Raw genomic sequence first — 49298 nt, forward strand, 5'->3', positions numbered from 1 at the left:
TGGGAATGTAGGAAGCAGAATTGAAAGAATAAGTAAAGATTACTAATTCGTAATAAACTATTTAACATAAGAAAGGAATTGATAAAAATGAAAGTATTATTAGTAAATGGAAGCCCACATGAAAAAGGATGTACTTATACTGCATTAACAGAAGTTGCAGAAACATTACAGAAGGAAGGCATTGATACAGAGATATTCTGGATTGGTAATAAGGCATTGAATGGATGTATAGCCTGCAAAGTATGTGTTACTAAGAAAAAATGTGTATTTGATGATAGAGTAAATGAATTTCTTGATATAGCAGCGGATTATGATGGATTTATTTTTGGATCACCAGTACACTGGGGAGCAGCAGGCGGTGCAATAACATCATTTTTAGATAGAGCATTTTATGCAGATCTTAACGGTGGCAGACAGTCATTCTATTTAAAGCCTGCAGCATGTGTCATATCAGCAAGAAGAGCTGGAACCACTGCAACTTATGATCAATTGAATAAGTATTTTGGGTTAATGCAGATGCCGATTGTTTCATCACAGTACTGGAATATGGTTCATGGTGCAACTCCGGATCAGGTAAAACAGGATTTGGAAGGATTTCAGACTATGAGAACTCTGGGAAGAAACATGGCGTTTTTCTTAAAATGTAAGGAAGTTGGTCTTAAGAATGGTGTGGAAATGCCAGAGCGAGAAGCCGGTGTGTTTACCAATTTTATAAGATAATCTTTAACTTATAATAATATAAGTTATATAGAATAGCTGATAAAAAAGCAGGAAGTGAATATTAAGATACTTATAAAAGAAATTAGAAAGGTATAGATATGGTAAAAAAGTTAATATCAATGGGTTTAGTTTGGGTTATGATTTTCACGTTAGCATCCTGCTCAAATAATGCAAAACGTACATCATCGTCACATTCTTCCAAAACAGTAGAAGGTGATGAAGTTTCAAAAAATATATTTGCAATGGATACTAATATTAACATGTCAGCTTATGGTGAACAGGCCAATGAGGCATTGGAAGCGGCAAAAAAACGAATTTATAAGTTGGAGAGTCTGTGGTCAGTTACAAAAGAAGAAAGTGAAATATATGCAGTGAATCACAGCAAAGGTAATCCTGTGGAAATCAGTGAGGACACAGCAAATATTATTTCCTTCGCACTGAAAATGGCCGATAGGACAAATGGAGCCTTGGATTTGACAATTTACCCTATCCTTACAGCCTGGGGATTTACCACAGGAAGTTATAAGATCCCAACACAGGCAGAACTTAATTCACTCTTGAAACGTATCGGGTATAAAAAAGTCCAAATGAATGGAAAAACAATAAGGCTTCCAGAAGGGACACAAATTGATTTGGGTGCTGTGGGAAAAGGATATGCATGTGATATTGTGACAGATATTCTGAAAGACTATGGAATAAAATCAGCTGTAGTAAACTTTGGAGGAAATGTAGAAGTTATTGGTTCAAAACCGGATGGAAGTAAATGGAGAGTTGGGATAAAAGACCCCAATGAAGATGGTTATATTGGAACATTGGAAACAATGGATCGCAGCATTGTCACTTCTGGGGGATATGAACGCTATTTTACAGGCGATGATGGTAAGGTGTATTGGCATATACTTGATCCATCGAATGGCAAGCCAGCAGACAGTGGTCTAGTATCAGTTTCTATTATAGGAAAAGAAAGCAAAGTCTGTGATGCACTCTCTACATCTGTATTTGTTATGGGATTACAGAGAGCCACAGAAATATTGGCGTGAAAACAGTAATTTTGACATGATTTTATTGACGGGAGGAAATGAATTGTACATCACAGAAGGATTGGAGAAACAATTTACTCTGAACGAAGCTTATAAAGGGATGTCCATTCATGTTTTAAGAAAATGAAGAGAGCAAAAATTTTGATTTTATTTTGTGCCCTGCTGTTTATTGCGGGCATTGTAGGCAGCGTCTTGCTATTAAGGGATTCTGATAGTACATTGGTTGAAATTGTACAGGATGGCGCTGTTTTGTATCAATTAGATTTATCAAAGATAAAAGAGAAGACAATAGAAATTGAATACAAGGGGAAAAAAAATACCGTTCAAGTAAAGGACAATAAAATTCGTGTTCTAGATGCAGATTGTGCAGATCAGATATGTGTAAAGATGGGCTATCTGAAATCAAAGAATCTGCCCATTGTCTGTTTACCAAATCATTTGGTAATAAAATATGTAGATAAAAGTAAAGATATAGATGTGATGACAAATTAGGGGATATATTTATGAAAGTAAGCAAATTATTAGAATTGTCTTTATTAGCAACTATGGCTCTTACAATCTTTATTATAGAACTTAGAATTCCAAATCAGATACCAATACCTGGAATAAAATTAGGGTTGGCAAATATTGTAACTATTTATGCAGTGTATCGATATGGCCCTAAGGAAGTATTGATGTTGGTGTTAACAAGAACTATATTAGGTGCATTCTTTAGTGGTCAGATTATATCATTGGCATACAGTCTGGCAGGCGGCTTACTATGCCTGGTTGGAGTGATGCTACTTCGATGGATAATACCGGAAAAGAATATATGGATTTGCAGTATTTTAGGAGCTGTTTTACATAATATTGGACAGATTGTAGTAGCAATTCTAATAACTGGAACATTAGCGATTATTGCCTATCTTCCTCTTTTAATTGTTTCAGGATGTATTGCAGGAACTTTTACTGGATTATGTGCACAGTTAATCATAAACAGGGGCTGGAAAAGAAAATATGCTGATGAATCATAAGTAGATATGGATAAAATATATAAATAACTGTAAAATGGATCAAATTGTTTTATTAAGATACCAATATAAAGGAGATGAATCATTATGAAGAAAAAAATGCTAGGTGTTGTTTTGCTTGTTATGTTGATTTGTTCTATGACTGCATGTGGAAATGATAACAGGAGGAGAAGTAATAGTTCTGTACAGAAAAATGCAAGTGGTGAACAGGCAGTAAAAGAAAACAGTAAAATTTTAGTCGCATACTTTACTCGTGCAGATAATATGGATCAAGCCCCAAGGGTGGATGCAGTCAGTCGTGCTAGTTTTAATGTAGAAAATGGAGAGGTTTCTGGTAATACAGAAGCTGTTGCGAAATATATTCAGGAAGCAGTTGGTGGAGATTTATTTTCCATTAAGACAGTAGAACCATATCCGTTGAATTATGATGACAATGTAAATGTAGCATCAGAAGAACAGAAGAATAATGCAAGACCAAAACTTTCCACACATGTAGAAAATATGGATAAATATGATGTTATCTTTATCGGTTATCCAAACTGGTGGGGTACGCTTCCAAAACCAGTATTCACTTTTTTAGAAGAATACAATTTATCAGGAAAAACCGTGATTCCATTTGCTACACATAGAGGAAGCGGGCTTGGAAGCGGTCCAAGAGATATTTCAAAACTTTCTCCGAATTCAAAGATTCTTGATGGTTTTTCTGTTCGTGGTGAAGATGCAATAAATTCAAAGGATGATGTAAATGAATGGCTAAAGGATTTGGGAGTGTTAAAGTAAACTGGAAAGTAGGTTTGAGAGTGAAGAAAGAAACAATCGTAAAGCTATACGTTGATGTTGCTATGACAGTGTTCTTTTTTATTATGCTGTCCTACCAGTTGACGGAAGATATAATACATGAAATTATGGGTATGCTTGTATTCATATTGTTTATTGTGCATAACTTTTTGAATAGAAACTGGTATAAAGCGTTAGTTAAAGGAAGATATACTGTAGTTCGTATCATCCGCACTGTAGTGAATATGCTTCTGCTGGCAGCGGTTCTGGGAATTGTGATAAGTGCATTTTCAATTTCACAGATTGTAATTCCTTTCAGTAAATGGATTGATATACCATATGCTAGAGAAATTCATATGTTCTGCGCATACTGGGCATTCATTTTGATAGCAGTCCATATAGGACTACACTGGTCAATAATGATTGGCATGGTATGTAAGAAGAACAAAGAGAAAGAACCGGGGCTTTGGAAAAACTGGTCTGCAAAAATAGTAGCTGCCTTTATTGCACTTTATGGTATTTATGCTTTTGTAAAAAGAGAAATCGGCTCCTATTTATTATTATACAATTCCTATGCCTTCTGGAATTTTGAGGAATGGGCAGGATGGTTTTTTATAGACCTTTTTGCCATGATGGGGCTGTGTATTTTTTTTACATATTATATAATAAAGTGGATTCAGAAATTAAAATATAATTGAGTTTACTTTAATCCACTAGAAAAACGGATTCTTAACAGGAACGATTAATAAGGATACCAAGTTTGGAAAAGGAAATATCATTGTGAAATCTTTGCACAGCGTGCAAAAGAGATACTTGATACATTAGACCGTCTTGATAAAAATAGAGGGATACGAAGAACGAGTTCTTAAGTATGAGAAAAAATTGAAATAGTGTATAAAGTTTAATGAGATACTAATAAACAGCCTCACCATCAGAAGACATAGTATCTGATGATAAGGTTGTTTTTATTTTATCCCAGCTTGTGTATTTTTTGAGATTTTTTTCTGACATATCGGATATTGTCAGGGATATCTTCTTCCTGCATTGCTCTTGGCACAGCAGTTGTACCGGCAGCCTTTGCTGTTTCATAATACCAGCATTTGTATTTTAGTACATCAAGGGTGTCCTGTAATTGGGCTATTTGAGCCTCTACTGCCTTTCGCTGCTCTTGAAACATATTTAATCGCTGATCAATTGTTTCATCGCCTTGCATTGCCCATTCAACAAAAGTCTTTATATCTTTAAGTGACATGCTGGTTTTTTTCAAACAGTCTATCATGAACAGCCACTCAAAATCTTCATCTTTAAACATTCGGATGCCGTTTTCGCTACGGTCAACAAACGGAAACAGTCCTTCTTTGGCATAAAAGCGGAGAGTATATGGGGAAATATTAACCTTTTTTGATATTTCACTGATTGTATAATACATAAGTTTCCTCCTGAAATAATTTATAAAAAGCTCTTGACTTAGAGTATACTATCAAGTTTAAGATAATAATATCACATGTGAGAGTATGTGTAAATATTCATGATGAATTAAGGAGGAACACTATGAGTTTTAATATGTATGTACCTACAAAAATTTTATTCGGAGCAGGAATGCTGAATCAGCTTCATGAACAGGTTTTGCCAGGAAAAAGAGCAATGATTGTCATTTCTAATGGAAAGTCCACAAGAGCAAATGGTTATCTGAACCGTACAGAAGAGGAATTGAAGAGTGCGGGTGTTGAATCTGTCATATTTGATAAGGTTCAGCCCAATCCATTGAAAGATACAGTAATGGAAGGTGCTGCTTTTGCAAAAGAAAATGGCTGTGACTTTATAGTGGCTCTAGGAGGTGGAAGCTGCATTGATTCTGCTAAAGCCATGGCAGTTATGGCAACAAATGATGGCGATCTGTGGGATTATATCGGTAGTGGAACAGGTAAAGGTCAGCCTATTACCAATAATCCATTGCCTATAGTAGCTATAAGTACAACTGCAGGAACAGGTTCTGAAGCAGATGCCGGATGTGTGGTAACGAAACCTGAAACAAATGAAAAATTGGGATTAAAGACACCACTAATTTTTCCAGGGTTGTGTATCGAAGATCCAGAACTTATGACAAGTGTGCCAAAGAACTTTACTGCATATCAGGGATTTGATGCATTGAGTCATAGTTTAGAAGGATATGTATCAAAATTTGCAAATCTGATGAGTGACATGTATGCAATCACTGCTATAGAAAATGTAGGACGTTTTCTTGCTCGTGCTGTCAAAGATGGTAATGATATAGAAGCTAGAGAACATGTAGCATTTGGAAATATTTTATCCGGAACTGTTATGTGTGTTGGAACAACATCCAGCCAGCATTCACTTGAACATGCATTATCAGCTTATCATCAAGAGCTTCCACATGGAGCAGGACTGATTATGCTATGCCGTGCATATTTTACAAATATCATTGAAAAGCATGTTTGTGACGAACGTTTTATAGGTATGGCGAAGGCAATAGGTATGGAAGAAGCTAGTGAGCCAATGGATTTTATTAAAGTTCTAAATAAACTATTGGAAGATTGTGGTGTGGCAGATTTAAAGATGAGTGATTATGGAATTACTCCAGATGAATTCTCTAAGATGGCAGACAATGCCATGGGACCAATGGGAGGCTTGTTTGCTTGTGATCGTGTACAGTTGACTCGTGAAGATTGCATTTCTATTTATAAAAAATCTTATAAATAATAAGTAATAAGGAGAAAATTAGTTATGAAAAAAATTATATTGATTTTACTATCTTTCATGCTGGTACTTTCCACCGTAGCTTGCACAAACAATAGTAATAAATCCTCTGCTACTGGGCAGAACGAAAATACTTCTTCAAATTATGGTGTACTGAGAAGTATATAATAATGAGATTCTTTTTTGTACTACACTTTCAGCAACTTTTTTTTATAAATTGAGTTCTAAAATATATGCATATGGAATATGTGTGCCAGGAACAGAAAAGTATATTCTTTCATTATAATAGGAATATGGGTATGAAATGTAGTATTTGTTTATTGATACTTTTAAGTTTTCCTATAACAGTAATACATACGTCTATATATTTAGTTATGAAATATACAACAATGATTGTTAAAGCTTTTCAATCCCATAAAGTCTAAAAGAATTGAAATGTTATTGCGTAATAGTATAAATCATAAGAATTCCATGACCCACTTACAACAGAGGGGTACACTTTTACGCAATAACAATAATTCTGTGTATTAGTTCAACTTTCTATCAAAACACATGTGGAGTGCGTTGCAATGTGCTGTAAAAAAATATAGAATGTATATGGTAATATGTATCTTTTTTTATAGTAAAGAGCATTCCACCTTATTAGGGTAGAATGCTCTTTACTATATTGTCATAGATAATATAGTGTCATATTACACAACTGTTAGTGAATATAACTTATTGGTATATGGTAGATACTAATACTTAAGATGTTTTAAATTTACGTCTTCTTCTAAAGAACAATAGTGAAATAAAAATAACCAATGCCAATCCTAAAATTGTGTATGCTATGTTCGAATAGATATCCATAAAATCTAAAATAGTTTCCCAGGACTCACCTAGGATTGCACCAGCACATACAAGTACTATATTCCATATTAATGTTCCGGCTGTAGTATAGAGTACAAAGAGACTGAATTTCATATTTGCCATACCTGCGGGGATGGATATAAGGCTTCGTACTAATGGAATCATCCTACAGAAGAAAATAGTTCTGTATCCATATCGATTAAACCATGAATTAGCTTTATGAATATCACTTACTTTTATTCTAAGGATATGTCCCCAGCGGTTTACTATATTTTCAAGTCTTTGTACATTAAGTAGATGGCCTATTCCATAAAGTATAATGGCTCCTAAAACAGAACCTGCAGTAGCGGATGTTACTATACCTATAATAGTCATACTGGTATTTGTGGTCATAAATCCTCCAAAAGTAAGAATTACTTCTGATGGTATGGGTGGAAAAACATTTTCAAGTAAAATCATGAGAAAAGTTCCCAAATACCCAAATTGCTCCATAAAATTTGTGATCCAAATTTGCATCTTAATTACCTCGCTTATAATTTATGTTAAATTTATTTTTGGAAGCTTTGTCTTTTGTTATTCATAGAATATGGTTCCGTTATTAGGATTTAACCTGACTAACTTGGTGTAAGTCTCCCACGCACTCTGTGAAAGTGATTCGCACCAAATTAAAATTTGGGCTCTCTACTTTTCTTCAAGTGGGAGTCCAACGCCAAGTAAGTCATGCATTCGCAGTTCTAAAATTCAGATGGGGTAAAAGAATCCCCACCTGAATTAAGAACTTGCTTCAATGTGTTTTTATCCGATGACTAGTGGCTGGATAATTCACCTAAACTTTGTAGGCGCCCAACAAACTTCCACAAAGTGAAATTTATTGATCATTATTTATATGAAAATGCATATTTCTATGCAGGTATTATAGCATTTTTATCTTAAAAAGTCAGTAAATATTCTGAATTTACAGAACTTAATGGATTGGAATCAGAAATATTTATAATCTGTTATCAATTTGTTATTATAATGCTAACATTTAGAAAAAATATATATAATTAATATATAGGTATAAAAAACCTTGAAAAAGTAAAAAAAATTACTCCTTCAGGTTTTTTATTTTTATTATGGATATAAAGAAGAATAAATATAGTAAAAATTGCAAATATTTAATATATATTAAAATATCAGATTAATAGGGGTGATCCAATGATTTTAGAAGTACCTAAAATTGAAAATATTCAGTTTCCAGGAGGAAATGTAAATATTAAATTTGATGAGTTTAATAAGAAAATTAAAATTGTAAGTTTTGAAGGAGAGGTTAAAAATTTAGTTGATAGATTGATTACACTATCAAGTAAGAATAAAGTAGGAAAGATTTTTTATGTATCTACTAAAGAGAAAATTGAAGAATTTAAAGCTGAAGGATTTATTATGGAAGCTAAGGTTTATAACTTTTTAAATGGGAAGCCAGGTTATTTTTTATCTAAGTTCATTACAGCTGAGCGGAAGATGAGTATGGTTATTCCAGAAGAGGAAGAAGTTTTGATTAAATCAAGGGAGTATGCAGATGAAGATTATAAATATGATACATATAATCAGTATTTAATTAGGAATGCATCTAAAGAAGATGCAAAGCAATTAGCAGAACTTTATGATAGTGTATTTGAAACGTATCCATCACCTATGAATAATTCAGATTACATTAAGTTTGTAATGGATCATAATGTGTTTTTTAAAATAGCAGTTTATGAAAATAAAATTGTTAGTGCGGCATCTGCTGATATGGATCCAACTAACCTAAATGTTGAAATGACTGATTGTGCAACGGATAGAGCGCACAGAGGTAATGGTTTAGTGGGACGACTGATTTTTGAACTTGAAAAAGAACTAAAGAATAAACAGTATAAAGTGCTTTATAGTATGGCAAGATCTATTTCTACAGGAATGAATATTGTTTTTTCTAAACACGACTATGAATATAGCGGAAGGTTAGTTAATCACTGTCACATTTGCGGACAGTTTGAAGATATGAACATTTGGGTTAAGGTATTATAGTAGGTTTAGCAGGAAAGACACATAAAATTTCACATATTTATAGTGAAATTTTATGTGTCTTTAGCTTTTCATGCATTAAAGGTTAATACCTCCACCACTAAGCGAAGCGTAGGTAGGACTTTTCAATCAGATGGGGTAGAGTCCCCACCTGATTTCCCCATGTTTCAGCTTGCTGAAACGAGTTCACTGTATTTTAGTAGAATTTGATAGTGTTGATTTTTCACTATATTAACTGATCAGTATATATATTTAACAAAAACCATATTTTTGATGTTATAATAGAATATAAACTGTATTGTAAATTTAATTAAATTAATACAAAAAATAAAAAATTACCACATGAATGGGGAAAAACTATTCTATATTTACTTAAATAGCATGCAAGTAAAAGTTAGATTGGCAGCATCATCGATTATAAAAAGTGAGGTACTAAATGATGAAAAATAAGATAAATGTAGGAATAGGATTTGTAAGTGGTCGAAAAAGTTTTAAAAATGTTGTAAAAACATATATTGATAGTTGGAATGAATCAAATTCATTAGAAAATGGAAAAATTGCGATTCATTTATTTGTTGCATATGACCTAAAGTATTCAAATACAAAAGTTGGAGATTATACAATCACTGATGAAGGAATTCTGAACACAGTAGTTTCCGCTCATTATATGAGCGATGCATCAATAGAAATAGAAGCACAAATCCTAGTGAAAAATAAGGTGTTGACTAATAAAGAAGCAAAACTTCTCTTTGGTCAAGGTTATGGAATGAAGAGAAATGCTATTCTGTATCTTGCAATAAAGTATAATATGGATTATTTGATTTTTCTTGATGATGATGAATATCCTATAGCCACCGTGAAAATAGCTAATAGTACCTTTTGGATGGGGCAATCGGTAATAGCGGATCATATAGAATATCTTAATAGTTGCGATATTACACATGGTTATCATTGTGGTTATGTTTCACCAATTCCACAGATTAAATGGAACAATAAGCTTTCAGAAGAAGATTTTAAACTATTTATTGAAGCCATAAGTAATGATATTATCAATTGGGATTCTATTAAGGATAAGATGAATAGTGGAGGAGTCACTTATGGGGATCTTTCAATTATATATGGGAAAAAGGGGAAAGTGGTGCAGGAGATAAATGGTATGAAATTTATCTCAGGGTCTAACCTAGGACTTAATTTAAAAAATTGTAATAAATTATTTCCGTTTTACAATCCTCCTGGTGCAAGAGGCGAGGATACTTTTTTAAGTACCTGTATTGGTGATTGTGACGTAACAAAAATTCCATGTTATGCCTTTCATGATGGTTTTTCCTATTATCAGCATTTGCTTAAGGGAGTACTTCCAATTAAGCTCAAGGAAATATCAGTGGACGACAGTTATGTTGTGAAAAGATTTCTTAAGGCATCCATTGGATGGATTCGTTATAAACCACTGTTAACTTACATAACCAACCAAGAAAATTATAATTCAGAGATTATTAAAATCAGAGAGAACTTAACAATTGCAGTACCTAAAATTTGTGATTATTTCAAAAATAAAGATTTTGAACGTGTTTTGACAGAACTTGAATACTATAATAATCATGTGGAACAGCACTTTAAGGATTTTCAAAATACAAAGCTAGCATGGATTAAAGTAATGGAATTTTTGAAGTGTTACTAATTTAAATTTAATTGGAAGTTATAATATTAGTAGAAACCATCCAATCATTATAAGATTGGGTGGTTTTTTATTATAAATAAAAAATTATTTTCCACTCTAAGGATTTAGGGAGATATTGATACATAATGAAATATATGATAAACTTTCATCAAAGTATTCGCTATAAGGCATGTGAAAATAAATAACAAGTCAAAGATGCGACGTATATTTTGAATTATACAAGGAAACAGGTTCTGATGATAGTGGTGCTATCAGAGGGTTCTGTTAACGTAGTATGATTCAAAATAGACTAGTATACTGACTAGTTATTTATTTGAATGTGCCTAAATATAAAAAGGTGCAATTTAATATGAAATTAGTTATTTTTAGTGTATAGATTAATTTACCAGAAAAATTTAACATTGAGGTGTTATTTATGAATAGATATGAAGATAATGCTGTTAAAGAATTAATGAATTGGCAGAAAGAGATGATGAAGAAGTCTGGTATTATAGAAAATTTTACCAAGGGTACTCAAAATAAGATAAATAATATTATTCCTGATAAAGTCCATACCATAATAACGGAAGCAATAAAGAATATGATAAAGGCAGTACTTGTGGGATCTGAATATACCACCTCTTTACCGTTGAAAGATGGATCTCTTGAAGATAGAGAAAACATGATTAGAGAGAAAATTGATTTTTATAAAAAGTCAGCGGCTGTTAGTGGAGCAGGTACTGGAGGTGCAGGTTTTCTGCTAAGTTTGGCAGATTTTCCTATACTTTTAAGCCTTAAGATGAAGTTTTTGTTTCAGTGTGCAAGTTTATATGGCTTTGATGTAAAAGATTATAGAGAGAGATTATATATACTTTATATATTTCAACTTGCTTTTTCCAGTCAGAAAAAGAGGAATGAGACTTTTAATATTGTTAAGAATTGGGATGATTATTCAAAGACATTGCCAATAGATAAAGAAGCCTTTGACTGGAGAGAATTTCAACAGGAATACAGAGACTATATGGATATTGCAAAGCTGCTTCAGATGGTTCCTGGCATTGGAGCTGTGGTGGGAGCTTATGCAAATTATAAACTTATGAATCAGCTTGGAAAAACTGCAATGAATGGATATAGATTGAGAATTTTTAAATTTAAGTAAGGTAAATAAATGCAAAAGCATTCAACCTTTAAAGGGTTGAGTGCTTTTTATTACTAATAGAATTATATGATAATAATTGCCAATAAAATTGAAAAAAATGAGAAATATACTATAATTATATTTAGTAGAGTATAATTGTAAAGGGAAAAGAAAAATATATTATAGTTTATAAATGTTTGAAGAATGGGAAATATACTACAATAAAGGGGTTAAAAGTAATGAAAATATTAGCATATAGTCATAGACCAGATGAAACAGAATATTTTAAAGAATTCAGTAAAAAGTATAAGGTAGAGGTTGTACTATGTGAAGAGGCACCAACTATGGAAAATGCAGATTTGGCAAAGGGCTTCGACTGCATTAGTATTATAACAACCATGATTTCAGATAAATTAGTAGAAAAATTTCATCAGGTTGGAGTAAAGTTTATATCTACCAGAACCATCGGTTATGATCATATAGACATTAAAAAGGCCAAAGAGTTAGGTGTTCATGTAGGAAATGTGACTTATTCACCAAATAGTGTGGCTAATTATACTGTTATGATGATTCTTATGGCAACACGAAAAATGAAATCTATTATGGAACGCAGCAATGTACAAGATTATTCTTTAAAAGGTGTTCAAGGTAAAGAATTACAGAACTTAACTGTAGGCGTTATTGGTACAGGAAGAATTGGGCAAACAGTTATTAAACATTTAAGTGGATTTCAATGTGAAGTATTAGCCTATGATTTATATGAAAATGAAAAAATAAAGCAATATGCTAAATATGTTGCATTGGAAAAGCTTTTTAAAAGCAGTGATATTATTACAATGCATGTACCTGCAACAGAAGATAACTACCATCTAATTGACAAGAGCTCCATAGCAACAATGAAAGAAGGAGTATTTATTATTAATACAGCCCGTGGTTCTCTTATTAATACGAGTGATTTAATTACAGGTATTGAGCAGAAAAAAATTGGTGGTGCAGCTTTAGATGTAATTGAAAATGAATCAAATATTTATTATAAGGATTTAAAATGTGAGATATTAGATAATAGGGAATTGGCAATTTTAAAATCTTATCCTAATGTAATTGTGACACCACATACAGCTTTTTATACTGATCAAGCTGTAAGCGATATGGTGGAGCACTCTATTTTAAGTTGTATTTTATTTGTGGATGGTAAAGAAAATCCTTGGCAAGTTGCATAAAATTAAGGGATTGTCTCAAAATACATTAATAGTATTAGGGACGTCCTTTTCTATTTATACGATAACTAGCCGCTGTAACACTCCACCGCACTCTGTGAAAGCGACCTAATACAAAATATATTTAATACAATATATAGTGATAAAATGAGGAAAACATACTATATATAGGGTGGCATATGTTTAAATTCATAATTTTAAAGTTGCGTTTAAAAAATTTTCCACTTATAATAAATTGTAAATAATTTTTATCTAATAATAAAAATTATTTATATAAATTAATATAAGGCATGTGAAAATAAATAACAAGTCAAAGATGCGACGAATATTTTGAATTATACAAGGAAACAGGTTCTGATGATAGTGGTGCTATCAGAAGGTTCTGTTGACGTAGTAGGATTCAAAATAGACTAGCATACTGACTAGTTATTTATTTGAATATGCCTAAAGAAGAAAAGGATTGAAATATGGATATAAAAATAAAAAAGAGAAATGGTAAGTATGAAAAATTGCAAGTAAATAAGACTAAAAAGATGGTTAGTCTTGCATGTGATGGAATAGAGGGCTGTGATCCAATTGAATTGGAACTTGATTCTAGGATACAGTTTAGAGATGGTATGAGTACAAAAGAAATTCAAAAGATACTAATTCAAACAGCTATAGAAAAAGTGATTCAGACAGAGAGAGATGAATATGGAAATAGTTCCAAGAAAACTAATATACATTGGCAGTATGTTGCTGCAAGATTACTTGCCTTTGATTTATATAAAGAAGCTAAGATAAATAGGAATTATAATCATTTTGGATATGGTGATTTCAGTAGTCTTGTAAAGAAATTAGTAGATATGAAGCTTTACGGAAAATATTTAATTGATAACTATTCTGATGAAGATATAGAGGAGCTTTCTGCATACATAGTATCTGATAGGGACGAGCTCTTTAATTATGAAGGCTTAAAATTATTAAATGATAGATATCTTATAAAGGGATACCAGGGTGAAATATTAGAACTTCCTCAAGAGAGATTTATGTGTATAGCTATGCATTTGGCTATACCAGAAGGTGATAAAAGAGTTTTTTATGCAAAGAAATTCTATGATTTGATGAGTCAATTGAAAATGACTGTTGCAACACCGACGCTAGGAAATGCAGGTACACCTTTTTATCAATTAAGTAGCTGTTTTATATCTACAGTTGGAGATAATCTTTGGTCTATTTATGATGTAAATCAGAAATTCTCTCAGGTTTCTAAGCATGGTGGAGCTCTTGGAATATATCTTGGTAAGATAAGAGCGCTAAATAGCGAGATAAGAGGTCATAAAAACGCATCGGGTGGAGTTATACCTTGGGTAAGACTTTATAATGATACTGCAGTGGCTGTAGATCAACTTGGAAAACGTAAAGGTGGAGCAGCTGTAACACTAGATGTATGGCACAAGGATATATATGATTTTCTAGATATTAGAACTAATAATGGAGATGACAGGAGAAAAGCCCATGATGTTTTCCCTTCGGTAAGTATTCCAGATTTATTTATGGAGAGGCTTGAAAAAAGAGAAAATTGGTCTTTGTTTGATCCTTATATGATTAATAAAATAATGGGCTATAAAATAGAAGATTATTTTGACGATAACAATAGAGAATTTACTAAGAGGTATTTGGAATGTGAAGCCAATGAAGAAATTCCAAGGGAAACGGTTCCTGCACTTGATATAATGAAAAAAATAATGAAAAGTGCAGTAGAAACAGGTACTCCCTTTATATTCTTTAGAGATACTGTAAATAGGGCTAACCCCAATAAACATGCTGGAATGATATATGCATCTAATCTATGCCATGAAATAGCTCAAAATATGAGTGAAAGTGAACTCATAAGTGAAGAGGTAACGGATGAAAATGGCTTCACGGAGGTTGTACAGAGAATTAAAGCTGGGGATATGGTAACCTGTAATCTTAACTCTATTAATCTTAGTAAAGTTGATAAAGAGGAATTAGCTAAATCAATTCCACTTCAAATTAGAATGCTTGACAATGTTATTTCACTTAATAAACTCCCTGTAATGGAATCCAGAGTTACCAGCGATAAATACAGAGCCATAGGGCTTGGAACTAGTGGATATCACCACTATTTAGCTAATAACAAAATTAAATGGGAAAGTGATGAGCACATAAAAATAGCAGATGAACTGTTTGAAGAAATAGCCTATCAGGCAATCAAAGCATCTATGGAGCTTTCTAGGGAAAAGGGTAAATATCCTGAGTTTGAAGGTTCGGAATGGCAAACGGGAAAGTATTTTGAAAGAAGAGGTTATACTTCTGAAAGATGGCAAAAGTTAAAAGATGATGTACAAAAATATGGTATGAGAAATGGATATATAACTGCAGTTGCACCTACGGGAAGCACTTCTAATATTGCCAATACCACAGCAGGTATAGATCCTGTATTTAAAAAGTTTTTTATAGAAGAGAAAAAGGGAAGTTTTACTCCTAAAACTGCTCCAGATTTAAATGAAGAAAATTTCTGGTATTATAATGAAGCCCATACTATTGATCAACAATGGTGTATTAAAGCCTGTGCAGCAAGACAAAGGCATATTGATCAATCACAAGCCTTTAATTTATATATTACCCCAGAGGTAAAGGCAAGAGATATATTAAATATGTATGTTCAGTCATGGAAACAAGGGCTTAAAACTATTTATTATATAAGAAATAAATCCATAGAAATGGATGAATGTTCAAGTTGCTCAAGTTAAGGTATGTAAAAAATAATAAGTCAAAGATACTAATATACTGACTGATTATTTTTTGAAGAGGACTAATATGAGGAGTGAGGTTTATGTTAAAAAAGATGATTTTCAACGAAAAAGGTAATCGTGGAACTGAAAGTATGATAAATGGAAATACTACTAATTTAAGAGAGTGGAATAGAATAAAATATGATTGGGCCAGTGATCTTTATAGAGTTCTATTAAATAATTTTTGGATACCAGAAGAAATATCTTTAAATGAAGATATTAAGCAATTTCCTTATCTAACGGATGGAGAAAGAAATGCTTTTGATAAGATAATTTCATTTTTGAATTTCCTTGATTCTATACAAAGTGAAAATCTTCCCAATGTATCCAGATATATAACAGCACCGGAGGTATCTTCTCTATTGAATATTCAAGCTTTTCAGGAGGAAATACATGCTCAAAGCTACTCTTATATTCTTGATACTGTTACAAATCCAATAACTAGGGATAAGATATATGATGAGTGGAGAGAAGATAAGCATCTTTTAAAGAGAAATAAATTTATTGCAGGAATATATCAAAAATTTAATGAAGAATCAGACACTGAAAATTTTTTAAGAACAATAATGGCTAATTATATATTAGAGGGAATCTATTTTTATTCTGGTTTCAGTTTCTTTTATACCTTGGCAAGACAGGGGAAAATGACAGCTACGAGTACTATTTTTAAGTATATAAATAGAGATGAAGTAACTCATTTAATATTATTTCAGAATATAATTAAAGAACTGAGAAAAGAAAACCCTGAAATCTTTACAGAGAGCATGCTTGAAGAATTTAGAACTATGATGAAGACTGGTGTAGAACATGAAATTGAATGGGGACAGTATGTTACAAATAACGAAATACTGGGACTTAATGATGAACTTATAGAAAAGTATATAAAATATATTTCAAATTTGAGACTTACCGCTATCGGTATAGATCCACTTTATCCTGAAATTACAAAGCATCCAATGGAGTGGATTGATAGTTTTTCAAGACTCAACAGTACAAAAACAGATTTCTTCGAGGCAAAGGTTACAAATTATACAAAGGCAGCAGCTTTTGACTTCGATGATTTAGATTAAATAAAATATAAGTTAAACTTATTTGTGAAAATGGTAGAGGGCTTAGTGATTGAGCTCTCATTATTTTTTTCATATTGAAAAATATTTTATGAAATCAGTATAAATTATATTTATAGAAATAAATATGTATGGATAGAGATATTAAAGGAGATATTAAATATCCATGTGTAATTCAAATCTAAACACTCCAAATTTTCTAGATAAAGTCAGAACTGATAAAGGTATAGATGATTTAAAGGATTTTTTTCAGCAATTAAGTAAAAAAGATTTGAAAAAATCAATAAATTTTATCAATGATGAAAACTTACAGTTTGCTACTCTATTTATTCTTAGAGAAGATATTGAAAAAAATAATTTAATTGACAGTTTACTTCAAAGGAATAAAACTGCATTAGCTATTATTAAAGAGATATTAACAGATAAAAAAAGTAATTTGGCATCAAAACAGGTATCTTTTGATCATGTACAGATAATTCATTCAACATTGAAGTGGATACTGGAAACAGGATTCCGTGATGATGGAATGAATGATGAATACGACCAAGTTTTAGATATTACTTCCATACTTTTGACAAAGGTATATATGGATAAAACGGTACTACCTATTATAGCAGATATGATTTTTGATAGGCATAAAAGAGGATATCTAATCCATGATTTGGTATGGGCCTTTTTTCAAGCAAGAGATCCGCAGAGCCTAATGATTATTGGAGAAAGATTACTATCGTCTAATGAAGAAGATGTTAAAACAGCATGCAGATTGCTGAATTTTATACCAAATATAGATAAAGATAAAAATAATACCAGAGAAGATAAATATTCAATATTTTTGGGGTGGATTAAAGAAAATAGTCCATTCTTAAAGTTTACAGGGGAAAGCTTTCAGCAAACTACAAATCCTAGACCTTATAGAGTTGTGCTGGAAGGTAAGTATTTATGTAAAAATATATGTTCTGATACAGGAAAAGCTTCATGCTCTCCTTCACAAGAAGAATATAAAATGTTAAATGAATTTAAAAAATTGGATAAGGATACAAAGATATTGCTTTCAAATTTTTCATTGAAAATACATCATAATAATATAAAGTTATGGAATGTATGGCGTCACTATTCTTTAGAGGATCAGATAAAGATTGCTAGAATAGGAGGAATACAATGATTAGAATTAAAGGCGATAAATTTGATGTAAATACAATTATAAATAATTATAAACGTGATAGTGTGGAGAGAGAAGTACTGGATAAGATGTCTTCCAGTAGAGAAATTTATGAATATGATTCTTTAGATGAATTAAAATTTGAACTTAATTTACGGAAAAATACTGTAAATGCAGCTATAGATCTTGATAAGAGTGATTTTGATTTTGTAGTTTTTCGTAAAGCTAAATGTAATACAGATTACTGGGAGAGAACACCAGAAGGTGGATTTTTATTAAAAAAGGGAGTAAGAGCTTCTACAGCTATTAATGATATTTATAAAAATAGTAGTAAGTATGCCACTGAGTGTGCTACAGCTATGGTCATTGTTTATTACAAAGCAGTGCTTGACTCACTTGGAGAAAGACTCTTCGATAATGTATTTTCAAATATATACTTAATGAATTGGCATTATATAGATGAAAACCTTGGCCTTAATATTACTGATAATGTAGCAGATTATTTACCAGGGGACTGTATGTATTTCAAAAATCCACAGGTAAATCCATTAACACCAGAATGGCAAGGGGAAAATGTAATTTATCTAGGTGGCGATAGATATTATGGACATGGAATAGGTATAGAAAGTGCAAATACAATAATTAATGAATTGAATAGAGAAAGAATTATTTGGGCTACACAATCGGCCTATTTATTAGATTCTGCAACAAGACCAGACTATAAACGTTTGGCATACATTTATTTTAGCTCATCTTCTAGGGGGCATAGGGATTATAAAAGAAAATATGAGAAGAGTCATCACTGATAACTGATTATACAACTGCCTATGCATCTAATTTGCATAGGTGGTCTTATTTTTATTTCTATTATTTTAATGGTTTGCTTGATATTATATATAATTAGAATATATAATATCAATGTATAGCAAATATATTTATTATAACTAGGAGTTATTATATGAATACAGATTTAGAACTTTATAAAATTTTTTATACTGTTGCCTGCTGCAAAAATATTTCACAGGCAGCGGATATGCTTTACATAAGTCAACCAGCTGTTAGTAAATCTATAAAGAAACTTGAAAGTATTATTGGAATTATTTTATTTTCAAGGAATTCCAGAGGAGTTAGACTTACAGAAGAAGGAAAAATATTTTTTACATATATAGAGAAGGCAATGAATGAAATAGATATAGGTGAAAAGATATTATCAAAGCTTAAAAAACGAGAACAGGGAATCATAAAATTAAGTGTAAGCTCTACACTTTGTAAATACTTTTTAATACCTGTACTTAAACAATTTATAAATGAATACCCGGACATACAAATTAAAATTATAAATAAAACTACCTTTGATACTCTAAAACTTGTAGATGAAGGCGAAATTGATTTTGGAATAATAAGCTATCCTTTAGATTGTAGTGGTTATAATTTTATAAAAATATCAGATATACAGGATATAGTTGTAGCGGGTAAAGATTATTTGAAAAACTGCAATGTTAAGGATTTGGAAAAGAATTTTGAAAAATATCCACTTATGCTACTTGAACCTGGAAATATAACCCGTAAATACATTGATAAATATTTTAATGATAATAATATATGTGTTAAGCCTGAAATAGAGATAAGCAGTATGGACTTCTTAATTGAATTTGCAAAGATTGGCCTTGGAATTACTGTAGTAATAAAGAATTTTGTAAAGAAAGAGCTGGAGGAGGGTGAATTAGTGGAGATAGAAGTTAATCCACCAATTCCAAAGAGAACTGTAGGTATTGTTTCCAATAAGAAAATACCTTTGTCCATTGCAGCACAAACTTTTATAGATTTCTTTTTAAATAAACAGAATTCTTAGATTCATATGAAATGATTATTGTTATTTGATATAATTAGGCATGTGAAAATAAATAATAAGTCAAAGATGCGACGTATATTTTGAAATATACAAGGAAACAGGTTCTGATGATAGTGGTGCTATCAGAGGGTTCTGTTAACGTAGTATGATTCAAAATAGACTAGCATACTGACTAGTTATTTATTTGAATGTGCCTTATATATGATTTATATTTATATATGGGAGGAAGCAAATATGAATATTCAAATTTTTGGAGTAAAGAAATGTTTTGATACTAAGAAGGCTGAAAGATATTTCAAGGAGAGAAAAATAAAATACCAATTTATAGATTTAAACGAAAAAGCTTTAAGTAAAGGTGAGCTTGAAAGTGTAAAAAGATCAGTAGATATTAATGACTTAGTTAATATAAAATCCAAAGAATATAAAAATCTAAATATTGAACATATAAGAAGTAGCAGTGTAAAAGAAGAACTACTTTTAAATAATCCAAAGCTCTATAAAACACCTATAGTCCGTAATGGAAAACAGGCCACAGTAGGTTATGCACCAGATGTTTGGACAAACTGGGAATAGGAGGATTGGCTATGGATTTTAAAGTTTTTAAAGTAGAGACATTTATACCAGAAGAATATGTGGAGAAGTTAAGGGAGAGTTTGAATGATATAGGGGCACTTACTATAGGTGGAAATTACGATAATTGTATGTGTGTTTCTAAAGTCATGGGGTATTGGAGACCGTTAGATGGGGCTAATCCCTTTAAAGGTGAAGAAGGTAAGATATGTAGAGCTGAAGAGTGTAAGGTTGAATTTTCATGTAGAAGTGAAATTGTAGAAAAAGCAGTGAATACAATAAAGAGTATACATCCCTATGAAACGCCAGTTATAAACGTATTATCTAATAAGCTATATTAAAAGTGCTATTGACTTTTCATGGTGTAGACTAAAATTTTTAGGAGGGAATTGTATTGTCAACAAAAAAAATAGTATCACGATTTTTATTTTGGGTATTAGCTGCAATAATTTTTAACATTGGAATTTACTTTTTTATGGGACAAGAAAAGGCTATTCAATTTTTAGGTGGTTATGTTATTGAACAAAGTCTTAGCATGGATAATTTATTTTTATTTTTAATAATCTTTACAAGTTTTGGAGTAAAGGTTGAATATCAAAGGCGAATATTAAATTATGGAATATTAGGTGCAATGATATTAAGATTAATATTTATTGTACTAGGCGTAGCAGTAGTAAATCAATTTCATTGGATATTATATATATTTGGTATTGTACTTATTATAAGTGCTGCAAAGATGGTTTTGGGAAAAGATGATGAAGGTGATATTGATTTTAAAAAGAGTAAATTAATAAAATTATTAAATAAAATAATACCTGTTAAAAACAATATTGAAGGAGAAAAGTTCTTTATAAGAGAAAAAGGCAGACTTTATGCTACACCCTTATTTGCAATATTGTTTTTTATAGAAGGATCAGATATATTATTTGCTATAGACTCAATACCAGCAATTTTTTCGATTTCTACAGATACATTTATAGTTTATACTTCAAATATTTTTGCTATATTAGGTCTTAGAAATTTATATTTCTTACTTGAAAAACTTCAAGATTCATTTAAATATGTTAAATATGGTGTAGCTACAATACTAGCTTTTACAGGTATAAAATTATCTATATTGTTTTTTAACATTGAAATATCAATATTAGTATCCATACTTGCTATTATGGGAATCCTAGCAATAAGCATATTGGTATCTGTATTTATTAAAGAGAAGGAAGTTTTTCAGCAATAATAATATTTTATTGAAATTACCATTTTCATAACTGTCTATTAAGTTTATAATATATAGTTGTTACAATTAAAAGTTGAAATCATTATTAGTTATTAAAATTCATTCTGAAGCTAAGAATTTCAATTGTATAATAAGGAAAATACAATAGTTAATTAGAGCCATTTTAAAGAGAGATACAGGGGGGTTTTACGTGTTTAGCGGAAATAACAATATTAATATTCAAAAAGCTAATGTTTTAAGTCAAGCATTGCCATATATTCAAAGATATAGTGGAAAAACTGTAGTAATAAAATATGGTGGAAATGCAATGATTAATGAGGATTTAAGAAATACAGTTATTAGAGATATAGTTCTTTTAAACTGTGTTGGAATAAAAGTTGTAGTTGTTCATGGTGGAGGTCCAAAGATTAATGAGTATTTGGGAAAAATAGGTAAGAAAAGTGAATTTGTAAATGGACTTAGGGTTACAGATGGTGAAACTATAGATATAGTTCAAATGGTGCTTGCTGGAAAAGTTAATAAGGACATAGTATCATTAATTGATAAAAATGCTGGAAAGGCAGTTGGACTGTGTGGTATAGATGCCAATCTTTTAAAGGCTAAAAAGATAGAATTACAAAATGGAAGGGATATTGGATATGTTGGAGAAATAGTAGATGTAAATGAATCTATTATTGAACATTGTCTCAGTGGAGGATATATTCCAGTTATTTCTACAGTAGCACTAGGAAAAGATGATGGAAAGGCATATAATGTAAATGCAGATTTAGCTGCATCAAAAATAAGTGTTAAATTAAAGGCAGAAAAATTTATTTTGATTACAGATGTACCAGGGGTATTAATGAATCCGAAAGATGAAAGTACACTTATTTCAGAACTTGATGTGAAAGATATCCCAAATTTAATTAATGATAAAGTTATTAGTGGAGGAATGATTCCTAAGATTAACTGTTGTGTTCAAGCAGTTGAAGGTGGAGTTAAGAGAACACATATAATTGACGGAAGGGTTTCACATTCACTTTTATTGGAGATATTCTCCCATGAAGGTATAGGTACAATGATACGTTAAGAGTAAACAATATAATAATAAAAGCATCTTGTTCAAATCGAATTGGATGTTTTTTATTTTTTTGTAATATTTTATTGTTTAAGCTAATATAATTAAAAAAATGATATTTACAATTTGTTGCTTCAAGGAGTATTACAGAAGATAGTAATAGGATGCATTATTATTCATAATAGTTTTCAGTGAATGAAATTTTTACATTTAGATATACTATATAATAGATTAATCAGTAAATTAAAAAATAATGAGAAATAATATTGACAAGCCCCGGTAAAGATTGTATTATATACTTGATAATGAATTTCATTATCAAGTATATAGCGAGGTGATTTAGGTGAGTAAAGTAAATATTATCTATTGGAGTGGAACTGGTAATACTGAATCTATGGCAAAATTAATTGCAGAAGGGGCAAAGGAGAAAGGCGCAGAAGTTAAACTTCTAAATGTTTCAGATGCGAAAGATGAAGATATAAAAGAAGCAGATGTGGTTGTGCTTGGTTCACCATCCATGGGTTCAGAAGTTATTGAAGAATCAGAGATGGAACCTTTTGTTGAATCAATATCTCCAATCATTTCAGGTAAAAAGGTAGCTTTATTTGGATCCTATGGATGGGGAGACGGTGAGTGGATGAGAAATTGGGTATCTCAAATGGATGATTCCGGCGCTAATTTAGTAAACGATGGATTGATTGTACAAGAAGCACCAGAAGGAAGTTCTGTAGAAGATTGTAAGAATTTTGGTAGAGAATTAGTATAAATATAGATAAAAAGGGGTTTGTTAGAAGATGGCAAAGACAAGTGAAAATTTTATGAACTTTATTGATTACAGCAATGAAAAAGACTATATGATGAATCTAATAACATATGCAATATCTCCAACAATAGCTGGTTATAAGCCATCTTCTATAATTACTATATCAAATAATTATATGGGGATGTTTGATTTATGGTGCAAGTACGGGGAAGAATATATAAATAATATAAATTTAAAGGTATTTGAAATCACAAGAAAAGAAAATGTTATAATATTGTTATTTTATAATGAAAGATTGCTATCAAAAACTTTATTTTATGAAGATAATATGAAACTTTTATCTAAGTTTGGATATTCAAATAGAATGTCTTTAGAACAATGTTTAGAATTACTAAAGTTTAGGTATGCAGATATAGTTTGCCCACATGAAATAGGCATCTTTTTAGGAATACCAGTAAAAGACGTGGAAGCTTTTATTAATTGCAATGGTAGAGAATGTATGTTATGTGGTTATTGGAAGGTTTATCATGATAGGGAAAAGGCACTAAAAACCTTTGAAGATTATGATCGTACAAAATATAATGTTGTAAAACTTTTAAAGAGAAAAGTTGAACCAATAAGAATGATTCAAGTATTATCAGCGCAATATCAGTGTAATATTTAGAAATAACCTGCAATATTTATGTTGCAGGTTATTTCTAATGTTTTATTTACTTTTAAAATGCTTATTTCTTATATTTGGTTTAGAGCAACTTTCAGAACAATGCCCACAATCGCATTGTCCACAAGATTTTTTCTTCATACTCCTAACAAACAAGAATAAAGCTGCTGCTATTATAAAAATTGTTATTATTATTTCTATTATGTTTTCCATAAAATCACCTTCTTAACATCATGGAATTACTGGAAGTTGTAATGCTTCTAGTAATTGAATGGAGATAACAGTGGTGCATCCTTGGATAATTTATATTATATATAAATAAAAGCTTACATTTATTTATAGCTATATAAATAAGCTACCAATTCTATATATTATAAAGGATATAATCCAAGCTAAAGATATTTGATAAACTATGGAGAAGATAGTCATCTTACTTCCATATTCCTTTTTCATAGTTCCTAAAGCTGATATACAAGGAGGATATAATAATACAAATACTAGAAAAGCATAAGCACTAATTGGCGTAAATAATTTTGGAAGTAATTCTGATAAATTTGCACCATATAATACTCCCATAGTACTTACAACTACTTCCTTCGCACCTAAGCCGCTTATAAGTGCAACAGAATTTTGCCATGTTCCAAAGCCTAAAGGTTTGAATATTGGAGCAAGTATATGGCCCACACTAGCAAGAAAGCTTGATTCTATATCTACCTTACCGGTTAGACCAAAATTTGATAGTACCCATATTATTACCGATATAGAGAATATTATTGTTCCTGCTTTTTTCACGAATCCCTTACCCTTATCCCAGGTATGAAGTAGAAGACTTCTTAATTCCGGTATTTTATACTCAGGAAGTTCTATTATTAAAGGTTCCTCATCTTTTTTGAATAAAGTACTTTTAAATAACAATCCTATTATAAATGCTATTATAATTCCTAATAAATATAGAGATCCTATTACGAGACCTTGATGTTTTGGAAAAAAAGCAGCTGTAAGTAGTGCGTAAATAGGCAATCTAGCATTGCAAGACATAAGTGGTATTAATAATGCAGTAAGTTTTCTGTCTTTTTCACTTTCAAGAGTTCTTGCAGACATTATAGCTGGAACACTGCAACCAAAACCTATGACAACTGGTATAAAAGCTTTACCTGATAATCCCATCTTTCTCATTATATTATCCATTAAAAATGCAGTTCTCGCCATATAACCGCTGTCTTCTAAAATAGATATACAGAAGAATAGTGTAAGTATTATTGGAAGGAATACTATAACTGAACCAACTCCACCAACTATTCCATCTATTAACAGTGAACTGAACCAAGGACTAGATGAAGCTAGCAATGAATGAAGTAATGGAATTAAAGAATCATTTACCAAACCATCAAGTAAATCTTGAAGCGGTTGTCCAACCCAAGAAAAGGTAATTTTAAAAATTAAACATATAATTCCTATAAAAATTGGATAAGCTAAAATTTTATTTAAAAGTATATTATCTATCTTTTCTGTAGCAGATTTTTTGATTTCTGATGATTGTTCTGCGCACTTATTTAGTATAGATTCTATATAATTATAGGTTTCTTTTTCAGATTTAAAATCATAATTATTTTCATCAATTGATTTTGAAAAATTACCTTGTACTAGTAAATCTACAACTTTGTCTATGTCCTTATGTTTTGAAGCGACTATAGGTATTACTGTTACATTGAGTTCCTGTGATAATTTCTCATAGTCTATATTAAAGCCTTTTTTTATAGCTACATCAATCATATTTAAAACTAATATTATAGGTTTTTTAAATTTTTTTAATTGCATTGTAAGATATAAATTTCTATCAAGATTAGAAGCATCAACTATATTTACAATTACATCTACATTGTCATTTAATAAAAAATTCTTTGAAACTTTTTCTTCATTAGAATAGGTATCCATAGCATATATACCAGGCAAATCAACTATTTTAATAGATTTATTTAAGAAACCTTCTTTTTTTTCAACGGTTACTCCAGCCCAGTTACCAACATATTGATTTGAACCAGTAAGAAAATTAAATAAAGTAGTTTTACCTACGTTAGGATTACCAACAAGTGCAGCAGTTAACATTTTATGCCTCCCCTAAGGAAATGTTTTTTGCATCGTTTTTTCTGATTGCAATATTAAAGCCTCTAACATGGATTACAAGGGGATCTCCAAAAGGAGCAGAGGTTTTCATTTTTACTTCAGTGCCTTCAATAAATCCTAAAGCAAATAATCTTTTTGCCAATCTTTCATCTCCAGATATATCTTTTATAATACCTTTTTCGCCGGGTTTTAAATCAAATAGACTCATATTAATACCTCCCTAAATGAAAATCATTATCATTTGTAAATATATATTATCATGTCTTTACTAAAATGTCAATGGTAAATGGGAATAAAGATCATTTAGAGTGAATTAAGTTAATAATTTTGGTAAATAATATAGAAACAAATTTTATTTACACTATTGACAAAGTAAATTTTATATTCTATTATTTAAGTTAGCTTAATACTAAAATTAAAGACTAAGAAGAGGAATAGTAAAAATATAAGTTCTTTAAAAGAGAGGGAATGTAAGCTGAAAAATTCCTTAAGGAGCCATTTTGAACCTGCCTTTGAGTTCTGCACTGATATTAGGTTGCAGCGGTTAATTATCGTTAAAAAGTAAGAGTGAGTATTTTTAATTAATTTATTAATTAGGGTGGTACCGCCGATATAGTCTCGGTCCCTTTTGGGGATTTGGGGCTTTTTTTATTTATATTAGTACTTCTTTTTTATTAAAAGTGAAATAGTGTGTATTTAGTTCAATCAGTAGATAAATACTGTAATAATTAAAGCAATTAGCAGGAGGAGAAAATTTTATGTCAAGAAATAATAATAAAAGAGTTGAGCAAATCACTTCTATGGATGAGGATTTTGCACAGTGGTATACAGACATTGTTAAAAAGGCAGAGCTTGTAGATTACTCTAGTGTTAAGGGATGCGTTATTCTTAGACCTTATGCTTATGCCATCTGGGAAAACATCCAAAAGTATTTAGATGGAAAGTTTAAAGAAAAAGGTCATGAAAATGTGTATATGCCACTTCTTATTCCAGAAAGTTTACTTCAAAAGGAAAAAGATCATGTAGAGGGATTTGCTCCAGAAGTAGCTTGGGTTACTCAAGGTGGAAATGATCAGCTTACAGAAAAATTATGCGTTCGTCCAACTTCAGAAACATTATTCTGTGAACACTATGCTAAGATAGTTCAGTCCTATAAGGATTTACCAAAGCTATATAACCAGTGGTGTTCTGTAGTAAGATGGGAAAAGACTACAAGACCTTTTCTAAGAACTACTGAATTTCTATGGCAGGAAGGTCATACAATACATGCTACAAAGGAAGAGGCAGAGGCAGAAACTATACAAATGCTAAATATCTATGCAGATTTCTGTGAAAATATGCTTGCTATACCAGTAGTTAAGGGTAGAAAAACTGAAAAGGAAAAGTTTGCAGGGGCAGAAGCCACTTATACCATTGAGTCATTAATGCATGATGGTAAAGCACTTCAATCTGGAACTTCTCATTTCTTTGGTCAAAACTTTGCAAAGGCCTTTGGAATACAGTTTGCAGATAAAAATGAAAAGCTTGAGTATGTAAACCAGACTTCATGGGGTATGACTACACGTATAATTGGAGCAATTATCATGGTACATGGTGATGACGAAGGTTTAAAGATGCCACCAAGAATAGCACCAACTCAAGTTATAATAGTGCCAGTAGCTCAGCATAAGGCTGGAGTTATTGAAAAGGCAACTGAATTAAAAGATAGAATATCTAAAGTGGCTAGAGTTAAGATGGATATTAGTGATAAGACTCCAGGCTGGAAGTTTAGTGAATATGAAATGAAGGGTATTCCAGTAAGACTAGAAGTTGGACCTAAAGATATAGAGAAAAATCAGGTAGTACTTGTTAGACGCGATACTAGAGAAAAAATATTTGTACCAATGGATGAATTGGAAACAAAGATACCAGAACTTTTAGAGGATATACACAATTCTATGCTGGCAGCTGCTACAAAGGCAAGAGAAGAAAAAACTAGTACAGCAACTACCATGGAAGAGTTTAATGATAAGGTTGAAAATAAAACTGGATTTGTTAAGGCTATGTGGTGCGGCGACAAAGAATGTGAAGATAAGATAAAGGAAGTTACAGGAGCTACTTCAAGGTGTATACCTTTTGAGCAAGAGGAACTTTCAGGTACTTGTGTATGCTGTGGTAAAAAGGCTAAGCACATGGTATATTGGGGAAGAGCATATTAATTAAAATATTAAAAGGGGGAAGGGTGCTACTGCATAGGTAGATACCCATAATGATTATGGATGAAAATAGTATATGGTTAATGGAGCAAAAGATTAAGAGAACTATTGAAAGCTTAGAAAAAAACAACATGGAAGGCTATTATGCTAAAGATGAAAAAGAAGTATTAGATATAGTTAAGAAACTTGTAAATAAGGGAGAAAGCGTTTCAGTAGGTGGATCTGAAACACTTTTTCAAACTGGTGTTATTGATTTTTTAAGAAATGGTGATTTTGAATTTTTAGACAGATATAAGCCAGGTTTAACTCGTAAAGAAGTAGTGGCTATATTTAAAAAGAGTTTTCTAACTGACACTTATCTTGTAAGCAGTAATGCAATAACAGAAAATGGAGAACTCTATAATGTAGATGGTAATGGAAATAGAGTTGCAGCAATGTTATACGGACCAGATAAGGTTATTGTAATAGTTGGAAAGAATAAAATTGTTAAAAATTTAGATGAAGCAATTCAAAGAAATAGAGAGTATGCTGCTCCAGCTAACTGCAAAAGATTAGATAGAAAAACTCCATGTACAAAGGTTGGATATTGTATGGATTGTAAAAGTGAAGAAAGAATTTGTAATGAATATACTCTTATAAGAAGACAAGGGACCAAGGGAAGAATAAAGGTAATAATTGTAGGAAAAGAATTAGGATATTAATTATGAAGGATACTGTTACTTATTCACTTATTGAGGAGCATGTAAACTCTAATCAATATTATATGGATATAGCAGATTTAGCAGATAAAGTTCTGCTAAATGGAAAATCAAGTATATATTCAGTTATAGCGGCTTCAAAATTACAGCATGATATGATCGGATAAAAAAAATATAGATTTATAAGAATAAGAGTAGTGATAAATCAACCTTTTATCACTACTCTTATTTACATAAAAAGATATATCAATATTGTTTTCAGGCTACTTTACTTCAACAGCATTATTATAGTTTACTTTAAAATTTTCACCTTTTTTCATTAAAATATGGCCTGAAGAATATTCTTTTCCATCTACAGTTAATTTAACATGTGCTACATTAAAGTAGTTTCCAAGGGTATTAACAACACTTGTAAGTATTCCGTTTTCCATTGAAGTACCAGCATTCATTTCTGTAATAAATTCTTTTGAAAAATCTACATATACAACCTTTTGTACATCATTTAAATATAATTTATTTATTTTTGTATTAGCACTCATTAAAGGTTGTGTACCACTTATTAAGGTTTTTCTAAAATTATCTTGGAAAATATTCTTTATATCATCGTTGGTTTTTAGATTAATTGTATTTCTTTTAAACATAATTGCTACATCTGTGTCTGTCATTTTAGGATAATAAAATTTTATAGTTTGAGTTACATTAGAATTAGGTATACTCTTTTTTAAAGATGTAGTAACTGTAGAACCTTCAGAAGTAAATATAGTTTTTACTAGACCATTATTGATTGAATAATAATCTTTAACAGTAGAATTACTACTGGTTGTAGTAACCTCTAAAGCTTTGTATTTACCAGAAGGGGTATCTACAGCAACATCTGTTCCAGTTATAGATCTCTTTCTTCCATCTGAGAGAGTCCAACTAGTACCTTTTTGTAAAGGTTCTTTTAAAAGTACTTCATTAGCATTGCTTTGCAAAGAAGTTAAATCATCTCTATAATAAAATTCTCCTCTAGAATATACTAATTTAAGTTCACCATTTTCATACTGAAGAACTTGCCCCATGGTAGTACCTGCATTTATAGATCTAAGTTGAATTTTGTTACCTTTTATAAAATCTACATACACATCTTTAGAAGCATATTCATTGCCACTGCCAGCATAACTTAATCTCAAGTTTTCCTTAAAAGGATAGTAATTTTTTATAGTATAGTTTGTTTTTGGTGTAGCATTATTACTAACATTATTTTGAGTATTTTTATTGGTTATACTATTGGAATTTGTGTTATTAACGATATTAGTTATTTTATTACAACTAGTAAATAAAATAGCTGAAACTGCAAGTATAAGGAAAATTGAGAGGTTAAAAGTAGTTTTATATTTTTTCATGTAAAACTCCTCCAATCTAACATTTATTTATATGAATAGTATATCACAATATAGATATTATTAGAAATAGGATAAGGAAATTCTGAAAGTTAAATAAGTATGATGAGATTATTTAGAAAATATAAAATGCATAGTCAAAGACAAGATTATTTTAAATATGGAATAAGCAACCTTACCACACTTTCTACAAGTTCTAGTAAAAGTAGATTAAAATTGGAGTGTTAAATATGCTGAAGTATAAGATTTGCATCTTGAGAGGAAAACTACATTTGTTAATTTTAGAAGATGCTGATTATGGAGAAATATTAAAATTAAGCCAAGAACTAGATGAGGTAATAGTAAAATTTACATATGAAAAATTATATGATATATCTTCACAAGAAAAATAGAATGAAAAAAATACGTTAACTGGATAAACAGCTAACGTATTTTTGGATAATAATTATTACTTGATTTTTAAAAAGTCTAAAACTATATTTTTAATATCTTTTTTATCACAAACAGTATTGTGTACCTGTGGTTTAGTATCAATATCTTTAATACCATTAGGGATAGGATAATTTGTTATTTTACTCAATTCTTTTATTAATTCAAATTCATCTACACCATTATATTTTTTATCTATAGAACTCATTACAGCCTTAGGGAATTTAAAAGGACTTGCAGTAGATAATATTACTGTTTTTGTATGGTCATTAGTATCAGCTTTATACTTTTTATACACTGAGTAAGCAACTGCAGTATGAGTATCTATAGCTTCCTTGTGAGTTTTATAAAGATCTGTAATAACATCACAAGTTTCAGCTTCAGAAGCATATCCGGCATAGAAGTCCTTAAGTTTGTTTTTCATGTCTTCATCTATGGAGTATTCACCTTTAGTTGATAAAGCTTCCATTAAAGCATTTACTTTCTCTGGATTTTCGCCACTTATAAAATAAAGAAGTCTTTCTAGATTACTTGAAACTAGTATATCCATAGAAGGAGAATTAGTAACATAGAAGTCCCTGTTTCTATCGTATTTCCCTGTGTTTATGAAGTCAGATAATACCTTGTTTTTATTTGAAGCACATATCAATTTATCAAGAGGAAGTCCCATGGATTTAGCAAAATATCCTGCAAGAATATCACCAAAGTTACCAGTAGGAACTACTACATTTATTTTATCACCTTCACTTATTTCACCTTTTCTATATAAGTCTAAATAAGCTGAGAAATAGTATACCACTTGAGGAATAAGTCTTCCAATATTGATTGAATTTGCAGAAGAGAACATAAATCCCTTTTCGTCAAGTTGTTCTCTTATTTTATTATTAGTAAAGATTTCTTTGACAGCTTTCTGAGCATCATCAAAATTACCTTTTATAGCTACTACGAAAGTATTATTACCATCATGAGTTGTCATTTGAAGCTTTTGAACTATACTAACACCAACTTCAGGATAGAATACTATTATCTTGGTTCCTTCCACATTATTAAAACCTTGTAGAGCTGCTTTTCCTGTATCTCCAGAAGTTGCAGTAAGGATTAAGATTTCTTTATCTATACCTTGCTTTTTTACAGAAGTTTTTAATAAATGAGGCAAAATAGATAATGCTACGTCCTTAAAAGCTAGAGTAGGGCCGTGGTGAAGTTCAAGAAAGAAGTCATCACCAATTTTTTTCACTGGGGCAATTTCTTTAGTGTCAAATTTATCATCATAAGCCTTATCTATGCAGTTTTTAAGTTCTTCTTCAGTAAAATCAGTAAAAAATTTACTCATTACAGTATAAGCCAATTCTTTATAATTAAGCTTTGAAAACTCTTTCACATTAAAATCTATTTTAGGGATAATGCTAGGGACGAAAAGACCTCCATCCTCTGCTATTCCTCTTATTATAGCCTTAGAAGCACTGACTGGTTCTCCTTGGCCTCTTGTACTTTTGTATATTAAATTATCCAAGATATTTCCTCCTTAATATTTGCTTTCAGATACAACATTACATGTCTTAAATAAATTTTTCAACTCTTATTAAATTTTTAATTTCATCTACAACTGGAAGTTTTTTTAGGTCTTCTATGGATTTCATAATATTTCCTTCTAGTGTATCATGTGTAATGAATACTATACGCACAATATTATTTTTATCCTTTTCACCTTTTTGTATGAAAGAAGAGATACTTACATCATTTTTCCCTAATATAGTAGAAATTTGACCTAAAACACCACTAACATCTTTTACTGTAAGTCTCAAATAATATCTAGAAGAAAATTCTTCTCTAGGAAGTATAGTTTTTTTCAAATCAGTATTTTCAACCAATGAAATTGAACGTAATGTCATATCATTTCTTAAGATTGATATTATATCACTGGCAACGGCACTACCTGTTGGAAGTGATCCAGCACCTCTTCCATAGAACATTAAATCTCCTACAGCATTTCCTTTTATAAGAATAGCATTAAATGAATCATTTACATTTGAAAGTGGGTGATTTAATGGAATCATTGTAGGATGAACTCTAAGCTCTAAAGAGTTACCTTTTTCTTTTGCGATTGCTAAAAGTTTAATTGTATATCCAAACTCTTTTGCATTCTGGATATCATAAGAAGTGATTTTTGAAATACCTTCTCTATATATATCATTTACATTCACATTTATTCCAAAAGACAATGAAGTTAATATAGCTAACTTATATACAGCATCGTAAGACTCTATATCTGATGTAGGATCAGCCTCTGCGTATCCTTTTTCTTGAGCTTCTTTAAGAGCTGTTTCAAAGTCCATGTTTTCATGAGACATTTTAGTTAGGATATAGTTAGTAGTTCCATTTATTATTCCAACAATTTCTTCGATTTTATTTGCTGTAAGGCTTTCTTCAATACCTTTTAATATAGGAATACCACCGGCAACACTACCTTCATAGTAAAAGAGAACGCCTTCTTTTTTCGCAAGGTCTAATAATTCTTTACCTTGAATAGCAATCATTTGTTTGTTTGCAGTTACTACGTGTTTTTTGTTTTTAATAGCTCTCAATACATAATCAGCAGCAGGGTCAACTCCGCCCATTAACTCAACTATGATCTGGATACTATTATCATTTAATATATCTTCAATATTATCAGTTAATACTTCTTTAGGAACATCTATACCTCTATCTTTATTTACATCTTTAACGAGAATCTTAGTTATTTCTATCTCACAACCAGAACGACGTACTATCTCATCTGTGTTGTTTTTAAATATTTCCCAAACACCTTTACCTACATTTCCTAAACCTAATAAGGCTATTTTAACTTTATTCATATTATGATTTTCCCCTTTAAATTTATTTTTATTGAATAACTAGCATACTGTTACTTCAGTACCATTACAATCGGGTTTTAAAAGTTTTATTTTCCATGAAGCTTCTGTAGTATTTAAATATGATTCCATTTTACCTAAAAATTCAGTATTGTCCTTATCAATTACTACCATTAAAGTAGAACCTGATCCGCTAATAAACTCTCCAAAGGATCCAAGTTCCTTTGCTGTTTCAAAAATATCATTTAATCCTTTTATGGAAGCGCCTCTATAAGGCTGGTGTATTTTATCTTGAAAACAAGTTCTTAATTTTTTAAAATCTTTATTATAAAATGCAGAAATCAGCATAGCCGCTCTGGAAATGTTAAAAACACAATCTTCTTTAGTATATTCACTAGGCAAAACTTTTCTTCCATTTGCAGTACTCATTTTAAAATCTGGTATTAATGCCGCAAATATAAGATCTTCTGGTGGATTTATTTTAGAATATATAACTTGGTTATCTTCAACTAGTGAAACGTCAAGGCCGCCTTCAAGTGCAGCAACTACATTGTCTGGATGTCCTTCTATTTCTGTTGCTAGATTTAGAATTTCCTGTTTTGACATAATATTATTCATGATGTGATTAGCTGCGTGGATTGCAGCAGCAATACATGTAGCACTACTTCCAAGACCTCTTGAAAGTGGTACATCTGCCTTTGCTACATTTATATAAAGACCTTTAAGTTTATAATTATATCTATCAAAGGTTTTAACCATGCTATAGTAAATTAAGTTTTCACTTAAAGGGATTGAAGAAGGTTTCCCATTTTCCAAAAAGATTATATCCTTATCAGTTTCTTCAATTTCAAATTCATTATACAAGTTTAATGCCATACCAAAAGAATCAAAACCAGGTCCCATATTGGCTGTACTAGCAGGGACTTTAATTTTAAGCATATTTTCATCTCCTATTCCATTGCAATTAAATCAGCTTTAATAACATTTTCAGTGTTTTTTATGTCATCTATTAATTGTTCTAATTTTATTTTTAAATTATATGTATCAAAGGTAATGCTTACGTTAGCAGCATTATTAATGGGTATGTCCTGATTTATTGTAAGAATATTAGCATGGTTTTCTGCCATCTTGTCAAGTATTCTTGAAAGGGTACCAGTTTTATGACCAAGAAGTAAATAAATAGCTACTTTATTACTTTTCATGGATTCAGAAACTGAGAAGACATAATCTTTATACTTATAATAAGTACTTCTACTAATTCCTACAATTTTTACTGCTTCGCTTATATCATGAGCTTTTTTTATGTTTATAAGATCCTTAACTTGCATTACTTTTTGAAATATATCAGGAAGTACCTTTGTATCTACTAATAAATATTTATTTTCCATAAGTTTTCAATAAATACCCTCCTACTGCTTCAATAATTAAAGTAGCATTTAGAAATGTTTTTAATAATTATTTAAAATACAACTTTTATTTTAACTGTCCTTGTATAAAAAACAAGTGTATTTGTATTAAGGATTCAATAGTTATATTATCATAGCTAATATCATAATACAATGAAATTTATTAAATTTTATATAAGTAATTTTCTTGAAATGATAAATGATAATAGTGTAAGACACATTCAAATAAATAAAAAAAATTATAAAATTACATATATACCCTTGATAATCATACAAAAAATGGAATATAATTACTTTAAATAGGTATTTTCTAGAAATACTTATTTAAAGTAATTATATTTTATTAGTATGAAGGATGTGATAATTTGTATAATGATAAAGGCTCTGCTATTAAAGTAATGGATGATATTTTGATAAGAGACTCCTTCGAAACTTATGGACATTTTAAAGAACGTATTGAAAATTTGAAATCAATTAACATTGGAAAAGCTGAGATATTAGTAAATACTTATGATAGGCAATCAGGTATTTGTTATATCAATGTAGAGTTTTATAAATGGAGATCTATAGGGAGAATTAACTATAGCTATTTATATTTTGTTTTACCAGATAAAGAGTTTGATTTCATTAAATGTCTAAATGACAGATATACAATAAGGGCAAATTTTAAGGTTGTGGGTGAAAAAATTTATATTGATGAAGAAAGTGTTGAAATATGTATAGATGACATGCAGCTAAAAGTTAATATTATAAGTTTTTTAAAGGAGCCTTTTCAAAATTGTAATGAGTTTAAAGGTCTTATAACTAATATTAAGGACATGCCATTAGGAAAAGTTACATTAGAAAAAGAAAATTATGACATAAATACAGGAACTTTTAAAATAAAAGTAGATTTTGATACATTCAAAGAGGTAAATTTTCCAAATATAAATTTATTTTATATTAGTATAAATAAAGAAGAAGTAGGTGAGTTTTATGAAAATAACAATTCATGTACATTATACGGGGGATTAACCTACATAAATGATAAGATATTTATAGACACTGAAAGAATGCATCTATTATGGCAAGAAAATAAAATTAGAATAAATGTTGTACTCTTTGATAATTCATATTTTGATACATCAGAAGAATATAAAAATCAAATAAAGAACTTGAATCTTTTATGTGCAGGAAAAGCCAGCTTAATTGTTGACAAATACGATAATGTGGAAGAAATTCTTCCACTTAATATAGAATGGGAGGATTGGGTAAAGGAATATGCTTTAAACTTAAAATCATCATATATTGAATCTGATGCCAGGCTTTCAAAAAATCTCTATGAATCTAGTGATAAGTATTCAGTTTATGTAACCATAAAGTATGAAAACAATAATATTTCTATAGAAAAGGTAAAAATGATAAATTTTAATGGAGATATGGAGATTAAGTTTAAAAATATAGAAGTTAAAGATATAGAAGAGACTGCAGATAAGACTATATCCGAAAATGATTTAGCAATAGTAGACGTAGTGGCTTATGACACTAATAATGATGATGACTATGCAATTAATGAAAAGTTTGATTTCATAGATGGAATTGCTCTTATGAAGGTTAATGGAAATTATACCTATATTGATGAGCAGGGGAAGAGATTAGGGCTTATAAACAACAGACTTATGAGGTTTATAGATAGTAAAGGGAAATATGGTTATATGGATAAAGAACATAGGATAACTATTATAAAGCCTTATTTTGATTATATAGGTAGTTTTAATGATAATGTTGCAAAAATAAATATTAATGATAAATGGGGCTATATAAATGAAGAGGGAGCAATAATTATAAGTCCTGCATATGAATTTGCAAGAGATTTTCATGATGGGTTTGCCGCAGTAAAAGTTAAAGCCCTTATAGGAAGTAAGTGGGGGTACATAAATAAACAAGGCGAAATGGTCATAAAGCCTAAATTTGATGAGGTGGGAGAATTCTGTAATGGTGTTGCCCGTGTGAAATTCAAAAGTATTATAAAGGGTATTAAAGATGGTGTTGTATATAAGAATGGTGAATTTCATGACTATGTAAAAATGTAATAAGGCATGTGAATATGCCTTATATTTGAGAATTAGTAGTAAAAATGATTATAAAGAACAGCTGCATTTTATAAATACAGCTGTTCTTATTATCTAGAGTGATATAGGATTAGTCTAGTGTATACATTTTATTTAGGTAAATTTAATACTATAGCTTTAGGTCTGCTCATAGCTTCAATACTATATCTTATACCTTGAGTACCCATACCAGATGATTTAACACCTAGGAATGGAAAGTGGTCAGGACCTCTTTCTGTTTTATTATTAATTTGTACTGTACCAACTTCAAGTTTTTTAGCTATATAAAAAGCATCATCAATGTTTTTAGTAAATACAGAGGATTGAAGACCATATTCAGATCTATTTGCAATAGAGATAGCTTCCTCAATATTTTTTATACGGAGTATAGGTAGTACAGGGCCAAAGGGTTCTTCCCAAGCAAGTCTCATATCTGTAGTTACATTATCAAAAAGTGTAGGATATATTAAATTATCTTTTCTCTTGTTTCCAAGCATTAGCTTAGCACCTTTTGCTAGGGCATCATCAATTAAACCTTGAACAAAATCAGCAGCTTTAGAATCAATTAAAGGAGTTATATCAACATCATCTGTAGGATTTCCAACCTTTAATTTAGTAACCTTTTCTTCTATAAGTTTTACTAATTTATCTGCTACTGAGTCAATTACTAAAACTCTTTTAACAGCTGTACACCTTTGACCTGAATAGCTATATGCACCAGAGACAATATTTTTAGCAGCTAGTTCCAAATCTGCATCCTCAAGGACTATAGCAGCGTCCTTACCACCAAGTTCCATCATCATAGGCACCATATTAGCTTCTTTTGCAATATGTTTACCGACCTCCGTACTACCTGTAAAGTTAATAAAATTTATATCTTTGTGGGTAACTAAATAATCACCAATTTCAGAACCTCTACCAGTAACAGTGTTAAGAACACCCTTAGGAAGGCCGGCCTTATTAAATACTTCTGCTAAATATAATGCACTTATAGCTCCTTGGGTTGGTGGCTTTAATATCACGCTGTTTCCAGCAACCAGTGCAGGAGCGATTTTTGATGCAGACAAATTAACAGGATAATTAAAAGGAGATATTGATAATACAACACCTAGTGGAACTCTTGTGACAAAAGATAATTTACTCTTGTTAAAGCCTGGAAAATTATCTGCTCCTATGGTTTCACCATCAATATGTTTTCCCTCACTAGCAGTAAATCTTATAAAATCAACTGTTCTTTTAACTTCTGACACAGCAGATTTAGAATCCTTAGCAATTTCAACTTGCATTATCTTAGCAATTTCATCTACATTCTCTTCTAAAATATTAGCTGCTTTGTATAGGATTTCTGCACGCTCACTTATTGGAGTTTCTCCCCATTTAACTTGGGCTGCTTTTGAATTTTCAATAATGTCATTTACTTCTTCCTGTGAAAGTGATTGAATTTCACCAATAACAGTTTCATCTACAGGAGATTTTAGTTGTACTGTGTTTCCACTTTTACTTTTAATCCATCCACCATTAAACAAACTTTTATAAACTTTATCTTCTGATATATTTTCAAACATAAAAGATACACCGCCTCTCATAATTGTGAATACTTATTTTATATCTTTAATTAATTCTATTAGTTTAACATATCCATTATTATATAAATTATATATTTATATAAAATTAGTAGCAATATTTACTATTATATAATAATCATAATAAATAAAATTCGTTTTATCAAGTAGTAAATTAAAATTATTTAAAATATATTTGCATTTATTTGGAATATATTAAAGTATATTTGCATTTATTTGAAATAGTAGATATAATTTTATTATAGGTTTTATAAAAGAGGCGATTAGTATGATAGAAAAAAATAAAAAAGAATCCAAAAGTTATATTAGCAATTTAGTAAGCTCAATAACAAAATTTATTTCTAAAGAAAAAGAAGAAGAGTTAAGAGAAAAAATTGCAACAACTATAAAGGAAGAAATATTCTCAAAAGACATAGAAGTAAGATTAAATGCCAGAGATTTTTCAGGAACAGGACTTTTAGACAATTCTTCTGAAGAAGCAAATTTTTTATTTTCAACTATATTCCCGGTGCCTATAGATGACAATGGGGCTAGATATACATTGTATAAACATAAGGTAGAAATAGCATTATCAGGAGAAATGAAAGATAGATTTATATATATTTTTTCGGAGGGAAGGCTAACTTCGGGTGAATTTAAATGCTATAGACTATATGAAGATGAGTATGTTTATATAGTTAAAAAAATAATTAGCAATATACCAAAGTTTAGGGATACCTTAAAAGAAGCATTAAAAGATTTGGATAAAAGTGTAAGTAATATCGATACTAAAAGACAGTTGTCAGAAAATCACTTAAAAAAAGCTAAAGACAATGCAGATAAATTATTACGTATGCTAAAGTAGTTATTGACAATTATAAAAAATGATGTATAATTATAGAAAAATGAATCTTAATAAATCTATGATCAGAAGTAGTAAATATAAGAATTTAGTTAAAGCGAGTTTGGAATGGTGTAAGCCAAATACTGTAGCTTATATTGAATGGATCTGTGAGAGGTAATGTGAAATTTAGTAGCAATAGCCGGTAGTCTACCGTTAACAGGACGAGGTATTGATTGTTTCTGTACCTTATAGAGATGTTTTGTAATTAGGTGGCATAGCGAAGTTTAACACTTCGTCCTTTAGTGGGCGAGGTGTTTTTTATATGCTAATTAGTTTTAAGTAATGTATACAATCTAAGAATTGTTTATTAATTTTAGATGTATTAGTATTACTATGCTAAACCTATAAAACAAAACTAAATTGGGTGGCACCACGGTCACTTCGTCCCATATTAGGGGCGAAGTGACCTTTTTACGTTGAAATTTAATTGAATTTATATATTTTTAAATCTGAAGGAGGAACTAAAATCCATGTTTAACTTAAATGAAAGTGAATTTTATAAGCAAAGAGAATCAAATAAAACATTTCCACTTACACTTCAATTTAACGGAGATGAATTAACGCCAATAGCTATATATTATAATTTACAAGGAGAAAAAAAGTTCTTATTTGAAAGTGTGTATTCTGAAAAAGAAATAGGAAGATATTCTTTTATGGCATCAAATCCTTACATGACAATTAAAAGTTATAAGAATAAAGTAATAATAGAAAACAAAGGAGAAACAAAAATTGAGCACGGTAAAGTTTTGGACTATGTAAAAGAATATGTAAATATAGATTATGATACTAAGCTTTTTGATATACCCTTTACCGGTGGCGCAATAGGATATGTAGGCTATGATGTAGTAAGGCAATATGAAAAGCTCCCAGATAATAATATAGATGAACTAAAAGTACCAGAGGCTAATTTGATGTTTTATAAAATTTTTGTTTGCTATGATCATTTCAAACATAACGTAAATATTGTATATAATGTATTCCCAGAGGATAATTCAGACTACAATAAAATAGTAGAAACACTCAATAATATAAAAAAGATTATAATTAGTAGTAATTCACTACACTCTCTACAAGAGGTTCAGTTAAATAAGGAATTTGAATCTAATGTTACAGAGGAAGAATATTGTAACATGGTGGAGAAGGCAAAGGAATATATAAGAGCAGGAGATATATTTCAGGTGGTTCCATCACAGAGGTTAAAATTTAAGAATACTTCGGAGCCTTTTGATGTATATAGAAGATTAAGATCAAAAAATCCTTCACCCTATCTTTTTTATATAGATTTCCAAGAGTTTCAAATAGCGGGATCATCACCTGAAAGCTTAGTTTCTGTAAGAGATAATAGAGTTATAACAAATCCTATAGCTGGAACTAGACCAAGGGGAAAATCAAAGGAAGAAGATGAGTCACTTAGGATAGAACTTCTAGCTGATGAAAAGGAAAGGGCAGAACATTTAATGCTAGTAGATTTAGGGAGAAATGATATTGGAAGAATAAGTGGATTTGGAACAGTAACTGTAGACCGATTTATGGATGTTGAGTTTTACTCACATGTAATGCATATAGTATCTATGGTATCCGGTGAATTGAAAAGAGGATTGAACTGTTTTGATGCTTTGAGTTCTTGCCTTCCTGTAGGAACAGTATCAGGTGCACCGAAGGTACGCGCTATGGAAATAATTGATGAGATTGAAAATGTAAGAAGAGGAATTTATGCAGGAGCAGTAGGATATTTTTCTCATAATGGTAATATGGATACTTGCATTGCAATAAGGACTATAGTATTTAAAGATAATTATGGATATGTTCAATCAGGTGCTGGAGTAGTCTATGATTCAAATCCTAAAAGTGAATATAGAGAAACTCTTAATAAGGCCATGGCAATGGAAGAGGTGATTTAATTGATACTTATAATAGATAATTATGATTCCTTTACTTATAATTTATATCAGTATATAGGAGAAATATACACTGATATAAAGGTTGTAAGAAATGATGAAATAAAGGCTGAAGATATAGAAAGGATGGATGTAGAAGGTATAATACTCTCACCGGGACCTGGTACTCCAGAAAAAGCTGGAATTTGTGTAGAGGTAATAAAAAGATATGGCTCTAAAATACCAATACTAGGTATTTGTCTTGGACATCAGGCTATAGGTTATGCCTATGGAGGAAATATAGTAAGAACAAAGAATATAAAACATGGTAAGACATCAGATATAAAACATAATGGTGAAGATATGTTTGAAAATGTAAGTAATCCTGTTAAAGTTATGAGATACCATTCATTAGTGGTAGATAAAGAAACTTTTCCAAAGGAACTAACAATTACTGCTGAAAGTTTAGACGATGGTGTTATAATGGGACTTAAACACAAAAAATATGATGTTTATGGTTTGCAATTTCATCCGGAATCTATAATTACAGAACAAGGCAAAGTTATGATTAAAAATTTTGTGGAGGGGATATGTAATGTTACAGGAAGCAATAAAGAAAATAAGTAATGAAGAAAATCTAAGTGAAAAGGAAGCTTACTCATCAGTAAATGAAATAATGAAAGGTGAAGCTATTCCATCTCAAATAGGAGCATTCTTAATGGGAATGCGAATGAAGGGTGAAACTGTTGAGGAAATAACTGGTTGTGCAAAAGCCATGAGAGACAACGCAACTCCTGTTAAACTTGATTCTGAGTATGTTATAGATACTTGTGGAACTGGTGGAGATGGAGGTAAAACCTTTAATATTTCTACAGTAGTAGCGATAGTTGCAGCAGCAGGGGGAGTGAAGGTCGCTAAGCATGGTAATAGAGCAGTTTCAAGCAGCAGCGGAAGCGCAGATGTACTTCAAGAATTAGGATTTAATATAGATATAGATACTGAAAAGGCAAAGAAACTTATTGATAAAAATGGAATGGCATTTTTATTTGCTCAAAAGTATCATTCGGCTATGAAAAATGTAGGACCTGTAAGAAAACAACTTGCTATAAGAACTGTATTTAACATATTAGGACCACTAACAAACCCTGCTTTTGTAAAGGGGCAAGTATTAGGAGTTTATAGCAAGAAATTAACTCATACTCTTGCAGAAGTACTTTTAAAATTAGGCAGTGAAAAGGCCATGGTGGTCCATGGTGGAGATGGATTAGATGAGATCACAACTACTACAAACACTTATGTAAGTGAAATTAGAGAGGGGAAGATAATAGATTATAAAATTGAACCTGAAAAACTTGGTATACCATTAGCAAAGGTGGAAGATATTAAGGGCTCTTCAGCAAAAGAAAATGCTGATATAATAATAGATGTGTTAAAAGGTAAAAAAGGACCTAAAAGAGATATCGTAATCTTAAATAGTGCAGCCGCACTATATGTAGGAAAAGTAGCTGAAAACTTAGAACAGGGAATAAAGCTTGCAGAAGAATTGATTGATTCTGGTAGAGCCTATGAGAAATTAAGTGAATTAGTAAAATACAGCAAAGAGGTGTAGAAAAATGATTTTAGATGATATTGTCGCTTATAAAATAAAACAAATAGAAGAAGAAAAAAGACAATTACCTCTTAAAGAATTTGAAAATAAGGTTCAAGATATAGTTACTAGAGATTTTAAAGTAGCAATAAGTAAACCTGGAATAAATATAATAGCGGAAGTAAAGAAAGCATCTCCATCTAAGGGAATAATAAAACCGGATTTTGACCCAAAGTCTATAGCGAAAGTCTATGAAAAAATAAGTATAGATGCTATATCAGTACTCACAGAGAAGAAATTTTTTATGGGAAGTGATGAGTATATTGCAAAGGTAAAAGAGGTTACAGTGAAGCCCGTACTTCGTAAAGATTTTATAATAGATGAATATCAAATATTTCAGGCAAAAAAAATAGGAGCAGATGCTATACTTTTGATAGTTGCAGTACTTGGTAAAGAGCTAAAAAGTTTTTACAAATTAGCTACAGAACTTGGACTTAACTGTCTTATAGAAGTCCACAATAGAGAAGAATTAGAAATAGCATTAGAGGCTGAAGCGGAAATCATAGGAATAAATAATAGAGATTTAAGGGATTTTTCTGTGGATTTAAAAACCACTGAAAAGTTTATGAAGTACATCCCAAAAGGAACTGTAATTGTTTCTGAAAGTGGAATTAAAACTTCAGATGATATTTTATATTTAAAATCTATAGGGGTAAATGCTGTGCTTATTGGTGAAACTTTTATGAGAAACATAGAAGATGTTGAAAGTATTGAAAAGTTTATTCTTAAAGCTAAGGGAAAGGTCTATTAGTAGAGATGTAGGAAAACAATTCACCACCCCAGGGGTGTAATTTTTTCCAGAGGTGCAATTTTTTTCACCCCAGGGGTGTAATTTTTTCCAAATTTCAACTAAAGAAATGGGGGCTTTTATGACTAAGATAAAAATATGTGGATTGAAGAGGCTAGAGGATATAGAATATGTTAATGAACTTCGTCCAGATTATGTGGGTTTTGTATTTGCTAAAAGTAAAAGACAAGTTAATATAAGTCAAGCTTATGAGCTTATAAATAATTTGAATAGAAGTATTAAAACTGTTGGAGTTTTTGTAGATGAAGCTATTAATAATGTAAAGGACATAGCTGAAAAACTGAAATTAGATGTACTACAATTTCATGGCGATGAAGATAAAGAGTATTTTTCAAAATTAAATAAATTTGAATTGTGGAAGTCCGTATCTATAGAGGCAGAAACTGAAAATTATAAATTACATGAACAGCTTAAAAAAAGTGATTTAACTTGTAATAACAAAGCTTATGGGCAAGATAATAATGTTCTTTATAGTATAGATAAATATCAAAAACCTTTAAATGATTTGAATAAATATAATATTGAAGCTGTGGTATTGGACAGTAAGGTTAAAGGAGCACAAGGTGGTACTGGAGTTACTTTTAATTGGGAAGTTATCCCTAAACTTAATATAGATAAAAAGTTAATACTAGCAGGGGGACTAAATATTAATAATGTATATGAAGCAGTAAATAAAGTTAAGCCCTTTGCGGTTGATGTATCCAGCGGAGTGGAAACTGATGGAGTAAAAGATTTTAACAAAATAAAAACCTTTATGGAGAAAGTGAGGAATATTAAATGATAGGAAGATTTGGAAAATTTGGAGGACAATACGCACCAGAAACTATAATGAATGCAATTATAGAAGTAGAAGTGGAATATGATAAGGCAAAGAATGATGAAAATTTTATAAAGGAATTTAAATACTATTTAAAGGATTATGTAGGAAGGCAATCTCCACTTTACTATGCTGAAAACTTAACTAAAAAATTAGGTGGGGCTAAAATTTATCTTAAAAGGGAAGATCTTAATCACACAGGAGCTCACAAAATAAATAATGCTTTGGGACAGGTACTGCTTGCAAAGAGGATGGGTAAAAAGAGAATAATTGCAGAAACAGGAGCAGGACAGCATGGAGTTGCCACAGCTACTATAGCTGCTATGTTTGGAATGGAATGCGAAATATTTATGGGTCAAGAAGACATAGAAAGGCAATCACTTAATGTATTCAAAATGAAAATACTGGGAGCAAAGGTTACGGCAGTTACTTCCGGTACAGCAACTCTTAAGGATGCAGTAAATGAAGCTTTTAGAAATTGGGTTACTAACATAGAAGATACTTTTTATGTTATAGGAACAGTTATGGGACCACATCCTTATCCAACAATGGTAAGAGATTTTCAAAGAGTTATTGGAGATGAAGCTAGAGAACAGATAATGGAAAAAGAAGGAAGATTGCCGGATTACATCGTTGCATGTATTGGTGGCGGAAGTAATGCTATGGGAATATTCTATCCTTTTGCAGAAGATAAAGAAGTTAAACTTATAGGCGTAGAAGCAGCAGGAAAGGGAATTGATACAGAAGAGCATGCAGCAAGTATAACAAAGGGATCTGTTGGTGTTATTCACGGAATGATGACTTATGTACTGCAGGATGAGGATGGTCAGATACTTCCAGCTTATTCAATATCAGCTGGACTCGATTACCCTGGTGTAGGACCAGAACATGCATATTTTAATGATATTGGAAGAGCAGAATATGTATCTGCAAATGATAAAGAGGCAGTAGATGCTTTTATGGAAGTTTCAAAAATAGAAGGTATAATTCCAGCACTAGAGAGTTCTCATGCACTGGCTTATGCTATGAAGCTTGCTCCTACACTTGATAAAGATAAGGTGATGATTGTTAATGTATCTGGTAGAGGAGATAAGGATATAAATACTATAGCTAAGGTAATGGGGGTTGAATTGTAATGAATAGAATTGAAGCTAAGTTTAAGGAATTGAAAGAAAAAAATGAAAAGGCAATGATTCCTTTTGTAACTGCTGGTGATCCAGATTTAAAAACTACTATTGATTTAGTATATGCTATGGAAAAAGCAGGAGCAGATATTATTGAATTAGGTGTTCCATATTCTGATCCAATAGCAGATGGACCTACAATACAGGCTTCATCTCAAAGGTCTCTTAAAAATGGGACAACAATTGATAAAATAATGGATACAGTAAAGACCATACGTATAAATACAGAAGTGCCTTTAGTATATTTAGTATATTATAATTCAGTATTTAAATATGGCATTGAAAGATTTATAAAACAGTGCAGCGAATCTGGCATAGATGGAGTTATAATACCAGATTTACCTATAGAAGAAAGAAAAGATATTTTGGCAGTAAGCGATAAATACAATGTTTGCCTTATACCATTAATAGCTCCTACTTCTAAGGAGAGAATAAAAAGTATAGTCAAAAATGCCAGTGGATTTATATATTGTGTTTCCACTAACGGAGTTACTGGAGTTAGAAATGAAATAAAAACTAATTTGGATGAGTACATGAGTATAGTATCTCAATATGCGAAAATACCTAAGGCTTTAGGGTTTGGTATTTCTAGTGCAAAAATGGCAGAGGAATTAAAAGTATATTGTGATGGAATTATCATTGGAAGTGCTATTGTAAAAAAAGTGGCAGAGTCAAAGGGTAGAGAAGAAATAGTTAAAAATGTTGGAGAATTTGTAGAAGACGTTAAGAGTGTACTTAAATAGAAATTTATTGATAAATTATCATAATATTATTAATTTATCTTTTATTCATTACAAATGATTAAAATAATGATATAATTAGACATAAATTTATGAATTTAATAATCTGTAATTGAAACAATATATTTATTAGTTATGAAAGATAAGATATTAATTATTATGATAGGAGATGAATACTGTGAGTAGTAAAATAGGTGTTTTGATAGGTAAAAATAACGAAACTACTACTATATACGAATCTGGTATTGTAGTAGTATATAAAAAAGAAGATAAAAAATGGAAAGTATTAAGTGAAATAATTTTTAATATGAATACATCACAAGGAATACCAGAGATTCATAAAAGAGTGGAAAACCTTATAGAAAACTTGAAGGATTGTAAAGTTTTTGTTGCTAAAAAAGTGGAAGGAACTCCATACACTCTATTAAAAAAAGCAGAGTTTACTATAGTAGAAGCAGCTGGTAATCCTAGTGAATTTTTAGATGATCTCTTAGAAATGTTTGAAGAAGATAAGAAGAAAAAAGAAGAAGCTAAAAATAGGGTAAATATAGAACCTATAGAATTAGATAAGTCAGGATACTATTTTATAGATTTAAAAAAAGTTCAAGACAATAATCCTGGTATTAGTTCAAAAAAGGTCTTGATTCCATTTTTAAATAATAAAACATTCTATGAGCTTAAGGTTTCGTGTAGCCATATACCGCCATGGTTTGAAAATGAATTAAATAAACTAAATATGAAAATGAATGTAAAAGAAGTAAAAAAAGATATTTATGAGGTAAATATAAGTCATAAAGTTTGTAATGAGTAAATAAAAATAGCTAGTTTTGATCCTAAGTGGATTAAACTAGCTATTTTCTTTAATTGTTTTATTTAGGAGGCATTGCCTTTAAAATTCTTTGAACATCATCATCGGTAAGGTTGTATTTAAGAAATTCTTTATAGAAGCTTTTTGTTTCTTTGGCAATATCAAGACTTTCAAACTTATCTGATTGTATAGTTTTTGCTGCCCATTGAACTTGAAGCGCTTCTTCTGTACCATACCTATTCCATAAAAATGCTCCATCTGGATTTAGAAATACCTTACCATTTTTAACAGCTGAAACATTTTTTAATCTATCATCTTTTGTAATTTTATCTATGGATTTAATATTTTCACTGACAATAATAATATCTGGATTCCATTGAAGAATTTGTTCTGCGGAAACTGTTTGTCTGTTACCTTTAACTTCCTTTGCTACATTTATTCCTCCAGCAACTTCAATCCAATCATTAATTATGGTATTATTACCATCTGCTTTAAAGGGCTCTGCATTGGAAATATGTAAAACTTTAGGCTTTTGGTCCTCTGGTATTTTTGTTGTAATAGCTTTAATCATATTTAGTTTATTATCTAGATATGAATTGTAATTCTTAGCCTTTTCAACAGCATTTCCTCCAAGTATCTGCCCTGTTAATGTAAAACATTTTTTCATAGATTCAAAATCTGTAAAAGAAAGTTGAACTACTGGCAATCCCATTTTAGATAGCTTGTCTACATTTGTATCTGCCGTTGGAATAAATACTATATCAGGCTTCTTACTTACTAATTCTTCTATATTTAAATTTGCTATAACGCTGTAAACGGCTTTATCTAAAGTTGGAATTACCTTAAATAACCATGGCCTTGATTGAGGAGTGAATGTGGAAGTTACAACTTTATCTCCAACTCCAAGTGTTTGTAAGACTTCAATGTGTGCTCCCCATAACTCAGCAATCCTGTCTATTTTGGCAGGTATTTCCACTTGTTTTCCAGCTGAATCTGTAATAGTTTTAGGCTTTTGGGATTCTGCTTTTGCAGTACTTGTTGTAGCATTGCTTTTACAGGCTGTAAGTGAAAAAATTAATAAAATTGTACTTAATATACCGAAAATAAATTTTTTTGACATTTAAATCATCCCTCCATATGCTTTACTAGTTTAAATATTATGTATAAATTTAAGAAAGTATAGAATTAGTGCATTTATGTGACGTAATTAAGTGGTATTTGTTATAAAATCCATGATTATATTCATAAATTATTCTCCTTATTAAATTTATTTCTTTAATAATATGTTTTGTGCATTTTGATGCGTTTTGTTATGTTATGTTTCATATTATATTTTGAACTTTATAAAATGTCAATATTTTTTTGCTTTTTATTAATAAATTATTAATAAAAATAGAGATATATTGATAAATAGTCAAACAATATATTGCAATATACTACGTGT

Annotated in this window: 49 protein-coding genes and 2 other annotated features; of the genes, 37 read left to right on the forward strand and 12 right to left on the reverse strand. The window is 30.6% G+C overall.

What is annotated here, in order from left to right:
- Nucleotides 1–87: 87 nt before the first annotated feature.
- From RH99_RS04735 to RH99_RS04760, 6 genes are all read left to right on the forward strand, one after another.
- Nucleotides 88–720: a flavodoxin family protein gene (locus RH99_RS04735; RefSeq protein ID WP_010234652.1), complete on the forward strand. Its 633-nt coding sequence runs from the start codon at nucleotides 88–90 to the stop codon at nucleotides 718–720.
- A gap of 98 nt (nucleotides 721–818) precedes the next feature.
- Nucleotides 819–1760 carry an FAD:protein FMN transferase gene (locus tag RH99_RS04740; protein ID WP_010234655.1) on the forward strand — a complete coding sequence of 314 codons (942 nt, stop codon included), beginning with the start codon at nucleotides 819–821 and terminating at the stop codon, nucleotides 1758–1760.
- Between the two features lie 123 nt (nucleotides 1761–1883).
- Nucleotides 1884–2252, forward strand: a complete 369-nt coding sequence (locus RH99_RS04745; RefSeq protein WP_010234657.1) for a NusG domain II-containing protein — start codon at nucleotides 1884–1886, stop codon at nucleotides 2250–2252.
- Nucleotides 2253–2263: 11 nt separating this feature from the next.
- The gene (locus RH99_RS04750; protein WP_010234659.1) at nucleotides 2264–2773 is read left to right on the forward strand and encodes a Gx transporter family protein; all 510 of its coding nucleotides are present in this window, start codon (nucleotides 2264–2266) and stop codon (nucleotides 2771–2773) included.
- Between the two features lie 120 nt (nucleotides 2774–2893).
- Nucleotides 2894–3550 carry a flavodoxin gene (locus tag RH99_RS04755; RefSeq protein WP_206771400.1) on the forward strand — a complete coding sequence of 219 codons (657 nt, stop codon included), beginning with the start codon at nucleotides 2894–2896 and terminating at the stop codon, nucleotides 3548–3550.
- Entirely contained in the window at nucleotides 3520–4245 is a 726-nt protein-coding gene (locus RH99_RS04760) for a DUF4405 domain-containing protein (protein ID WP_010234662.1), read from the forward strand. The genes RH99_RS04755 and RH99_RS04760 overlap by 31 nt, the downstream gene beginning before the upstream one ends.
- A gap of 272 nt (nucleotides 4246–4517) precedes the next feature.
- Here RH99_RS04760 and RH99_RS04765 read toward each other — a convergent pair whose 3' ends face one another.
- Nucleotides 4518–4976 (reverse strand): MerR family transcriptional regulator, encoded by a 459-nt coding sequence (locus RH99_RS04765; RefSeq protein ID WP_010234664.1) that lies wholly within the window; start codon nucleotides 4974–4976, stop codon nucleotides 4518–4520.
- A gap of 122 nt (nucleotides 4977–5098) precedes the next feature.
- Here RH99_RS04765 and RH99_RS04770 point away from each other — a divergent pair, with 122 nt between their 5' ends.
- On the forward strand, nucleotides 5099–6268 hold the full coding sequence (locus RH99_RS04770; protein ID WP_010234666.1) for an iron-containing alcohol dehydrogenase: 1170 nt from the start codon (nucleotides 5099–5101) through the stop codon (nucleotides 6266–6268).
- A 24-nt stretch (nucleotides 6269–6292) separates the two neighbouring features.
- The gene (locus tag RH99_RS18520) at nucleotides 6293–6433 is read left to right on the forward strand and encodes a hypothetical protein (RefSeq protein ID WP_010234668.1); all 141 of its coding nucleotides are present in this window, start codon (nucleotides 6293–6295) and stop codon (nucleotides 6431–6433) included.
- A 576-nt stretch (nucleotides 6434–7009) separates the two neighbouring features.
- Here the strand turns inward: RH99_RS18520 and RH99_RS04775 are convergent.
- Nucleotides 7010–7630, reverse strand: coding sequence for a DedA family protein (locus tag RH99_RS04775; protein WP_010234671.1), 621 nt, complete (start codon nucleotides 7628–7630; stop codon nucleotides 7010–7012).
- Nucleotides 7631–8311: 681 nt separating this feature from the next.
- Here RH99_RS04775 and ablB point away from each other — a divergent pair.
- The 15 genes from ablB to RH99_RS04850 all read left to right on the forward strand — a co-directional run bounded on the left by ablB (nucleotide 8312) and on the right by RH99_RS04850 (nucleotide 24333).
- Nucleotides 8312–9160 (forward strand): putative beta-lysine N-acetyltransferase, encoded by an 849-nt coding sequence (gene ablB, locus RH99_RS04780; RefSeq protein WP_010234674.1) that lies wholly within the window; start codon nucleotides 8312–8314, stop codon nucleotides 9158–9160.
- Nucleotides 9161–9593: 433 nt separating this feature from the next.
- Nucleotides 9594–10835, forward strand: coding sequence for a hypothetical protein (locus RH99_RS04785; RefSeq protein WP_035776452.1), 1242 nt, complete (start codon nucleotides 9594–9596; stop codon nucleotides 10833–10835).
- 415 nt (nucleotides 10836–11250) lie between these two features.
- Complete coding sequence (locus RH99_RS04790) at nucleotides 11251–11973, forward strand: EcsC family protein (RefSeq protein ID WP_010234679.1); 723 nt, start codon at nucleotides 11251–11253, stop codon at nucleotides 11971–11973.
- 218 nt (nucleotides 11974–12191) lie between these two features.
- On the forward strand, nucleotides 12192–13172 hold the full coding sequence (locus RH99_RS04795) for a D-isomer specific 2-hydroxyacid dehydrogenase family protein (RefSeq protein WP_010234681.1): 981 nt from the start codon (nucleotides 12192–12194) through the stop codon (nucleotides 13170–13172).
- Nucleotides 13173–13636: 464 nt separating this feature from the next.
- Nucleotides 13637–15925, forward strand: a complete 2289-nt coding sequence (locus RH99_RS04800) for a ribonucleoside-diphosphate reductase subunit alpha (protein WP_010234683.1) — start codon at nucleotides 13637–13639, stop codon at nucleotides 15923–15925.
- Between the two features lie 83 nt (nucleotides 15926–16008).
- Nucleotides 16009–17037 carry a ribonucleotide-diphosphate reductase subunit beta gene (locus RH99_RS04805; RefSeq protein ID WP_010234685.1) on the forward strand — a complete coding sequence of 343 codons (1029 nt, stop codon included), beginning with the start codon at nucleotides 16009–16011 and terminating at the stop codon, nucleotides 17035–17037.
- 163 nt (nucleotides 17038–17200) lie between these two features.
- A complete protein-coding gene (locus RH99_RS04810) occupies nucleotides 17201–18196 on the forward strand; it encodes a hypothetical protein (RefSeq protein WP_010234687.1) in 996 nt (331 codons plus the stop codon).
- A complete protein-coding gene (locus RH99_RS04815) occupies nucleotides 18193–18999 on the forward strand; it encodes a protein-glutamine gamma-glutamyltransferase (protein ID WP_010234689.1) in 807 nt (268 codons plus the stop codon). Before RH99_RS04810 ends, RH99_RS04815 begins: the two co-directional genes overlap by 4 nt.
- 152 nt (nucleotides 19000–19151) lie before the next feature.
- Complete coding sequence (locus tag RH99_RS04820) at nucleotides 19152–20045, forward strand: LysR family transcriptional regulator (RefSeq protein ID WP_010234691.1); 894 nt, start codon at nucleotides 19152–19154, stop codon at nucleotides 20043–20045.
- A 234-nt stretch (nucleotides 20046–20279) separates the two neighbouring features.
- Nucleotides 20280–20618 carry an arsenate reductase family protein gene (locus RH99_RS04825; protein ID WP_010234693.1) on the forward strand — a complete coding sequence of 113 codons (339 nt, stop codon included), beginning with the start codon at nucleotides 20280–20282 and terminating at the stop codon, nucleotides 20616–20618.
- 11 nt (nucleotides 20619–20629) lie between these two features.
- Nucleotides 20630–20956, forward strand: coding sequence for a divalent cation tolerance protein CutA (gene cutA / locus RH99_RS04830; protein WP_010234695.1), 327 nt, complete (start codon nucleotides 20630–20632; stop codon nucleotides 20954–20956).
- A 53-nt stretch (nucleotides 20957–21009) separates the two neighbouring features.
- Nucleotides 21010–21849, forward strand: coding sequence for a TerC/Alx family metal homeostasis membrane protein (locus tag RH99_RS04835; protein ID WP_010234697.1), 840 nt, complete (start codon nucleotides 21010–21012; stop codon nucleotides 21847–21849).
- Between the two features lie 190 nt (nucleotides 21850–22039).
- Nucleotides 22040–22918, forward strand: a complete 879-nt coding sequence (argB, locus tag RH99_RS04840; RefSeq protein WP_010234700.1) for an acetylglutamate kinase — start codon at nucleotides 22040–22042, stop codon at nucleotides 22916–22918.
- Between the two features lie 331 nt (nucleotides 22919–23249).
- The gene (locus tag RH99_RS04845; protein WP_010234702.1) at nucleotides 23250–23672 is read left to right on the forward strand and encodes a flavodoxin; all 423 of its coding nucleotides are present in this window, start codon (nucleotides 23250–23252) and stop codon (nucleotides 23670–23672) included.
- 28 nt (nucleotides 23673–23700) lie between these two features.
- A complete protein-coding gene (locus RH99_RS04850; RefSeq protein WP_010234704.1) occupies nucleotides 23701–24333 on the forward strand; it encodes a DUF3793 family protein in 633 nt (210 codons plus the stop codon).
- Nucleotides 24334–24375: 42 nt separating this feature from the next.
- On the opposite strand, the gene RH99_RS18525 is transcribed toward RH99_RS04850, so the two are convergent.
- From RH99_RS18525 to RH99_RS04860, 3 genes are all read right to left on the reverse strand, one after another.
- Nucleotides 24376–24543 (reverse strand): FeoB-associated Cys-rich membrane protein, encoded by a 168-nt coding sequence (locus RH99_RS18525; protein ID WP_010234706.1) that lies wholly within the window; start codon nucleotides 24541–24543, stop codon nucleotides 24376–24378.
- Between the two features lie 129 nt (nucleotides 24544–24672).
- Entirely contained in the window at nucleotides 24673–26436 is a 1764-nt protein-coding gene (gene feoB / locus RH99_RS04855) for a ferrous iron transport protein B (RefSeq protein WP_010234708.1), read from the reverse strand.
- Between the two features lies 1 nt (nucleotide 26437).
- Nucleotides 26438–26662 carry a FeoA family protein gene (locus tag RH99_RS04860; RefSeq protein WP_010234710.1) on the reverse strand — a complete coding sequence of 75 codons (225 nt, stop codon included), beginning with the start codon at nucleotides 26660–26662 and terminating at the stop codon, nucleotides 26438–26440.
- Between the two features lie 207 nt (nucleotides 26663–26869).
- Nucleotides 26870–27084, forward strand: a binding site (T-box leader).
- A 128-nt stretch (nucleotides 27085–27212) separates the two neighbouring features.
- Here RH99_RS04860 and proS point away from each other — a divergent pair.
- From proS to RH99_RS19185, 3 genes are read left to right on the forward strand one after another with little or no spacing between them, the layout of a single operon-like run.
- A complete protein-coding gene (gene proS / locus RH99_RS04865; protein WP_010234714.1) occupies nucleotides 27213–28652 on the forward strand; it encodes a proline--tRNA ligase in 1440 nt (479 codons plus the stop codon).
- 56 nt (nucleotides 28653–28708) lie between these two features.
- Nucleotides 28709–29350, forward strand: a complete 642-nt coding sequence (locus RH99_RS04870) for a lactate utilization protein (RefSeq protein ID WP_010234717.1) — start codon at nucleotides 28709–28711, stop codon at nucleotides 29348–29350.
- Nucleotides 29351–29352: 2 nt separating this feature from the next.
- Nucleotides 29353–29514, forward strand: coding sequence for a hypothetical protein (locus tag RH99_RS19185; protein ID WP_158511935.1), 162 nt, complete (start codon nucleotides 29353–29355; stop codon nucleotides 29512–29514).
- 96 nt (nucleotides 29515–29610) lie between these two features.
- On the opposite strand, the gene RH99_RS04875 is transcribed toward RH99_RS19185, so the two are convergent.
- A complete protein-coding gene (locus tag RH99_RS04875; RefSeq protein WP_010234720.1) occupies nucleotides 29611–30732 on the reverse strand; it encodes a GerMN domain-containing protein in 1122 nt (373 codons plus the stop codon).
- A 227-nt stretch (nucleotides 30733–30959) separates the two neighbouring features.
- Between RH99_RS04875 and RH99_RS18530 the strand changes: the two genes are divergently transcribed.
- On the forward strand, nucleotides 30960–31121 hold the full coding sequence (locus RH99_RS18530; RefSeq protein WP_081504372.1) for an aspartyl-phosphate phosphatase Spo0E family protein: 162 nt from the start codon (nucleotides 30960–30962) through the stop codon (nucleotides 31119–31121).
- A 56-nt stretch (nucleotides 31122–31177) separates the two neighbouring features.
- Here the strand turns inward: RH99_RS18530 and thrC are convergent, their stop codons facing one another.
- The 4 genes from thrC to RH99_RS04895 are packed head-to-tail and all read right to left on the reverse strand — an operon-like array spanning nucleotide 31178 to nucleotide 35398.
- A complete protein-coding gene (gene thrC / locus RH99_RS04880; protein ID WP_010234722.1) occupies nucleotides 31178–32671 on the reverse strand; it encodes a threonine synthase in 1494 nt (497 codons plus the stop codon).
- A 46-nt stretch (nucleotides 32672–32717) separates the two neighbouring features.
- Entirely contained in the window at nucleotides 32718–34013 is a 1296-nt protein-coding gene (locus RH99_RS04885; protein ID WP_010234724.1) for a homoserine dehydrogenase, read from the reverse strand.
- 39 nt (nucleotides 34014–34052) lie between these two features.
- On the reverse strand, nucleotides 34053–34949 hold the full coding sequence (gene thrB, locus RH99_RS04890) for a homoserine kinase (protein WP_010234726.1): 897 nt from the start codon (nucleotides 34947–34949) through the stop codon (nucleotides 34053–34055).
- Between the two features lie 11 nt (nucleotides 34950–34960).
- Nucleotides 34961–35398 carry an ACT domain-containing protein gene (locus tag RH99_RS04895; RefSeq protein WP_010234728.1) on the reverse strand — a complete coding sequence of 146 codons (438 nt, stop codon included), beginning with the start codon at nucleotides 35396–35398 and terminating at the stop codon, nucleotides 34961–34963.
- 383 nt (nucleotides 35399–35781) lie between these two features.
- Here RH99_RS04895 and RH99_RS04900 point away from each other — a divergent pair, with 383 nt between their 5' ends.
- Nucleotides 35782–37488, forward strand: coding sequence for a WG repeat-containing protein (locus tag RH99_RS04900; protein ID WP_010234730.1), 1707 nt, complete (start codon nucleotides 35782–35784; stop codon nucleotides 37486–37488).
- Nucleotides 37489–37616: 128 nt separating this feature from the next.
- On the opposite strand, the gene RH99_RS04905 is transcribed toward RH99_RS04900, so the two are convergent.
- Complete coding sequence (locus RH99_RS04905) at nucleotides 37617–39071, reverse strand: NADP-dependent glyceraldehyde-3-phosphate dehydrogenase (RefSeq protein WP_010234733.1); 1455 nt, start codon at nucleotides 39069–39071, stop codon at nucleotides 37617–37619.
- Nucleotides 39072–39357: 286 nt separating this feature from the next.
- Between RH99_RS04905 and RH99_RS04910 the strand changes: the two genes are divergently transcribed.
- The 9 genes from RH99_RS04910 to anfO all read left to right on the forward strand — a co-directional run bounded on the left by RH99_RS04910 (nucleotide 39358) and on the right by anfO (nucleotide 47857).
- Entirely contained in the window at nucleotides 39358–39933 is a 576-nt protein-coding gene (locus RH99_RS04910) for a hypothetical protein (protein ID WP_010234736.1), read from the forward strand.
- A 49-nt stretch (nucleotides 39934–39982) separates the two neighbouring features.
- Nucleotides 39983–40215 (forward strand) — a binding site (T-box leader).
- Between the two features lie 227 nt (nucleotides 40216–40442).
- Nucleotides 40443–41873 carry an anthranilate synthase component I gene (gene trpE, locus RH99_RS04915; protein ID WP_010234739.1) on the forward strand — a complete coding sequence of 477 codons (1431 nt, stop codon included), beginning with the start codon at nucleotides 40443–40445 and terminating at the stop codon, nucleotides 41871–41873.
- On the forward strand, nucleotides 41874–42476 hold the full coding sequence (locus RH99_RS04920) for an anthranilate synthase component II (RefSeq protein WP_010234742.1): 603 nt from the start codon (nucleotides 41874–41876) through the stop codon (nucleotides 42474–42476). It begins immediately after the preceding gene.
- Complete coding sequence (gene trpD, locus RH99_RS04925) at nucleotides 42445–43458, forward strand: anthranilate phosphoribosyltransferase (protein ID WP_010234745.1); 1014 nt, start codon at nucleotides 42445–42447, stop codon at nucleotides 43456–43458. Before RH99_RS04920 ends, trpD begins: the two co-directional genes overlap by 32 nt.
- 4 nt (nucleotides 43459–43462) lie before the next feature.
- Complete coding sequence (trpC, locus tag RH99_RS04930) at nucleotides 43463–44248, forward strand: indole-3-glycerol phosphate synthase TrpC (RefSeq protein WP_010234748.1); 786 nt, start codon at nucleotides 43463–43465, stop codon at nucleotides 44246–44248.
- Nucleotides 44249–44366: 118 nt separating this feature from the next.
- Complete coding sequence (locus RH99_RS04935) at nucleotides 44367–45086, forward strand: phosphoribosylanthranilate isomerase (protein WP_010234751.1); 720 nt, start codon at nucleotides 44367–44369, stop codon at nucleotides 45084–45086.
- Complete coding sequence (gene trpB, locus RH99_RS04940; RefSeq protein ID WP_010234752.1) at nucleotides 45083–46258, forward strand: tryptophan synthase subunit beta; 1176 nt, start codon at nucleotides 45083–45085, stop codon at nucleotides 46256–46258. The genes RH99_RS04935 and trpB overlap by 4 nt, the downstream gene beginning before the upstream one ends.
- A complete protein-coding gene (gene trpA, locus RH99_RS04945; protein ID WP_010234755.1) occupies nucleotides 46258–47049 on the forward strand; it encodes a tryptophan synthase subunit alpha in 792 nt (263 codons plus the stop codon). Before trpB ends, trpA begins: the two co-directional genes overlap by 1 nt.
- 166 nt (nucleotides 47050–47215) lie before the next feature.
- The gene (anfO, locus tag RH99_RS04950; protein ID WP_243441450.1) at nucleotides 47216–47857 is read left to right on the forward strand and encodes a Fe-only nitrogenase accessory protein AnfO; all 642 of its coding nucleotides are present in this window, start codon (nucleotides 47216–47218) and stop codon (nucleotides 47855–47857) included.
- Between the two features lie 58 nt (nucleotides 47858–47915).
- Here the strand turns inward: anfO and RH99_RS04955 are convergent, their stop codons facing one another.
- Nucleotides 47916–48974, reverse strand: a complete 1059-nt coding sequence (locus RH99_RS04955) for an ABC transporter substrate-binding protein (protein WP_010234759.1) — start codon at nucleotides 48972–48974, stop codon at nucleotides 47916–47918.
- Nucleotides 48975–49298 lie beyond the last annotated feature (324 nt).

This window comes from Clostridium arbusti SL206, from assembly GCF_000246895.1.
Classification (GTDB): Bacteria; Bacillota; Clostridia; order Clostridiales; family Clostridiaceae; genus Clostridium_I; species Clostridium_I arbusti.

Excerpts from the sequence above, each read along its gene's own strand:
- RH99_RS04735 (WP_010234652.1), top strand. The coding sequence starts at position 88 with ATGAAAGTATTATTAGTAAATGGAAGCCCACATGAAAAAGGATGTACT.
- RH99_RS04740 (WP_010234655.1), top strand. The coding sequence starts at position 819 with ATGGTAAAAAAGTTAATATCAATGGGTTTAGTTTGGGTTATGATTTTC.
- RH99_RS04745 (WP_010234657.1), top strand. The coding sequence starts at position 1,884 with ATGAAGAGAGCAAAAATTTTGATTTTATTTTGTGCCCTGCTGTTTATT.
- RH99_RS04750 (WP_010234659.1), top strand. The coding sequence starts at position 2,264 with ATGAAAGTAAGCAAATTATTAGAATTGTCTTTATTAGCAACTATGGCT.
- RH99_RS04755 (WP_206771400.1), top strand. The coding sequence starts at position 2,894 with ATGTTGATTTGTTCTATGACTGCATGTGGAAATGATAACAGGAGGAGA.
- RH99_RS04760 (WP_010234662.1), top strand. The coding sequence starts at position 3,520 with ATGGCTAAAGGATTTGGGAGTGTTAAAGTAAACTGGAAAGTAGGTTTG.
- RH99_RS04765 (WP_010234664.1), bottom strand. The coding sequence starts at position 4,976 with ATGTATTATACAATCAGTGAAATATCAAAAAAGGTTAATATTTCCCCA.
- RH99_RS04770 (WP_010234666.1), top strand. The coding sequence starts at position 5,099 with ATGAGTTTTAATATGTATGTACCTACAAAAATTTTATTCGGAGCAGGA.
- RH99_RS18520 (WP_010234668.1), top strand. The coding sequence starts at position 6,293 with ATGAAAAAAATTATATTGATTTTACTATCTTTCATGCTGGTACTTTCC.
- RH99_RS04775 (WP_010234671.1), bottom strand. The coding sequence starts at position 7,630 with ATGCAAATTTGGATCACAAATTTTATGGAGCAATTTGGGTATTTGGGA.
- ablB (WP_010234674.1), top strand. The coding sequence starts at position 8,312 with ATGATTTTAGAAGTACCTAAAATTGAAAATATTCAGTTTCCAGGAGGA.
- RH99_RS04785 (WP_035776452.1), top strand. The coding sequence starts at position 9,594 with ATGATGAAAAATAAGATAAATGTAGGAATAGGATTTGTAAGTGGTCGA.
- RH99_RS04790 (WP_010234679.1), top strand. The coding sequence starts at position 11,251 with ATGAATAGATATGAAGATAATGCTGTTAAAGAATTAATGAATTGGCAG.
- RH99_RS04795 (WP_010234681.1), top strand. The coding sequence starts at position 12,192 with ATGAAAATATTAGCATATAGTCATAGACCAGATGAAACAGAATATTTT.
- RH99_RS04800 (WP_010234683.1), top strand. The coding sequence starts at position 13,637 with ATGGATATAAAAATAAAAAAGAGAAATGGTAAGTATGAAAAATTGCAA.
- RH99_RS04805 (WP_010234685.1), top strand. The coding sequence starts at position 16,009 with ATGTTAAAAAAGATGATTTTCAACGAAAAAGGTAATCGTGGAACTGAA.
- RH99_RS04810 (WP_010234687.1), top strand. The coding sequence starts at position 17,201 with ATGTGTAATTCAAATCTAAACACTCCAAATTTTCTAGATAAAGTCAGA.
- RH99_RS04815 (WP_010234689.1), top strand. The coding sequence starts at position 18,193 with ATGATTAGAATTAAAGGCGATAAATTTGATGTAAATACAATTATAAAT.
- RH99_RS04820 (WP_010234691.1), top strand. The coding sequence starts at position 19,152 with ATGAATACAGATTTAGAACTTTATAAAATTTTTTATACTGTTGCCTGC.
- RH99_RS04825 (WP_010234693.1), top strand. The coding sequence starts at position 20,280 with ATGAATATTCAAATTTTTGGAGTAAAGAAATGTTTTGATACTAAGAAG.
- cutA (WP_010234695.1), top strand. The coding sequence starts at position 20,630 with ATGGATTTTAAAGTTTTTAAAGTAGAGACATTTATACCAGAAGAATAT.
- RH99_RS04850 (WP_010234704.1), top strand. The coding sequence starts at position 23,701 with ATGGCAAAGACAAGTGAAAATTTTATGAACTTTATTGATTACAGCAAT.
- RH99_RS18525 (WP_010234706.1), bottom strand. The coding sequence starts at position 24,543 with ATGGAAAACATAATAGAAATAATAATAACAATTTTTATAATAGCAGCA.
- feoB (WP_010234708.1), bottom strand. The coding sequence starts at position 26,436 with ATGTTAACTGCTGCACTTGTTGGTAATCCTAACGTAGGTAAAACTACT.
- RH99_RS04860 (WP_010234710.1), bottom strand. The coding sequence starts at position 26,662 with ATGAGTCTATTTGATTTAAAACCCGGCGAAAAAGGTATTATAAAAGAT.
- proS (WP_010234714.1), top strand. The coding sequence starts at position 27,213 with ATGTCAAGAAATAATAATAAAAGAGTTGAGCAAATCACTTCTATGGAT.
- RH99_RS04870 (WP_010234717.1), top strand. The coding sequence starts at position 28,709 with ATGGATGAAAATAGTATATGGTTAATGGAGCAAAAGATTAAGAGAACT.
- RH99_RS19185 (WP_158511935.1), top strand. The coding sequence starts at position 29,353 with ATGAAGGATACTGTTACTTATTCACTTATTGAGGAGCATGTAAACTCT.
- RH99_RS04875 (WP_010234720.1), bottom strand. The coding sequence starts at position 30,732 with ATGAAAAAATATAAAACTACTTTTAACCTCTCAATTTTCCTTATACTT.
- RH99_RS18530 (WP_081504372.1), top strand. The coding sequence starts at position 30,960 with ATGCTGAAGTATAAGATTTGCATCTTGAGAGGAAAACTACATTTGTTA.
- RH99_RS04885 (WP_010234724.1), bottom strand. The coding sequence starts at position 34,013 with ATGAATAAAGTTAAAATAGCCTTATTAGGTTTAGGAAATGTAGGTAAA.
- thrB (WP_010234726.1), bottom strand. The coding sequence starts at position 34,949 with ATGCTTAAAATTAAAGTCCCTGCTAGTACAGCCAATATGGGACCTGGT.
- RH99_RS04895 (WP_010234728.1), bottom strand. The coding sequence starts at position 35,398 with ATGGAAAATAAATATTTATTAGTAGATACAAAGGTACTTCCTGATATA.
- RH99_RS04905 (WP_010234733.1), bottom strand. The coding sequence starts at position 39,071 with ATGTTTGAAAATATATCAGAAGATAAAGTTTATAAAAGTTTGTTTAAT.
- RH99_RS04910 (WP_010234736.1), top strand. The coding sequence starts at position 39,358 with ATGATAGAAAAAAATAAAAAAGAATCCAAAAGTTATATTAGCAATTTA.
- trpE (WP_010234739.1), top strand. The coding sequence starts at position 40,443 with ATGTTTAACTTAAATGAAAGTGAATTTTATAAGCAAAGAGAATCAAAT.
- trpD (WP_010234745.1), top strand. The coding sequence starts at position 42,445 with ATGTTACAGGAAGCAATAAAGAAAATAAGTAATGAAGAAAATCTAAGT.
- trpC (WP_010234748.1), top strand. The coding sequence starts at position 43,463 with ATGATTTTAGATGATATTGTCGCTTATAAAATAAAACAAATAGAAGAA.
- RH99_RS04935 (WP_010234751.1), top strand. The coding sequence starts at position 44,367 with ATGACTAAGATAAAAATATGTGGATTGAAGAGGCTAGAGGATATAGAA.
- trpB (WP_010234752.1), top strand. The coding sequence starts at position 45,083 with ATGATAGGAAGATTTGGAAAATTTGGAGGACAATACGCACCAGAAACT.
- trpA (WP_010234755.1), top strand. The coding sequence starts at position 46,258 with ATGAATAGAATTGAAGCTAAGTTTAAGGAATTGAAAGAAAAAAATGAA.
- anfO (WP_243441450.1), top strand. The coding sequence starts at position 47,216 with ATGAATACTGTGAGTAGTAAAATAGGTGTTTTGATAGGTAAAAATAAC.
- RH99_RS04955 (WP_010234759.1), bottom strand. The coding sequence starts at position 48,974 with ATGTCAAAAAAATTTATTTTCGGTATATTAAGTACAATTTTATTAATT.